Origin of the sequence: Streptomyces sp. NPDC048270 (assembly GCF_040652335.1) — a bacterium.
Classification (GTDB): domain Bacteria; phylum Actinomycetota; class Actinomycetes; order Streptomycetales; family Streptomycetaceae; genus Streptomyces.
The window spans coordinates 1-57,671 of record NZ_JBEZLV010000028.1; the positions used below are offsets into that span (position 1 = coordinate 1).

Sequence of the window (57,671 nt, forward strand, 5' to 3'; positions counted from 1 at the left end):
TTGGCGATCGCGTCCGCGAGGCCGGAGATGATCGTCGAACCGGTGGTGTTGACCGCGGCGACGGACAGGGCGTCGCCGTAGGGGGCGATGAATCCTTCCACCTCGGCCAGCGGGCGCTCGATCAGGGCCATACCGCCCTGACCCGCGCAGGCGAGCACGGCCTGGGAGCGCTGCGCCACGATCTGCGAGCCCTGCTCCAGAGTGAGAGCACCGCTCACCACGGCGGCGACGACCTCACCCTGCGAATGTCCGACGACCGCGGCAGGCTCCACGCCCAGCGAACGCCAGAGGGCGGAGAGGCCGACGCCCATGGCGAACAGGGCCGGCTGGACGACATCCACCCGGTCGAACGGCGGGTGGTCGCCCTCCTCCCCGGCGAGGACCTCGCGCACCGACCAGCCCGTGTGCGGCCGCAGCGCGGCATCACAGGCGTCGACGGCCTCGGCGAACACGCTGCTGGAGGCGAGGAGTTCGCGGCCCATGCCCACCCACTGCGAGCCCTGGCCCGGGTAGACGAAGACGACCTTGCCGCGCTCGCGCGCGGTTCCGGTCACCACCGCGTCGTGGGAGCCGCCCTCGGCCAGCGCGCGCAGCGCCTCCACCAGAGCGGCGGAGTCCGCGGCCACGACACTGGCCCGCGACTCGAAGTGCGCACGGTGCCGGGCGGCGGTGATCGCCACATCGGCCGGCGGGACCTCGGTGCGCGCGGACAGCCAGTCCGCCCAACGGCCCGCCTGCTCCCGCAGCGCGGCCTCGTCACGGCCGGAGACGACCACCGGAAGCGGTGCGTCAGCGGCGGCCGAAGCGCCCGGAGCGGGAGTCGCCGCGGGCGGCTCCTCCACGATCACGTGGGCGTTGGTACCGCTCAGGCCGAAGGAGGAGACGCCCGCGCGGCGGGTGCGCCGCGCGCCGCGCTCCCACGGACGCGCCTCGTTCAGCAGCTCGAGGCCGCTGCCGTCCCAGGCGATGTGCGGGCTGGGCTCGTCGACGTGGAGGGTCTTGGGCAGGGTCTCGTGCTGGAGGGCGAGGATCATCTTCATCACGCCGACCACGCCCGCGGCGGCCTGCGCGTGCCCGATGTTGGACTTGGAGGAGCCCAGGTAGACGGGCCGGTCCTCGTCCCGGTCGGGGCCGAAGACCTCGGCCAGCGCGCCCGCCTCGATCGGGTCGCCCAGCGAGGTGCCCGTGCCGTGCGCCTCGATGGCGTCGATGTCGGCGGGGGTCAGCCGGGCCGCGTCCAGGGCTTCCTGGACCACGCGCTGCTGCGAGGGGCCGTTGGGGGCGGTGAGGCCCTGGCTGCGGCCGTCCTGGTTGACGGCCGAGCCGCGGATCACGGCCAGGACCTCGTCCCCGTCGCGCTCGGCGGCGGACAGCCGCTTGAGGACCAGGATGCCGACGCCCTCGGCCCAGCCGGCGCCGTCGGCCTGCGCCGAGAAGGACTTGCAGCGGCCGTCGGGGGCCATGCCCTTGAGGCGGGAGAACTCCACGAAGAGAGCGGGACTGTTCATGACGGTGACGCCGCCGACGAGGGCGAGTTCGCACTCCCCCTGGCGCAGCGCGCCCGCCGCCAGGTGCAGGGCGACCAGCGAGGAGGAGCAGGCGGTGTCCACGGTGACGGCCGGGCCCTGGAGGCCCAGCGCGTACGAGACGCGGCCGGAGACGACACTGGAGGCGTAGCCCGTGCTGGTGTAGCCGTCGAGGGCGTCCAGGTCGTGGCCCATGTGCCCGTAGTCGGAGGTCATGGCGCCGAGGTAGACGCCGGTGCGGCTCTCGCTGAGCGAGTCGGGGCGGATGCCGGCCCGCTCCAGGGCCTCCCACGAGGTCTCCAGGACCAGGCGCTGCTGCGGGTCCATGGAGACGGCCTCGCGCCGCGAGATGCCGAAGAACGAGGCGTCGAAGCGCTCGATGTCCTGGATGAAGCCGCCTTCGCGCGAGTAGCTCTTGCCGACGGCCTCCGGGTCGGGGTCGTAGACGCCGAGGCTGTCCCAGCGCGAGGGCAGGCTGCCGACGGCGTCGCCGCCGGAGGCGAGCAGCTCCCAGAAGCCCTCGGGGGTGTCGATGCCGCCGGGGAGGCGGCAGGCCATGGACACGACCGCGATCGGGTCGTCGGCGGCCGGGGCGGTCGCGGTGTGGCGGAGCGCGTTGGCCTTCGCCTTGGCCTTGCCGCCGGTCAGGTCCAGCTTGTCGAGGAGCAGGCCGGCGATGGCGGTCGGGGTCGGGTAGTCGAAGGCGAGGGTGGAGGGCAGCGTGACCCCGGTCTCGGACGACAGGCGGCGGCGCAGCTCCACGGCCATCAGGGAGTCGATGCCGAGCTCCTTGAGGACCTGCTGCGCACCGATGCCCTCAGCGGTCGCGACACCGAGGACCACGGCGGCCTCGCGCTGCACCAGCCGGATCAGCGAGGTGAGCCGCTCGCCCTCGGGCTGTGCGGCCAGCTGGTCGCGCAGGCCGGTCGGCGTGCCGGCGGACTGCCCGGCCCGCTGGCGTCGGGCCCGCAGCAGGCCGCGGAAGAGGGCCGGGACCGCCCCGCCCCCGTCCAGCTCGCGCTGGAGCGAGGTGAGTTCGAGGCGTACGGGGACCAGGTGCGGCTGGGCCGAGGCCAGAGCCGCGTCCAGGGCCGCCAGGCCCTGCGCCTCGCTCAGAGCGGCGACGCCCTGGCGGCGGAGCCGGGCGAGTTCGGCCTGGCCGAGGGTGGCGGTCAGGCCCTGTCCGGCCTGCTGCCACAGCCCCCACGACAGGCTCGTCGCGGGGAGTCCGTTCGCCCGGCGGTGGGCGGCGAGGGCGTCCAGGAAGGTGTTCGCGGCGGCGTAGTTGCTCTGGCCCGCGCCGCCGAGGACACCGGCGGCGGAGGAGAACAGCACGAACGCCGCCAGGTCCAGACCCTGCGTCAGCTCGTGGAGGTGCAGCGCGGCTTCGGCCTTCGGCTGCCAGACCCGGGCCAGACGCTCCGCGTCCTGCGAGACCAGCAGACCGTCGTCGAGCACGGCAGCCAGGTGGAACACGGCCGTCCAAGGCCGGTCCGTATCCGCGAGCAAGCCGGTGACCTGCGCACGATCGGCAACGTCCGCCGCCACGATGCGCACGGTCTCGGCGCCGGCCGACTCCAGCTCGGCCACCAGCTCACCGGCCCCCGGAGCCTCCATGCCCCGCCGGGACGTCAGTACGAGATGACGTACGCCGTGCACCGACACCAGATGACGGGCAACCGCCCGGCCCAACTCACCGGTACCACCCGTCACCAGGACGGATCCGTCCGCCGCGAACTCCGGCAGCTCCCCGCCGGATTCCGCACGCACCAGACGCGCCACCCGGACCTCGCCGCCGCGCACCGCCAGCTCCGGCTCACCGGTGACGGACAGGGCGCGCGCCACGTCCGCCGCCACGGCGGACGGCTCGGCGTCGATGTCGACGAGGCGGATCACGCGGTCGGCGTGCTCGCTGCGGGCCGTGCGCAGCAGTCCCCACAGGCCCGCGCGGACGAGGTCGCGCACGGGGCCGTCGGCGTGCACCGCGCCCCGGGTCAGCCAGATCAGCTCGGTCTGTTCGAGGCGGGGCTCGGCGAGCAGGCGCTGCAGCAGCTCCAGCCCGGCGGTGGCCTCCGCGAGGGCCGTCGTGCCGATCAGGCTGGTGGCGTCGACGAGGAGGCGCTCCGGAGCGTCCTCGTCGGCGCCGAGGGCGGAGATGGCGGCGAGCAGCGCGCCCGCGTCCGGGTGGGCGGCGTCGAAGCCGAGCGCATCCTCGCCCAGGACCCAGGTCGGGCCGTCCTGCGGGGCCTCCTCCAGCACGGGCGGGGCCTGGAAGGCCACCTGGTAGAGGTGGTCGGCGGTCTCGGTGGCCTTGAGCTGATCGGCGCCCGCGGCGCGCAGCTGGAGCCCGTCGGCGTGGGCGACGGGCCGGCCGGACGGATCGGTGGCGGTGACGCGCACGCTGTTCTGCCGGGGGTCGAGTGCGACGCGTACGCGCAGCTCGGTGGCACCGGCGGCGAGGAGCTCGACGCCCGTCCACTCGAACGGGAGCAGCACCTGCGAGGTGTCGGTCCCGGTGCCCGTGTCCTGGACGCCGACCAGGGCGTGCAGGGCCGCGTCGAGGAGGGCGGGGTGAATGCCGAACTCGTCGGCCTTCAGCCCCTCCGGCAGCTGGACCCGGGCGTACGCGGTGTCGCCGGCGCGGTGGAGCTCGGTCAGGCCCTGGAAGGCGGGGCCGTAGTCGAGCCCGCGGGCGCGGAGGCGGTCGTAGAACCCTTCGAGGTCGACGGGCTGGGTGCCGGGGACGGGCCACTGGGCCAGCTCGGCGAACGTGTCGCTGTCGGCGGTCGGCGCGTGGGAGAGGGAGCCGGCCGCGTGCCGGCGCCACGGGGCGTCGTCGGCGGCGTTCTCCGGGAGGCTGTAGACCGCGACGGGCCGGCGGCCGGTGCCGTCGGGGGCGCCGACGGCGACCTGGAGGCGGATCGCGCCGTCCGTGCCGAGCAGCGGCTCGGTGAGGACCAGTTCGGAGACGCCGGGGGCGCCGACGTGGTGGGCGGCGGTGAGGACGAGTTCGAGCAGGCCGGTGCCGGGGACGAGCGGCGTACCGAAGGCCGCGTGCTCCCGGAGCCAGGGGTACTGCGCGGAGGAGAGCCGGCCGGTGAAGAGGTATCCCTCGCCGTCGGCCAGCGCGGTGACCGCGCCGAGCCAGGGGTGCGCCGAGGCGGTGAGGCCCAGCGAACGGACGTCGCCGGCCCGCTCGTCGGACTCGAGCCAGTAGCGCTCGCGCTGGAAGGCGTAGGTGGGGAGCGGTACGAGGGTTCCCGTGCCGGTTCCGAGGACGCGGTCCCAGTTCAGCTGGTGGCCCTGGACGTGGAGGAGGCCGAGGTTGCGGAGCAGTTGGGCCGGCTCGCCGTGCCGGCGGGCGAGGGAGCCGACGACGATGCCGCCGCGCTCCGCGCTGCCGTCGGTCAGCGGCATGGACAGGACCGGGTGCGCCGAGATCTCGACGAACACGCCGTGGCCGTCGTCCAGGAGCTGGTCGAGGGCGCGGTCGAAGCGGACCGGCTCGCGCAGGTTGCGGCACCAGTAGGTGCCGTCGAGCTCGGTGCCGTCGGCGACCTGGCCGGTCACGGTGGAGTAGAAGGCGATGTCCGTACCGGTCGGGGCGATCCCCTCGAACCCGGCGGCGAGACCGGGCAGCAGGGGGTCCATCTGGGCGTTGTGGGAGGCGTAGTCCACATTGATCTTGCGGGCGTAGACGTTCTGGTCGGAGAGCTCCGCGACGATCTTCACGATGGCGTCGGCCTGACCTGAGATCACCGTCGAGCCGGCCGTGTTCACCGCGGCGACGGACAGCGCGTCGCCGTACGGGGCGATGAGCTCCTCGACCTCGGCGACCGGGCGCTCGATCAAGGCCATACCGCCCTGACCCGCGCAGGCCAGGACCGCCTGAGAGCGCTGGGCCACGATCTGCGAGCCCTGCTCCAAAGTGAGAGCACCGCTCACCACGCCGGCGACGACCTCACCCTGCGAATGTCCGACGACCGCGGCAGGCTCCACGCCCAGCGAACGCCAGACGGCGGAGAGACCGACCCCCATGGCGAACAAGGCGGGCTGGACCACGTCCACCCGGTCGAACGGCGGGTGATCGCCCTCCTCCCCGGCGAGGACCTCGCGCACCGACCAACCCGTGTGCGGCCGCAGAGCGGCGTCGCAGGCGTCGATCGTCTTCGCGAAGGCCGCGTTGGAGGCGAGGAGTTCACGCCCCATACCGACCCACTGCGAGCCCTGCCCCGGGTAGACGAAGACGACCTTGCCGCGGCGCGCGGCCGAGCCCGTCACCACCGCGTCGTGCGCAGTCCCCTCGGCCAGCGACCGCAGCGCCTCCACCAGACCCTCGGTGTCGGCCGCGACCACGCTGGCCCGGGACTCGAAGTGCGAACGGTGCCGGGCGGCGGTGACCGCGATGTCGGCGAGCGGGACCTCGGTGCCGTGCGTCGACAGCCAGTCCGCCCAACGGCCCGCCTGCTCCCGCAGCGCGGCCTCGTCACGGCCGGAGACGGCCACCGGAAGCGGGCCGGCCGGCAGGCCGGCGGCGGCCGGTTCGGCGGTCTCCCGGGCCGGGGCCTCCTCCAGCACCACGTGGGCGTTCGTCCCGCTCAGGCCGAACGAGGAGACGCCGGCGCGGCGGGTGCGCTCGGCGCCCCGCTCCCACGCACGCGCCTCGTTCAGCAGCTCGAGGCCGCTGGTGTCCCACTCGATCAGCGGGGTCGGCTCCTCGGCGTGCAGGGTCTTCGGGAGCACGCCGTGCTCCAGCGCCAGCACCATCTTGATCACACCGATGACACCGGCGGCCGCCTGCGCGTGCCCGATGTTCGACTTCGACGAGCCCAGGTAGACCGGCCGGTCCGCCTCGCGCCCCGGTCCGAAGACCTCGGCGAGCGCGCCCGCCTCGATCGGGTCGCCGAGCGAGGTGCCGGTGCCGTGCGCCTCGACCGCGTCGATGTCCGCCGGGGTCAGCCGGGCCGCGGCCAGCGCGTCCTGGATCACCCGCTGCTGCGAGGGGCCGTTGGGGGCGGTGAGGCCCTGGCTGCGGCCGTCCTGGTTGACCGCCGAGCCGCGGATCACGGCCAGCACCCGGTCGCCGTCCCGCTGCGCGGCCGACAGGCGCTTGAGCGCGATCACGCCCACGCCCTCGGCCCAGCCGGCGCCGTCGGCGCCGGCCGAGAAGGACTTGCAGCGGCCGTCCGCCGCCATGCCCTTCAGGCGGGAGAACTCCACGAAGAGGGAGGGGGCGCTCATGATGGTGACGCCGCCCGCGAGGGCGAGTTCGCACTCGCCCTGGCGAAGGGCCTGCACCGCCAGGTGCAGGGCGACCAGCGAGGAGGAGCAGGCGGTGTCCACGGTGACGGCCGGGCCCTGGAGGCCCAGCGTGTAGGAGACGCGGCCGGAGACCACGCTGGAGGCCTTGCCCGTGCTCACGTATCCGTCGAGGGCGTCCAGATCGCGGCCCAGGTGGCCGTAGTCGGAGCTCATCGTGCCGAGGTAGACGCCGGTACGGCTCTCCATCAGCGCGTCGGGGCGGATGCCGGCCCGCTCCAGGGCCTCCCACGAGGCCTCCAGGACCAGGCGCTGCTGCGGGTCCATGGAGAGCGCCTCGCGCGGCGAGATGCCGAAGAAGGGGGCGTCGAAGTGCTCGGCTCCGTCGAGGAATCCGCCGTCCTGGGAGTACGTCTTGCCGACGGCCTCGGGATCCGGGTCGTACAGGTCCAGCCCGGTCCAGCGCGAGGGCAGGCCGCCGACGGCGTCACCGCCGGAGGCGAGCAACTGCCAGAAGCCCTCCGGGGTGTCGATCCCGCCAGGGAGGCGGCAGGCCATCGACACGACCGCGATCGGCTCGGACTGCTTCGCCTCGAGGTCCGCCGCGCGCTTCTGCAATGCGCGGATCGCGGGCAGTGCAGCCTGCATCCGGTCCTGGTTTGTATTCGACACCATCGAGCGCCTCTCTGCGCGGCCACCGCGAGCTTTCCGGTCCCCGCGGACACAACACGGGGACCGGATCAGCCAATCGGCAAACACTTGAGCCCGGGTCAACGAGGCCTGGTGTGCCCGGTGGCGCGGCCGTGGGGCCTTGGTGCGGGGGCCTAGTCGAGGCCGAATCCCTCGGCGGCGAACAGGGCGTCGAGCTCGGCGTTGAGGTCCTCGACGGACCGTTCGCCGTCGTCCGCCGCGTCGTCCGGGACCGCGTCCGCCCCGGGGCCGGTTCCGCCGTCCGGGACCGCCAGGTCCGCGATCGCCGCGATCGCCGCCGCAGCCCCTGTCGCCGCGGCCAGCACCGAGGCCGGGACCGCTGCCGGGGCCGGGGCCGAGGCAGGTGCCGGTGCCGGGAGGTCCAGGCGGCCGAGGATCAGCCGGCTGATGTGCTCGGGCGTCGGGTGGTCGAAGGCGAGGGTCGCGGGCAGCGGCACCCCGCTCTCGGTCGCCAGGCGCCGGCGCAGCTCGACCGCCATCAGAGAGTCGAGGCCGAGGCCCTTGAGCACTTCCTGCGGGGAGAGGGAGCCGGTCGAGTTCAGGCCCAGTACGGCGGCCACCTCGCGCAGCACCAGTTCCGTCACCAGGTCGGCCCGCTGGTCGTCGGGTACCGCCAGCAGGCGCTCCCGCAGACCAGCCGGACCACCGGAGGCGGCGGCGGGGGCTTCGGCCCGGCGCGGCCGGGTCCGTACGAGGGACCGGAACAGGGCGGGGGCCGGCCTGCCCTGGTCCACCTCGCCCTGGGCGGCCCGCAGATCGAGCTGCAGCGGGACGAAGTTGCCGGCCGGGCGGGCGAGCGCCGCGTCCAGCAGGTCCAGGCCGTGCGCGAAGCTGAGCGGGGCGATGCCCTGGCGGCGCATCCGGTCCAGTTCCGCCGTGCCCAGGTGCGAGGTCATGCCGACCCCGGCCTGGTGCCACAGGCCCCAGGCGAGGCTGGTGACCGGGCGCCCCTCGGACCGGCGGCGGGCCGCGTACGCGTCGAGGCAGGCGTTGGCCGCGCCGTAGATGCCCTGTCCCGCCGTGCCGACGGTGCCGGCGGCGGAGGAGAAGAACACGAACGCGGCCAGGTCCAGGCCCAGGCCGGCGGTCACCTCGTCGAGGTGGACGGCGCCGGTGATCTTGGGCTCCATCACATGAGCGAGCCGCTGTGCGTCCTGGCCGAGGAGTACACCGTCGTCCAGGACGCCCGCGAGGTGCAGGACGGCCGTCCAGGGCCGACCCTCCTCAGCAAGACCGAGCACCTTCTCCACGTCATCGCGACGACCGACATCACAGGCCTCTACCCGCACGCATTCCGCGCCTTCTTCCGTGAGTTGCTGTATGAGTTCCGCGGCTCCGGGCGCCTCGGCGCCGCGCCGTGAGGTGAGTACGAGGTGCCGGACGCCGTGCCGGCGGACCAGGTGGCGGGCGACCTCGCGGCCGAGCTCGCCGACGCCGCCCGTGATGAGGACGGTGCCCTGCGGATCGAGGGGGCGCACCCCGCCCGAGCCGGTGGCGGGGGCGGCGGCGGGGTCCGTGCCGGCTCCGGCGGGCCGGTCGGCCGTGACCAGGCGGGCGGCCAGCAGCCGGTCGCCACGCAGGGCCAGTTCCGGCTCGTCGGCGCAGGCCAGGGCGGTCTCGACGGCGTCCTTGGTGCTGTCCTGGCCGAGGTCCAGCAGGCGCAGGCTCTGGCCGGGGTGTTCGGCGCGGGCGGACCTGACCAGGCCCCACAGGGGTGCGTAGGCCAGGCCGTCGAGCAGGTCGCCCTCCACGGCGCCGATGCTGCCGCGGGTGGCGAAGACCAGCTCGGTGGCGGAGAGCCGCTCGTCGGCCAGCAGGGTCTGGAGCAGGGCGAGGGTGTACTCGCCGCCCCGGAACACGGCCTCGGACGGGCTCATGGCGGGCGCCCGGCCGGTCGTGTCCACGATGACGCGGGCGGGCGCCGGGCCGCCGGCGTCGAGCCGGGCGGCCAGGGCGTCGGTGCCGGGCAGCGCCTCGATGCCGAGCAGCGCGGCGAGTTCGCCGGTGCCGCCGACCACCAGGTCCGCGGTGCGGCGTCCCGAGGCCGCGGCGGCGGCCGGTACGGGCTGGAAGGCCAGCCGGTGCAGGTCCTGGGCGCCGGTGGAACGGGCGGCGCGCAGCTGGTCGGCGGTGGCCCGGCGCAGGTGGAGCGCGCCGACGCGGACGACGGGCGCGCCCGCCGCGTCGGCGGCCCAGACCTGGACGCTCTGGCCGGCGGCGGACTGCTCGACGTCGATGCGGACGCGGAGCTCGCCGCTGCCCGCCGCGAACAGTTCGACGTCCGTCCACTCGAACGGCAGCAGGGCGCCCTCGGGTTCGTCCTGTCCTGCCGTGGCGCCCTTCATGACGTGCAGGGCGGTGTCGAGCAGGGCGGGGTGGACGTTGTACTCGGTGCCGGCGGCGGGGTCGGGGAGGCGTACGAGCCCGTACGCCGTGCTGCCCTTGCGCCACAGTTCGCTCAGGCCGCGGAAGGACGGGCCGTAGTCGATGCCCTGGGCGCCGAAGCGGTCGTAGAAGCCGTCCAGTGCGACGCGTTCGGCGCCGGCCACCGGCCAGCTGCGCAGGTCGGCGAACCCGTCCGGGGTGCCTCGGGTGTCCGGCCCGGCGGGGTCGAGCAGCAGCTCGCCGCTCGCGTGGCGGGTCCAGGCGCGGCCGGGGCCGTCGGGGCGGCTGTGCAGGGTGAGGGGGCGGCGGCCGTTGTGCGGGGCGCCGACGGTGATCTGGAGGCGTACCGCGTCCTCGATCACCAGGGGCTCGGCGAGGGTCAGTTGGGCGACGGCGGCGGCTCCGGCCTCGTGGGCGGCGGCCGTGGCCAGTTCGAGCAGGCCGGTGCCGGGGACGATGACCGAGCCGAAGACGGTGTGGTCGCGCAGCCACGGCTGGTCGGTGAGCGAGAGGCGGCCGGTGAAGACGTGGCCGTCGGCGTCGGCGAGTTCGAGGGCCGCGCCGAGCCAGGGGTGCCGGGAGGCTTCCAGGCCCAGGGAGCCGGCGTCGCCGGAGGCCTGGGAGACGGGGAGCCAGAAGAGCTCGCGCTGGAAGGCGTAGGAGGGGAGCGGTACGAGGCTTCCGGCGCCCAGGACGCGGTCCCAGTCGAGGTCGTGGCCCTGGACGTGGAGGAGGCCCAGGTTGCGCAGCAGCTGGGCCGGGGTGCCGTCGCGGCGGCTGAGCGAGCCGACGACGATGCCGCCGCGCTCCGCGCTTCCGTCGGTCAGCGGCATGGACAGCACCGGGTGCGCCGAGATCTCGACGAACACGCCGTGGCCGTCGTCCAGGAGCTGGTTGAGGGCGCGGTCGAAGCGGACCGGCTCGCGCAGGTTGCGGCACCAGTAGGTGCCGTCGAGCTCGGCGCCGTCGGCGGTCCGGCCGGTGACGGTGGAGTAGAAGGCGATGTCCGCGGAGCGCGGGGCGATGCCGGTGAACCCGTCGGCCAGGGCCGGGAGGAGGGGGTCCATCTGGGCGTTGTGGGAGGCGTAGTCCACGTTGATCTTGCGGGCGTAGACGTTCTGGTCGGAGAGCTCCGCGACGATCTTCACGATGGCGTCGGCCTGGCCCGAGATGACTGTCGAGCCGGCGGTGTTGACCGCGGCGACGGACAGGGCGTCGCCGTAGGGGGCGATGAATCCTTCCACCTCGGCCAGCGGGCGCTCGATCAGGGCCATACCGCCCTGACCTGCGCAGGCGAGCACGGCCTGGGAGCGCTGGGCCACGATCTGCGAGCCCTGCTCCAGAGTGAGAGCACCGCTCACGACCGCGGCGACGACCTCGCCCTGCGAGTGACCCACCACCGCGGCAGGCTCCACGCCCAGCGAACGCCAGACGGCGGAGAGACCGACCCCCATGGCGAACAGGGCAGGCTGGACCACGTCCACCCGGTCGAACGGCGGGTGGTCACCCTCCTCACCGGCGAGGACCTCGCGCACCGACCAACCCGTGTGCGGCCGCAGCGCGGCATCACACGCGTCGATCGTCTGCCGGAAGGCCTCGTTCTCCGCGAGCAGCGCACGGCCCATGCCCACCCACTGCGAGCCCTGGCCCGGGTAGACGAAGACGACCTTCCCGCGACGCGCGGCCGAGCCCGTCACCACCGCGTCGTGCGAAGCGCCCTCGGCCAGCGACCGCAGCGCCTCCACCAGAGCGGCGGAGTCCGCGGCCACGACACTGGCCCGCGACTCGAAGTGCGAACGGTGCCGGGCGGCGGTGACCGCGATGTCGGCGAGCGGGACCTCGGGGCGTTCCCCGGCCCAGTCCGCCAGGCGGCCCGCCTGCTCGCGCAGCGCGGCCTCGTCGCGGCCCGACACGACCACCGGGTACGAGGAGGCGCTCGCGCCGGTGTCCGGGGCGGCGGCCGGCTGCGCGGCGGCCGGCGGCTCCTCCAGCACCACGTGGGCGTTCGTACCGCTGAGGCCGAAGGAGGAGACGCCCGCGCGGCGCGGACGCGTCAGGTCGCGCTCCCACGGCGTGAGCGAGTCCACGACCCGGACGGGGAGTTCGTCCCAGGCGATGTTCGGGTTGCGCGGGGAGCTGTTGAGGGTCGCCGGGAGGGCGTCCTGGCGGAAGGAGGCGAGCATCTTGCAGACGCCCGCGACACCGGCCGCCGACTCCAGGTGCCCGATGACGCTCTTGGCGGTGCCGAGCCCGAGCTCCCGCCCCGGGGTCCGCCCCTCGCCGTAGACCGCGGCCAGTGCCTGTACCTCGATGGGGTCGCCCAGCGAGGTGCCCGTGCCGTGGCATTCGACGTAGTCGACGTCGGCGGGCGCGAGGCCGGCCGAGGCGAGGGCGGCGCGGATGACCTTCTGCTGCGAGGTGCCGTTGGGGGCGGTGATGCCGCTGCTGGCGCCGTCGTGGTTGATGGCGGTCGCCCGGATGACGCCGAGGACGGGGCGGCCTTGGGCCTGCGCGTCCGAGAGCCGCATGAGGGCGAGTACGCCGACGCCCTCGCCGCGGCCGTAGCCGTCGGCCTCGGCGGAGAAGGTCTTGCTGCGGCCGTCCGGGGACAGCGCGTGCGAACGGCTGAGGGCGATGAACGCGCCCGGGTCGGCGAGCACCTGCACGCCGCCGGCCAGGGCGAGTTCGCACTCGTCGCTGCGCAGCGCCTCGCAGGCCAGGTGCAGGGCGACCAGGGAGGAGGAGCAGGCGGTGTCCACGGACAGCGCGGGGCCCTGGAGGCCGAGGTGGTAGGAGAGGCGGCCCGCGTTGAAGCTGGGCAGGGTGCCGGTCAGCGTGTAGGTGTCGGGGGCGCCGCCCTGCCGGTACTTGCCGTACTCGCCGACGCCCGCGCCGACGAACACGCCCGTACGGGAGTCCCGCAGCTCGCGGGGCCGGATGCCGGCGTCCTCGAGGGAGGTCCAGGCCGCTTCGAGGAGCAGGCGGTGCTGGGGGTCCATCGGCTCGGCCTCGCGCGGGCTGATGCCGAAGAAGGCGGCGTCGAAGTGGGCGACGTCGTCGAGGAAGGAGGCGTGGCGGGCGTACGTACGGCCCTCCGCGTCCGGGTCGGCGTCGTAGAAGGCGTCGATGTCGAAGCGGTCCGCGGGCACCGTGCCGACGGTGTCGCGGCCTTCGGCGAGGACGGTCCACAGGCTGTCGAGGTCGTGGGCGCCGCCGGGCATGCGCAGGCCGACGCCGACGATGGCGAGCGGCTCGTCGCCGCGGCCCGGGCGGGCGCCCGGCGGGGAGCCGGCCGGGGTGGCGGCGGGGGCCGCGGGGGCGATCTTGGCGAGCAGCCAGTCGGTGGCGGTGAGCAGGTTGGGGCAGTCGAAGGCGAGCGTCTTGGGGGTGGTGACGCCGGTGCGCTTCTGGACGCCGGCGGCGAAGTCGATGGACATCATCGAGCCGAAGCCGAGGTCCTTGAAGCCGCGTTCGGGGTCGAGGGCCTGCGGGTCCTTGATGCCGAGGACGGCGGCGGCCTCGGCGGCGAGCACGGCCGTGACGTGGGCCGCCCGGTCGGCCTCGGGCAGGGCCAGGACGCTGCTCAGGAACGGGTTCGTCTCGGCTTCGGCCGCGGCGGTGCCCGTGGCGGCGGTGTCCGGTGCGGTACGGGCCTGCGCGATCTCGTCGAGGAAACGGCGCGGGCGGGCTTCGCCGTAGCCGGCGGCGGCCTTCTGCCAGTCGATGTCTGCGACGACGAGGGAGCGGCCCGAGGCGAGGGCCGAGTCCAGGGCGGTCAGGGCGCGGGCCACGGCCATCGGGGCGAGCCCGGCGGCGCGCAGCTGGGCTTCGGCGGCGCCGTGCGTCATACCGCCGTCGGCCCAGGGGCCCCAGGCGAGGCTGAGGGCGGGGACGCCGTCGGCGCGCAGGGTGTCGGCGAAGGCGTCCAGGGCGGCGTTGGCCATGGCGTAGTTGGCCTGGCCGAGGTTGCCGAGGACTCCGACGACGGAGGAGTAGAGGACGAACGCGTCGAGGGCGTGGTCGCGGGTGAGCTCGGCCAGCAGGCGGGCCGCGCCGAGCTTGGGCGCGGCGGCGGCTGCCAGGGCCTCGGTGTCGAGGCGGTCCAGGAGCCGGTCGTCGAGGATGCCCGCGGTGTGGAACACGGCGCGCAGGGGCGGCTGTTCGGCGTCGAGGCCGTCCAGCAGGCGCTGGGTCTGGCCGCGGTCGGTGAGGTCGCAGGCGGCGAAGGTGACGCGGGCGCCGGCGGCTTCGAGGCGGGCGGTGAGCTCGGCGGCCCCTTCGGCGGCGGCGCCCCGGCGGGAGACGAGCACGAGGTGCTCGGCGCCGCGCTGGGCGAGGCGCTGCGCGAGGTGGCCGGCGAGGGCGCCGCTGCCGCCGGTGATGAGGACGGTGCCGCGGGGGGTCCAGGGGGTGGCGGCGGGCGGGGCGGCCCGGCGCAGCCTGCGGACGTACGCGCCGGTGGGCCGCAGGGCCAGGTGCTCCTCGCCTCCGGCGGCTCCGGGGCCGCCGGCGGAGTTAACGGCGTTGGCCCCGTTGACGGCTGCGGCGAGGCGCGGGGCCTCGGCGAGGGCCTGCGCCGGGTCGGCCGGGAGGTCGACGAGGCCGCCCCAGCGGGTGCCGTGCTCCAGGGCGACGACGTGGCCCAGGCCCCAGGCCAGGGCCTGGTCGGGCCGGGGGGCCGGGTCGGCGGGGGCGGCGTGCACCGCGCCCTGGGTGACGAGCCACAGCGGGGCGCGGACGGCGGCGTCGCCGAGCGCCTGGACGAGCGCCAGGGTCTGGGCGGCGCCCGTGGTGGTGGCCGGGTGGGAGGGGTGGGCGGTGGTGTCGGTGGGAGTGAGCGCGAGCACACCGGACAGCGGCAGGCCGTCGAGTTCGGCGGTGAGCGCGGCCAGCGCGGACCCGTACGCGGCGCGGTCCTCGTGGCCGGGCAGGAAGTGGACGGTCGCACCCGCGGCGGTGAGCGCCTCGGCGACGGCGGCGGCCAGCGCCTGGGGCTGGGGCTGGGGCTCGCCCGGGCCCGGAGCTCCGGCGGAGGCCGGCGCGTGGGCCGCGGCGGCGGCATCGGCCGGAGCCTGGGCCGTCCCGGCAGCCGGGCCCTCGGCAGCGGACGGAGACCGGGCCCCGCCGACAGCGGACGGCTGCGCCGCAGCGGCGGCCGGAGCCTGGGCCTCGGCGGCCGCCGGTGTCCGGGGGGCCTCGGCGGCGGACGCGGCCGTGGCCGGGGTTTCGGGCTCTGCCGGGGTGACCAGCAGCCAGTGGCCCGTCGCGGGGGCCGCGGGGAGGGGGCGGGTGGGCTCCCAGGTCTGTTCGTACAGCCAGTCCGCGACCGTGTCGGCGTCGTCCTGGCGTTCGCGCCAGGCGGCCAGGTGGGGCAGCAGGGCGGCGACGGCGGTGCTGTCGGTGACGCTGTCGCCGACGCCGAGGAGTTCGGCGACGCGCTCGGCCGCGCCGCTCCCGACGGCCTGCCACAGCGCGTCGTCGGCGGCGGGGCGGCCGCCGCGGGCCCGCTCGGGGGCGTCGATCCAGTGGCGTTCGCGCTGGAAGGCGTACGTGGGCAGGTCGGTGACGGTGGCGGCGGTGCCGGTGAACACCCTGCACCAGTCGACGTCCTGGCCGCTGACGTGGAGCGCACCGAGGGCCTGGACGAGGATGCGGGCCTCGTCGCTCTCGTCGGCGCGCTGCGAGGCGATGAAGGGGACCTCGCGCTCGACACAGCCGGCGCCCGTCGCGGACAGCACGGCGGCGGGGCCGCATTCGAGGTAGCGGGCGATGCCGGCCCGCTCCAGGGTGGCCATGGCGTCGAGGAAGCGGACGGGTTCGCGGACCTGGCGGACCCAGTACTCCGCGGAGCGCATGCCCTCGCCCGCGGCGAGGCCGCCGTCCGTCCACGCGCCGGTGACGGTGGAGACCAGCGGGATCCTCGGTGCGTCGAAGGCGCACTCCTGGGCCACGGCCCGGTAGGCGTCGAGCATGGCGTCCATGTGCGGGCTGTGGAAGGCGTGGGACACCTCCAGCCTGCGCGTGCGGCGGCCCTGGGCGGCGAACCGGCCGATGACGGCGGTGACGGCCGCGGCGTCGCCGCTGACGACGGTCTGCGCGGGCCCGTTGAGCCCGGCGACCGCGATGCGGCCGTCCACGTCCGCGAGGACGGCCAGCACCTCGGCTTCGGACGCCTCGACGGAGGCCATGGCCCCGCCCGGCTCGCAGGCCTGCATGAGGCGGCCGCGGGCGGCCACCAGGCGGGCCGCGTCGGTCAGGCCGAGCACGCCGGCCGCGTGGGCGGCCGCGAGCTCGCCGACCGAGTGCCCGGCCAGGACCCGCGGTTCCACGCCCCAGGCCTGCCACTGCCGGAACAGGGCGACCTCGACGGCGAACAGGGCGGGCTGGGTGAACTCGGTCTCGTGGACGAGCGCGCCGTCGGCGCCGTCGGGGTCGGCGAACAGGACGGCGACGAGCGGGATCCGCAGGTGGCGGTCGAGTTCCGCGCACACCTCGTCGAAGGCCTGCCGGAAGGCGGGGAAGGCCCCGTACAGGGCGCGCCCCATGGCGAGGCGCTGGCTGCCCTGCCCGGTGAACAGCACGGCCAGGTCGCCCTGGCGGGCGGTGCCCTCGGTCAGGGCCCGGTGCGGCGCTCCCTGGGCCAGGGCGCGCAGGGCGTCCGCGGCCTCGTCGGCGGTGGTGGCGACGGCCACGGCACGGTGTTCCAGGTGCGAGCGGCGGCCGGCGGCCGTGTACGCGGTGTCGAGCAGGGTGGCGGTGGAGGCGCCGGCCAGGTGGTCGGCGAGGGCGGCGGCGTTCGCGGCGAGGGCGGCGGCGCTCTTGCCGGAGACGGTCAGGGCGACGGGCGCGGTGGGGGCGGGGCGCTGGGGCCGGCCGGTGACGGCGCCCCAGTCGACGTCGTAGCCCTCGCACCACAGGCGGACGGCGATGTCCTCCAGGGAGCGGCGGGCGGGCCGGTCGCGGCGCCCGGTGACCAGCACCGAGGAGGGGCCGGGGGCGGGGGTCGTGCTCCCGGCGGCGTCCGCCTCGGCGAGGGCGGTCAGGGTGCGCTTGAGGGAGTGCCGGGCGACGGGGTGCGGGGCGATCTCGACGATCGCGAGGCCCCGTTCGTCGGCGAGGGCGGTGACGGCTTCGGCGATCAGCATGGGGGCGCACATGTTGCGGGCCCAGTACGCGGCGTCGAGGGCCGTGCCGTCGGTGAAGCCGTTGGTGACGGTCGACCAGAAGGGGATGGCGGCGGGGGCGGTGCGCAGGGCGCCCAGCCGGCGTTCGAGTTCGGGGGCGAGCGCGGTGAGCTGCTCGCTGTGGGAGGCGTAGTCGATGTGGACGCGCTGGCAGCGCACTCCGGCGTCGGCGAGCTCGCGTTCCACGGCGGCCACGGCGTCCAGCGGCCCGGACAGGGCGGTCTGGCCGGGGGCGAGGTGGCCGGCGAGGGAGATCCGGCCGGGGTGGCGGGCGGCGAGCTCGCGGGCGCCCTCCAGCGGGAGTTCGCACAGCAGCAGGGCGCCCTGGCCGGCGGCGCGCTCGGCGATGAGCTGCGACCAGGTGCCGATGAGGCGGGCGCCCTCGGTCAGCGGCAGGGCGCCGGCCACGACGGCGGCGGCGACCTCTCCGATGCTCTGGCCGAAGACGGTGCAGGGCTCCAGGCCCCAGGCTTCGAGGGTGCGGGCGAGGGAGACCTGGACGGCGAACAGGACGGGCTGGACGACCTCGGTGCGGTCCAGTCTGGAGGTGTCGGGTCCGGCGAGCAGTTCCTCGAGGACGGACCAGCCGGTGGCCTCGGAGATCGCGGTGTCGCAGGCGTCGAGCGCGGTCCGGAAGGCGGGTTCGGCGAGCAGGTCGCGGCCCATGCCGAGCCATTGGGAGCCGTGGCCGGAGAAGAAGAAGGCCAGGGAGGGGCGGGCGCCCGGGGTGCGCGGTGTGCGGGTGGCGAGCTGTTCGCGCAGGGTGTCGGCGAGCTCGTCGGGGTGGCCCACGGCGGCGACGATGCGCTGGGCGCCGGTGGCGCGGGCGAGGAGTTCGGGGGCGTACCAGCCCTGGCCGGCGCGGGCGCGGGCGGCCAGCGCTTCGGCGGCCCCGCGCAGTTCCTCGTCGGTGTCGGCGGCCAGCGGCACGAGGTGGCGGCGGCGGTAGGGGGCCTCTTCGAGGGCGATGTGGGCGTTGGTGCCGCCGAAGCCGAAGCTGCTGACGCCCGCGTACCGGCGGCCGCCCTGCGGCCAGGGGCGGCGCTCGGCGACGACTTCGAGGCGGGCGGCCTCGAAGTCGATGTGCGGGTTGGGGGTGTCGAAGTGGAGGCTGGCGGGGAGTTCGCCGTGGTGCAGGGCGAGGGCGGTCTTCATCAGGCCGACGACGCCCGCGGCGGGTTCCAGGTGGCCGAAGTTGGTCTTGGCGGAGCCGATGCGCAGGGGCTCCTCGCGGCCTTCGGCGAAGACGGTGCCCAGGGCCTCGGCCTCGATGGGGTCGCCGAGGAGGGTGCCGGTGCCGTGGGCTTCGACGTAGGAGACGTGCCGGGGGGCGACGGCGGCGTCCTGCCAGGCGGCGCGCAGCACCTCGGCCTGGGCGCGGGGGTTGGGCGCGGTGAGGCCGTTGGAGGCGCCGTCGTTGTTGACGGCGCTGCCGCGGATGACGGCGTAGATCCGGTCGCCTTCGGCGAGGGCGTCGGACAGGCGGCGCAGGACGACGACGCCGCAGCCCTCGCCGCGTACGTAGCCGCCCGCGCCGGCGTCGAAGGCGCGGCACTGGCCGTCGGGGTTCATGCCGCCGAACTTGGTCATGGCGACGGTGGTGTTCGGGCTGAGCATGACGTTGACGCCGCCCGCGAGGGCGAGGTCGGACTCGCCGGAGCGCAGGCTCTGGACGGCGAGGTGGGTGGCGGTCAGCGAGGAGCTGCAGGCGGTGGCGACGGCGAGGGCGGGGCCGTGCAGGCCGAGGGTGTAGGCGATGCGGGCGGGGATGATCGAGTTGTCCCAGCCGGTGGCGGAGTGGGTCTCGATGTTCTTCGGGTCGGCGCCGGTGGCCAGGTGGTACTCCTGCGCCATGGTGCCCATGAACACGCCGGTGCGGGTGCCTTCGAGGTCGCCGTGGACGATGCGGGCGTCCTCGATGGCGGCCCAGGCGCTTTCGAGGGCCATGCGCTGCTGGGGGTCCATCTGGCGGGCTTCGGCGGGCGAGATGCGGAACAGTTCGGCGTCGAAGCCGGCGACGTCGTCGAGGAAGCCGCCCCACCGGGTGGTCATCCGGCCGGGGGCGCGGGGGTCGGGGTCGAGCCACTCGTCGGCGTTCCAGCGGTCGCGGGGGACCTCGCGGACGGCGTCGACGCCGTCCAGGAGGCTCTGCCACAGCGCGTCGGGGGTCTCGATGCCGCCGGGCAGCCGGCAGCCGAGGCCGACGACGGCGATGGGTTCCTGCGCGTGCGCGCGGGCGCGGGTGCGTGCGGCCGCGGCGCCGGGCGCGGCGGGCCGTTCGTCGCCCGCGAGGTGGCCGGCGAGGGCGGCCACGGTGGGGTACTGCCAGGCGACCCAGGCGGGGACGGGGCGGCCCAGCCAGGCGGAGACGCTCTCCAGCATGGCCACGATCGAGACGGAGGTCATGCCCAGGTCCCGGAGGGAGCGGTTCTCGTCGACCGAGCCGGGGCCGATCTCCAGGAGTCCGGCGATCGTCTCCCGCAGCCGGGCGGCTATGTCCGCGGCGACGGGCACGGGTGCGGCAGCGGTGCCGCTGTTCACCTGGGCGTTGCTCATCTGGGCATCCTTGGAGATCGTTGAACCGAGGCCTCGGCAGAAGACGGGAGGGCCGGGCGCGGTGTGCGCCCGGCCGTGGGGGTCAGTCCCGGCGGCCGGTGACGGCCGGGCCGGCGGTGGTGGCCGGGGGTGAGGCGGGTGCTTGGCCCGGCTCCGGGGTGAGCGGGCCGCTGCCGCCGTACTGGGCGCGCAGGGCCGGGCTCAGGTTCCGGGACCCGGCGATCTGGGCGTAGACGCCCACCGCTTCGGTGGGGGTGCGCTTCATGGTGGTGCGGTCGACGGCGTAGAGGCCGAAGCGCGGCTTGTAGCCGCCGAGCCACTCGAAGTTGTCCATCAGGCTCCAGTGGTAGTAGCCGCGGACGTCGACGCCTTCGGCGCGGGCCCGCTGGATCTGCTCCAGGGCGCGGACGATGAACTCGGCGCGGCGCTTGCCCGAGGCGGTGGCCATGCCGGACTCGGAGACGAGCAGGGGCAGGCCCTTGTAGCGGCGGCTGAAGTCCTTGAGGACGGGGTAGAGGCCCTGCGGGTCCGACTCGTATCCCATGTCGGGGATGAAGTAGGTCGGGTCCTTGAGCGGGAAGCAGGGCGGCGCGCCGCACACGTCGACGTTGATGACGGGCAGGGTGGTCGGCCCGGGGGTGGTCGGGTCGGTGACGCCGGTGCGGTCGTAGAGCTGGATGCCGAGCCAGTCGAGGGTGTTCTTCCACTCGGGGTGCTGCTCGTCGGGGGTGCCGTCGTAGTTGGCGTCGAACGTGCCGTAGCGCAGCGAGTCGAGGAAGTTCAGCTCGAAGAAGCGGCGGAAGCGGTCGCGGGCGGCGATGTCGCGCGGCTCGGTGCTGATCTTGCCGTCGCGGACGGCCTCGTACTGCTTGACGCTGGCGGTCAGGCCGACGCTGGCGCCCGGGTCCACCTTCTTGATCGCCTTGTACATGGCGGCGTGCGCGTCGATGTACGTGCGCACGGCGGGCGCGAACTTCGTGTCGAAGTTGGTGGGCAGGTTGGCCTTGCCGGGCGGGCCCGCGCCGAAGGCGTGCGAGAACATCATGTAGACGCCGGGCTCGTTGAGGGTCACCCAGTCGCGGACCCGGTCGCCGAAGCGCTGGGCGAGCAGCTTGGAGTGGTCGGCCATGGCCTTGACCACGAGCGGTCCGCCCTGGGGGTGGTCGAGCCCGCAGAGGTTGGTGTCCGAGGGCCCGTTGGCGCAGGTGACGTCCTCGGGGTTGTCCACCCACACCGGGTTGGCGAAGTGGTGGATGGTGACGACCGGGCGGATGCCGCGGGCGACGAGGGCGTTGATCACCTTGTTGTAGTGGGCGATCGCCTGCTCGTCGATCTGGCCGCGGCGCGGCTCGATGCGCGCCCACTCGATGCCGAAGCGGTACGAGTCCACCTTCAGGGCGGCGATGAGGTCGATGTCCTCGATGGCCAGCGTGTAGCCGTCGACGCCCTCACCGACGGCGGGGCTCTTGCCCATGCCGCCTTCGGCGACGGGCTGGGTCCACTTGTACCAGTCGGTGTTGGTGTTCTGGTCCTCGATCTGGGTGGCGGAGCTCGAGACACCGAACCGGAAGCTGCCCTTGCCGAACGGCGAGGAGAGGGAGCCCGGCTGGGCGAACTTCGCCGTTCGCTGGGTCGAGGAGGAGGCTTCCTCGGCGGCCGCCGTGGGAGCCAGGAGTCCTGCGGCGAGGATCACCGCCGCCGCGGTCTGCAACAGTCTTTTCACGATGCCTTCCAGAGGGGGCCGAGGGCTGAGTCGTCCGCCCCCACCCTCGTGAGACCGTCTCGAAGGCCGCTGGAGGCTCCGTACAGCCCGGCCGCCCGCGGTCGCCGGCCGCGGTGGCGGCGGCGCGGGAAAGGCGTCGGGAAAGGCGTCGGGAAAGGCGTCCGGAAAGGCGTCGGCAACCGTGCCGGGAACCGTGCGGGAACGCGGAAGCCCCCGGCCGGATGGCCGGGGGCTGGTGGCGTGCCGGGGCTGTCGGTCAGCCGGCGTGCTGCGCGAGGAACTTCTCGATGGCGTCGGCGGCCACCGCGGGGCCGTCGACCTGGCGCATGGCCTCGCCCATGCGCTCCACGCGGTCGGTGGTGGCGCTGTCGCCGGCCACGGCGGCGACGGCCGCGCGCAGGCTCTCGACGGTGGTGTCGTCCTTGGCCAGGTGGCGGCCCAGGCCCAGCTCGTCGACGCGCAGGGCGTTGGCCTTCTGCTCGTTCATCTGGGGGACCACGACCATGGGCACGCCGTTGTACAGGGACTCCATGACGCTGTTCATGCCGCCGTGGGTGACGAACAGCTTGGCGTGGCGCAGGACTTCGAGCTGCGGCACGTGACGGCGCACGTCGAAGTTGGCGGGCAGCGGGCCGAGGTCGGCGGCGTCGAGGTGGTCGCCGACGGCCATGACGACGTCCCACTCGGTGTCTCCGAACGCGGTGACCGCGGTGCGGAAGAACTCGGCCCAGCCGGTGGCGGCGGTGCCCAGCGAGATCAGCAGGACCGGGCGGTCCGCGGAGGCGGGCTCCCACGAGCCCTGGAAGGAGCGGTCGCCCAGGCAGGGGCCGGCGAAGACGAAGCGGTCGTCGAAGGTGTCGCCGTCGTAGTGGAAGTCGCGCGGCAGGAAGATGACGCCGAGCTTCTCGATGTTCTGGAAGAAGGCCATCGGGTCGGCCGGCAGGTTGAATTCCGGAAGGAGACCGGCGAGCTTGCCGAACATTTCCATGACCTGCGGGTCGGCGTACGTGGCCAGCGGGAACTTCTCCTGGATGGAGAAGTGCTCATTGGCACCGTAGGTGGGGTAGAGCCGGACGAGCGGGATGTCGTGCTTGGCGCCGTAGAAGCGCGCGCCCCACGACATGAAGTCGTGCACGATGACGTCGGGACGGCTCTTCTCGTAGAAGGGGCCGACCTGCTCGACGAGGCCGGTCGCGTCATCGAGACAACGCATTCCCTCGCCCGCATTCGCCTCCTCCGTGTAAGGGGAGCGGTAGAACTCACCGAATACGGAGTCATAGCGGACGGCCTCGGCGCCGACGGCCTCTATTGCGGGCACGAAGTGGTCGGTCACGGTGCAGGTGACCCGATGCCCCCGCTTGACCAGTTCTTCGACGACGCCGAGCGTCGGATTCACGTGGCCGATGGCCGGAAAATTGAAGAACGCAATGTGCGAAGGCATGAAAACCCCTCTTCCTGGAACCGCGGTACGGGCGAACCGTGTGCCACGGTAGCAGTGGCTCCGGTATCCCGAATCCGCACGGATCCGGGATACCGGAGCTTTCCGGCCAGCCGGAGGAGATGTGGCTAGAACGGCACCGGCTTGCCGAGCGCGACGCGCAGGCAGCCGATCTGACCGCAGTGGTAGGCGTCGTGCATCTGGATGATGGACAGCGCCTTGCCGAGGTTCTTCAGCCGGTCGTCGCCGAACGGCTCGAGCGGGGACTCGCTGTCGAGGTCCTCGGGGCGCAGCCCGGCCACGAAGGCCCGCATCCGCGCGTGCACCTGCTGGTAGAGCTCGATCATCTCCGCCAGCGAAGGCCCCCAGGACCAGTCGTTGTTGTCGTTGCCCGCGTAGTGCCGGGAGAACTCCTCGGTGACGAGGGACTCAGTGCCCTGGTGCAGGGTGGAGAAGTAGTCCGTGGCACAGATGAGGTGCCCGAGGAACCAGACCAGCGGCTTGTGCGGGGCCGGCGCGAGGCGCGCGGTCTCGTTGTCGAAGTCCTCGGCGAGCTCCAGCACCATGCCGTAGGCGAGGTCGAAATGGTGCAGGAAATGGGTGGTCAGGGGCTGCGCCGGCGCCTCGGCGGTCACGGTCATGCGGTTGCTCCTTCTCTTGTCGTTCTCGAGCGGGGCTCGAGGGGTCCTCGAGCGGTTCTCGGTGATTTCAGGCGGAACGGTCCCCGTCGTACGACTCGAATGCGCTCGGGCCGGGCGCCCGGACCTCGTCGAGTTTTGCTTTCGCATCGTCGAAGGTCGGCAGTTCCAGGGTTTCCTCGGAAACCCAGTTCGCGCCTTCCCAGTCGTACATGAGCTCCCTCACCTGGCGCGCCGCCGCCATGTGCGGACCCGATTTCAGGAATCCCTTCAGGGCTTCTTCGTCTTCCCAGATGCTGAGGCTCCGGGTGCTGTTGAAGTTCTTCTCGGATATCGCGAGCGTCACGGCCAGCAGGCCGGAGCGGACGTACAGCTCGGCGAGAATGGCCTCGTTCAGGGCGATGGCGGCGGGCTCGTGTCCGGGCTTCGGCCAGCCGACGGACGTGGCGATCAGGTGCCGCTTGCGGAGCGGTTCCTTCAGACGGCCGGTCTCCTCGTCGACCGCGGGTCCCACCCACGGGGCGACCACGTTGAGGTCGGACTCGTCCCCGGCCGCGAATTCCCGGAGGGAAACCGGTACCGGCCGCGGCTGCGGTGCTGAATTCTCGGACATGGGGTGTTTCACCGTTCCTTGCGTCGTACGACAAGCCGCTTGATTTCCGCGGCCTGGAGGTGGAGCACACCGAACTCGGGCTTGCGCACGAGTTCCAGCTCCGGGAGCAGCGGCAGCACGGCGTGCAGCACGGCCCGCAGCTCCAGCCGGGCCAGGTGGTGGCCCAGGCAGACGTGCTCGCCGTGTCCGCCGAACGCGATCTGGTCGCTGGCGTCGCGGGTCACGTCGAAGCGGTACGGGTCCTCGAAGACCGCCTCGTCGCGGTTGGCCGCCGGGTACCACATGGCGACCGTCTCACCCTTGCGGATGAGCTTGCCGCCGATCTCGGTGTCCTGGGTGGCGGTGCGCACGAAGTTCACCGCGATCGACGTCCAGCGCAGGATCTCCTCGACGGCGCCGTCGATCAGCGACGGGTCCTCGATGAGCTTGTGTACCTGGTCCGGGTGCTCCAGCAGGGCCTGGATACCGCCGGTCGTCGCGTTGCGGGTGGTGCCGATGCCCGCGACCAGCAGGTTGAAGATGGTGTAGAGGATCTCGTGGAAGGACAGCGCCTCCCCCTCGATGCGCGCCCGGGCCAGCCGGCTGAGCACGTCCGTGCCGGTGCCGTCGATCTCGGCCATGCGCTGCTGGACCAGGCCGGCGACATAGCCGTTGAGGGCGCCCATGTTGCGGGCGAAGGCCGCCTCGGCGTCCTCGCCGTCGCGCTGGTTGTCGGGGTCGCCGGGGGCCGTGGTGCCCTCGGTCCACTCGAAGATGTCGTCCCAGTCCTTCAGGGGCGCCCCGACCAGTTCGCAGATCGCGGCGACGGGCAGCCGCGCGGACAGGCTCTTGGCCACGTCCGCGGTGCTGCCGTCCTCGTCGAGCAGGCGGGTGAAGGCCTGCGCGTACTCGGCGGCGAGCTCGTGGAACCGCTCCTCCAGCTCCTTGATCGCCTTGGGCGTGAAGCAGGGGGCCATGACCTGGCGCAGGTGGCGGTGGCGCGGCGCGTCCATGTACGACAGGGCCGGCGGCATGTCCGGGGCGTGCCCGAACATCTCGGCCCGCGCCTCCAGCTGGGCCTCGAACATCTCCACGGCTTCGGGGGTGTCCAGGGTGACGCGCTGGGCGCTGGAGAAGAGCTTCGGGTTGCGCGAGACGTAGGCGACGTCCTCGTGCCGGGTCAGCACCCAGAACGGCTCGAAGCCGGGGCGCCGGTACCAGAACACCGGCTCCTCGCGGCGCAGCAGGTCGAACTCCGCGTACGGGTAGCCGCCGTTCGCGGCGTACGCGGTCTCATCGGTGATGTCGAGGGTGTCGAGAGTCAGCATGACGGTACGTCTCCTTCAGCGTGCGGTGGTCTCGAGGAGGAAGGAGACGACCGCCGCGAGGGTCTCCGTCCGGCGGTCGGCGGTGTCGGCGGGGCCGTCGAGCAGGCGGGCGCCGGGCACGTCGGCGGCGAGCCGCTTGGCGAGCGCGGCGGGGGCCAGCGTGCTGTCGCCGGGCAGCACCAGCAACGGCGCGCCGAACGCCGCCATCGACTCCTCCGGTACGGAGAAGTAGGCGGAGCCCTGCGGCCAGACGCCGTCGCGGAACCGGACGACGCGCACGATGTAGCGCTCGCGGCGCAGGGTGCGGATCTCCTCGCGGAACTCGGGCGAGCCCTCGAGCTGGCGGGCGTACGGTCCGGCGCCGGGGCGGGCCGCGAAGCCGCCGCCGCGGCCGGCCTCCTCGATGACTCCGTCGACGCCCTCGGCGCGGGGCAGGCGCATCGGCTCGTCGAAGGTCGCCAGGAAGTCGCCGAAGCCGTTGCCCTCGGCGATTCCCACGGGTGCGTGGGCGACGACGGACGCGATCCGCTCGGGGGCGTCCTGGACCAGCCGCCAGGCCTGGGCGGTGCCCGCGCCGGAGGCGGCGATGTGGGCGCGCTCGACGCCGAGTTCGTCGAGGACGGCCAGCAGGTCGGCGGCGGTGCGTCCGTAGCAGAAGGGCTCGGCGGGGGCGGTGCTGGCTCCCTGGTGGCGCGCGTCGACCGTGATCACCTGGAACTGCCCGGCGAGGGCGTCGGCGGTCTCGGTGAAGGCGGCCCGCTCGGTGTCGCACTGGCCGGGGATCTCGCCGGGGCCGATGAGCAGGACGGGGAAGCCGGTGCCGCGCACCTCGTAGTGGATCCGCGCCCCGTCCGGGCGCACGGTCTCAGGCATGGTTCTCCTCCAGGCTGGTGGCGATCGTGGCGATCGCGTTCATGAGTTCGGCCGCCATGGCCTCGGGGTTGGTGATGGGCGCGGCGTGGGAGCCCTCGATGGCGCGGGGTACGTAGAGGGCGCCGGTCAGCTCGCGCCACACCTCCATGGACCCTGCGGGCAGCACCGGGTCGGCGGTGCCGGACACCGCGAACAGCGGTATGTCCAGGGCCGGGCGGTTGGCGCCGCGCAGCACCGCCCGGTGGTTCTCGGCCAGCACCGTGTCGGTGCGCAGCCGCTGGACGTACTCGGCGAGCAGCTCCTCGCTGGCGAGGACCTCGTCGGGCAGCAGCCCCTCCAGGAGGGCGGCCAGTTCGCGCGGGTCGGCGCCGTCCAGGTCGCCGGTGAGCTCGCCGAGCCGGTCGAGACCGGGGGTGAGCGGGGCCAGCGGCGGCAGCGCGCAGGCCGCGACGAGGGCGATCGGCGGTACGGCGGGCCGGTGGGCGAGCCGGTGCGCGACCTCCCAGGCCAGCCAGGAGCCCTGGCTGTGCCCGTACAGGACGACGGGCGCCGCGCCCGCGTCCGGGGCGAGCCGGCCGGCGAGGGCGGCGACGACCTGGTCGGCGAGGGCCATCATGTCGGTGACGGGTTCCTCGTCGGAGCGGCCCTCGCGGCCCGGCAGCTGTACGCCGAGGAGTTCGACGTCGTCGGGCAGGTGGCGCACCAGGGGCACGTGGCCGCCGGTGGTGCCGCCCATGCCGGCGACGCAGACGATCCGGGCCCGCGGGTTCTCGGCCGGCTTGAGGACGCGCAGCCAGGGGTTGTCCTGGCCGCGACCCGCCGCCGGGGCCTGGGGTGCGCTGCCCTCGGGGGCGAGCGTGGCGCCGAGGTGGGCGGCGATGCCCTCGCAGGTGGCGTGGCGCAGGATCGCCTCGGTGGTGACCGCGAGGCCGGTGCGCCGGGTCAGCTCGCCCCGTACCTTCACGGCCATCAGCGAGTCCAGGCCCAGCTGCTGGAGCGGCCGGTCCGCGTCCAGTTCCGCCTCGGCCAGGCCCAGGACGGGGGCGACCTCGCCCTTGACCAGGGCCGTCAGCGTGGCCTGGCGTTCCTCGGGGCGCTGTCCGGCCAGGGCCGTGCGCAGTTCCGCTCCGGCCGAGGCGTCCGGGGCCTGCTCGGCCTCCGGTTCGCGGGCCTCGGGCAGGGTGTCGAGCAGCGGGCGCGGGCGGGCCGCCCGGTAGGCGGGGGCGAACGCCGCCCAGTCGATGTCGGCGACGCCGAGCGCGGCGAGGCCCGCGCCGAGGGCGATGTCGAGGGCGTCCAGGGCGAGTTCGGGCGCCATGGTGCGCAGGCCGCGGGAGCGGGCGGCCCGCTCGGCCTCGGCGGTGACCATGCCGCCGCCGGCCCAGCCGCCCCAGTGCAGGACGGTGGCGGTGAGCCCCTGGGACCTGCGGTGGCGGGCGAGCGCGTCGAGCGCCGTGTTGGCGGCGCCGTACGCGGCCTGCCCGGCGCCGCCCCAGAGGCTGGCGCCGCTGCCGTAGAGGACGAACGCGTCGAGCTCGCGGCCCGCGAGGGCCTCGTGCAGGTGCCAGGCGCCGTGCACCTTGGCCGCGTTCTCCTCGGCGGCGGCCTCGGGGGTGAGGCCGGTGAGGGCGGCCGGGCGGGACAGGCCCGCCAGGTGGGCGACGGTCCGCAGCGGGCGCCGCGGGTCGCCGGTGCGGGCGAGCAGTGCGTCGACCTGCCCGCGGTCGCTGACGTCGGCCTGCTCCAGGGTGAGTTCGACGCCCAGGGCGGCGAGCTCGGTGCGCAGCAGCTCCGTCTCGGGGGCGGCCCCGGCGCGGCGGGAGGCGAGCACGATGTGCTCGGCTCCGCGTGCGGCGAGCCGCCGGGCGAGGTGCAGGCCGAGGGCTCCCTGGCCGCCGGTGATCAGCGCGGTGCCGTGGGTGGACCACGCCTTGGGGCCGGCCGGGCGCGGGGCGGTGCGCCGCAGGCGGCGTACGTGGCGGCCGTCGGCGCGCAGTGCCACCTGGTCCTCGTGGTCGCCCGCGGCGAGGCAGGCCACCAGGGCGCCGGCCCAGCCCGGGTGGGGCTGTGCGGGCAGGTCGACGGTGCCGCCCCAGCGCAGCGGGTCCTCCAGGGCGGCGACCCGGCCGAGGCCGGTGACCAGCGCCTGCAGGGGCGCGGGGGTGCCGGCGCCGTCGGTGTCGGCCGCGCCGCGGGTCAGCGCCCACAGCGGGGCGTCGAGCCCGAGGTCGCCGAGCGCCTGGAGCAGGGTGAGGGTGGTGGCGAAGCCCGCCGTGGAGCCGGAGCCGTCCGGGGTGCCGTCGAGGGAGCCCAGGGTGAGGACCGCGGCGGGCGGTTCGGGCAGGGCGGCCAGGGCGGCGCCGAGCGCGGCCCGGTCGGCGGTGGCGCCGACGCGGTAGGGGGTGGCCCCCGCGGCGCGCAGGGCGTCCTCGACGGCGTCGGCCGTCGCGGCTTCGGCGTCGGTGGTCACCAGCGCCCAGGGCCCGGCCAGGGAGGCGGCCCGGCCGGCGGGCACCGGGGACAGCTCCCAGGCGTCCTCGTAGAGCCAGCCCGCGACGGTCTCGCGCGACTCCTGGCCCTGCCACCAGGCGGACAGCAGCGGGAGCAGTTCCCCGATGCCCTCCCGGAGGCGTTCGGGCGCGTCGAGCAGCTCGGCCAGCCGGGCCGGGCCCTCCTCGCCGACGGCCTCCCAGAAGGCCTGGTCGGCGGCGGCGCGGGGGGCCGCTTCGGGCGTCGGCGGGTCGATCCAGTAGGAGCGGCGCTGGAAGGCGTACGAGGGCAGTTCGGCGACCCGGGCGGCGTCGGCGCCGGCCCAGATCCGCTCCCAGGGCACGCGGTGGCCGTGGGTGTGCAGTTCGCCGAGGGTGCGCAGGAGTTCGGAGCGGTCGCCGTGGCCGCGCCGCAGGGTGCCGGCCACCAGGGCGTCGGCGCTGCCCTCGGTGAGCGGCATGGCGAGCACGGGGTGCGGGCTGACCTCGATGAACACGTCGTGGCCGGTGTCGATCAGCTGCTGCTGGGCGAGGTCGAGGCGGACGGGTTCGCGCAGGTTGCGGCACCAGTAGGCGGCGCCGAGTTCGCGGCCGTCGAGGAGGGTGCCGGTGACGGTGGAGTAGAACGGCAGCAGGCCCGCGGCGGGTGCCAGGTCCGCGAGGTCGGCCTCGAGGCCGGGGAGCAGGGCGTCCATCCAGTGGCTGTGCGAGGCGACGGGCGCCTCCAGCTTGCCGCAGACGACGTCCTCGTCGTCGAGGGCGAAGAGCAGGTCCTCGATGGCGTCGGCGTCGCCGGACAGGGCGACGGAGGTGGGGGTGTTGACGGCGGCGACGGAGACGGCGTCCCCGTACGGCGCGATCCGCTCCTGCACCTGGGCCAGCGGGAGTTCGACGACGGCCATGGCGCCGACCCCGGCGACCGCCTGCAGGGCGCGGCTGCGGACGGCCATGATCCGGGCGCCCTCCTCCAGGGTGAGCGCGCCGGCCACGACGGCGGCGGCGACCTCGCCCTGGCTGTGCCCGGTCACCGCGTCGGGCTCGATGCCCAGTTCGCGCCAGGCGGCGGCCAGGGCGACGTACATGGTGAACATGACGGGCTGGACCACGTCCAGGCGGCGGGCGGAGAGCTCGGGTCCGCCGGTGGCGCGCAGCACGTCGGTGACCGACCAGCCGAGCTGGGGTGCCAGCAGGGCGTCGCAGTCGTGGACGGTCCGGGCGAAGGCGGGCGACTGTTCGAGCAGGGCGGCGCCCATGCCGTCCCACTGGCTGCCCTGGCCGGGGAAGACGAAGACGGTGCGGCCGCGGCCGCGGGCGGTGGCCCGGCCGACGCCGGCGTGCGAGCGGTCCTCGGCGAGGGCGCGCAGCGCGGCGGCGGCCTCGTCCGCGGTCGCGGCGCTGACCACGGCCCGGTGGGCGAAGTGGGTGCGGCGCAGGGCCGCGGTGTGGGCGACGTCGGCGAGCGGAACCTGCCGGTGCTCCTCCAGCCAGTCGGCCCAGCGGCCGGCCTGCTCCCGCAGGGCGGCGTCGGTGCGGGCGGACAGGACCACGGGGACCTCCCCGGCCGGGCGCTGCGGCGCGGCGGGGTCGGTGTCCGGTGCCTGTTCGAGGACGACGTGGGCGTTGGTGCCGCCGATCCCGAAGGAGGAGACGCCGGCGCGGCGCGGTCCGTCCTCCTGCCAGGGCTTGGTCTCGGTGTTGACGTAGAAGAGGTTCGGGTCGAGGCCCATCTCCGGGTTCGGGTGCTCGAAGTTGAGGCTGGGCACGAGCTCGCCGTGGTGCACGGCCAGGGCGGCCTTGATGAGCCCGGCGATGCCCGCGGTGGCGTCCGCGTGGCCGATGTTGGTCTTCACCGAGCCGATCGCGCAGGGCTCCGCGCGCTCGGCGGAGCCGAAGACCTGCTGGAGGGCCTGGACCTCGATGGGGTCGCCCAGCGAGGTGGCGGTGCCGTGCGCCTCGATGAAGCCGACGCTGTCCGGGGTGACCCCCGCCGACGCCTGGGCCTCGGCGATCACGTACGCCTGTCCCTGGACGCTCGGCGCGGTGAATCCGGCCTTGGCGGCGCCGTCGTTGTTGACGGCGCTGCCGCGCAGTACGGCGTACACGGTGTCCCCGGCCTCGACGGCGTCGGACAGCCGGCGCAGGACGAGCATGCCGACGCCGCTGCCGAAGACGGTGCCCGCGCCCTTCTCGTCGAAGGCGCGGCACTTGCCGTCCGGGGAGACGACCAGGCCGGGCTGGTGGACGAAGCCTCGCTTGAGCGGGATGGTCAGCGAGGAGGCGCCGACCAGGGCGACGTCGGACTCGCCGCGCAGCAGGCTCTCGCGGGCCAGGTGGGCGGCGACCAGGCCGGTGGAGCAGGCGGTCTGGACGGAGAGGGCGGGTCCGCGCAGGTCGAGCTTGTGGGCGACGCGGGTGGCCAGGTAGTCGTTCTTGTTGCCGATCATCGAGCGGTAGAAGGAGGACAGGTCGCCCGAGGCGTCCTGGTGGTAGCCGCCGAAGCCGGTGCCGCCGAAGACGGCCACGTTGCCGTCGAAGGCGGCCGGCACGATGCCGGCGTGCTCCAGGGCCTGCCAGGCGGCCTCCAGGAAGAGCCGGTGCTGCGGGTCCATGACCTCGGCCTCGGCCGGCGAGTAGTCGAAGAAGGCCGCGTCGAAGAGGTCGGCGCCGTCGATCAGGCCGCGCGAGCGGACGTAGGCCGGGTCGGCCAGCTCCTCCTCGGTGGCGCCGGCCGCGCGCAGTTCCTCATCGCTGAAGTGGGTGATCGACTCGACCCCGCCGCGCAGGTTGCGCCAGAAGGTGTCGACGTCGGGTGCGCCGGGCAGCTTGCAGGCCATGCCGACGATGGCGACGGCGTCCTCGCCGGAGCGTTCGCGGCGGGCCGCGGACTGCTGGCGGGCGAGGGTGGCGTGGGAGCCGTCGCGCAGGTAGGCGGTGAGCTGGCGGACGGTCGGGTAGCGGAAGAGGGTGGAGAGCGGGAACTCCCGGCCCAGGCCCGCGCAGATGATCTTGTGGGCTTCCAGGGCGCTCATGGAGTTGGCGCCGAGGTCGAAGATCCCCTTGTCGGGGTCGACGACGGGGATGCCGAGCACGTCGGCCCAGGCGCCGGACACCAGGGCCTCGAGGCCGCCCTCGCCCGCCGCCTCCCGGGCGTCGGCGGCGCGTGCGGCCGCGGCGGCCGGCGCCGGGGCGTCCAGGCGCAGCAGGGCGTTCCGGTCGACCTTCTTGTTGGGCGTGTGCGGCAGTTCGGCCAGGTGGACCAGCCGGGACGGGACCATGTAGGCGGGCAGCCGCCCGGCGAGCGCGGCGAGCAGCTCCTCGTCGGCGACGGTGCGGCCCGGGGCCGCGGTGAGGTACAGGCACAGCCGGGGGTCGCCCGGCACGTCCTCGCGGACCACGGCGGCGGCCTCGGCGACGCCGGCGTGCTCGGCGGCGACGGCCTCGATCTCGCCGAGTTCGATGCGGTGGCCGCGCAGCTTGACCTGCGCGTCGACGCGGCCGCAGAACTCCAGGGAGCCGTCGGCCCGGTAGCGCACGACGTCGCCGGTGCGGTACATGCGGGCGCCGTCCCCGGCGAACGGGTCGGCGAGGAAGCGCTCGGCGTCGAGCTCGGGCCGGTTCAGGTAGCCGCGGGCGACGGCGAGGCCGCCGATGAACAGCTCGCCGCGGGCGCCGCGCGGCGCCCGCTGTCCGGCCGCGTCCAGGACGTACAGCAGGTTGCCGTGCAGCGGCCGGCCGAGCGAGACCTCGCCCGGGACCGCGTCCCAGGCCGCCGACCACACGGTGGTCTCCGTCGGCCCGTACATGTTCATCAGGCCGCCGGGGCACAGCCGGTCCAGCTTGCGGGCCAGGCCCCGGTCCAGGGCCTCGCCGCCGACCAGCATCCGGTCCAGGCCCTGGACGAGGGAGCGGCCGTCGGCGTCGGCCAGCAGCATGCGCGCCAGGGAGGGCGTGCACTGCAGGTGGGTGGGGGCGTAGGGGAGGTAGTCGGCCCAGCCGGCCGGGCCGCCGCGGCCCACGACCACCCGGTAGCCCCGGGTCAGGGTCCACAGCAGTTCGAGCGTGGAGATGTCGAAGGACAGGCTGGTGACGGCGAGCCAGGTGTCGCCGGAGCCGCCGCCGACCCGCTCGTCCATCGCCGTGCAGAAGGTGGCGAACTGGGCGTGCTCCAGCTGGACGCCCTTGGGCAGGCCGGTGGAGCCCGAGGTGTAGATGACGTAGGCGAGGTCGGACAGTCCCGGGAGCGTGTCCGGGTCCTGCGGGAGGCCCTGCGGGCCGCCGTCCCGGTCCGCACCGTCGGCCAGCGCGTCGGCCAGCAGGACGGCCACGTCGTCGGCGGCGACCTCGGGCGAGCCGTCGCGGGTGGAGACCACCAGGGACAGGCCGCTGTCGCGGATCACGTGCTCCAGGCGGGCCTTGGGGTACTCCGGGTCCAGCGGGACGTACGCGCCGCCCGCGAGCCAGGTCGCGAGCACCGACACCACGAGGTCCGCCGAGCGCGGCAGGTGGATGCCGACCAGCGCGTCGGGGCCGGCTCCGGCGGAGCGCAGGTGCCCGGCCATCGCCGCGGCCCGGGCCACCACCTGTGCGTAGGTCCAGGTGCGGCCGCCGTCGACCAGCGCGGGCGCGTCGGGGGTGCGGCGGGCCTGGGCCAGGATCCGCTCCAGGGCGGTGGGGCCGGCGGCCTCGCCGGACACCCGGCCGCCGCGCTCCTCCAGCCAGGCCAGCTCCTCGCCCGAGATCAGCTCCAGGGCGCCGATGGGCCGGGCCGGATCGGCGACGGCGGACTCCAGCAGGGTCCGGAAGTTGTCCGCGAGGCGGGCGGCCGCGTCGGCGCCGAGGACGCCGGGCAGGAACTCCACCTCGCCCACCAGCCCCTCGCCGTCGGGGGCGAGGGTCAGTCCGACGGCCGACTTGGCCACCCCGCGCGGGCCGCCGCCCACGGCGGCGTCCGCGGACGGCACCCAGGCGCCGCGCCCCTCGCCGAGCGCGGGCAGGCTGCTCGCCCGGTAGTTGAAGACGGCGCTGAACAGCGGGTTGTCCTCGCCGGTGCGCTCGCCGCCGACGGCCTTGACGAGCTCGGTCAGCGGCAGGTCCTGGTGCTCCATCAGCTCCAGGACGCGCGGCGCGGCCTGCGCGAGGACCTCTTCGAAGCTGGGGTCGCCGGTCAGCTCGCAGCGCAGCGGCAGGGTGGTGACGAGGAAGCCGAGCAGGCCCTCGGTGCCGGCCAGCTGGCGGTTGGCCCAGACGGTGCCCAGGCCGAAGTCGTACGCCCCGGTGGTGCGGGCCAGCAGGACCGCGAAGGCGCTCGCGTACACGGTGTAGGGGGTGACCCCGGTGCGGGTGGCCAGTTCCTCCACCCGGGTGCGCAGTTCGGCGGGGAGCGTGAATCCGGTGGTGCCGCCCTCGCCGGCGCCGTCGGCGGCGGGCAGTTCGAGGCGGCCCATGCCGGTGAGCCGCTCGCCGATCACGCTCAGGCCCCGGGCGAAATGGCCCTCCTCCAGGGCGCGCTGCTCCCAGGCGGCGAAGTCGCCGAGCTGGAAGGCGGGTTCGGGCGCCTGGGGGGCGCCGCCGTCCGCGTAGGCGGTGTAGGCGGCGTGCAGCTCCTGCGTGAAGACGGACAGGGACCAGCCGTCGGTGACGGCGTGGTGCAGGAAGATGCCGATCAGCTGGCCGCCGTCATGGGTGTCGGCGAGCAGGCAGCGCAGCAGGGCGGGGCCGTCGAGCGGCATCGGCCGGCGCTCCTCCTCGCGCACCCGGGCGTCGAGCTCCCGCGGGTCGAGGTGGCTGAGGTCCTCGTGGGTGAACTGCGGTTCGGCTTCGGCCCGGACGATCTGGGCCAGGGCCCCGTCGCGGGTCGCCAGCGAGGTGCGCAGCGCCTCGTGGCGGGCCGTCACCCAGGTCAGGGCGGAGCGCAGCGCGGCGGGGTCGAGCCGCTCCTCGGTGCGCAGCACGAGGGGGGTGTGGTACTCGGCGCTGCCGGGGCGCAGCTGCTCCAGGAACCAGAGCCGGCGCTGGCCGTCGGTCGCCGGGTGCGCGCCGCGCGCCCCGGAGCGCTCCAGGGCCGTGGCGGGCGCGCTCTGCAGTGCGCCGAGGGCGTGCGCGAGCAGGGCGTGCTCGATCACATACGTGGCGATGTCCTGCGCGGTGGGGTGCTGGAAGGCGAGGTTCGCGGGGAGGGTGGCGGTGGTCAGCTCGGTCAGCCGGTTGCGCAGCTGGAGCGCCATGATCGAGTCGAGGCCGAGCTCCTGGAGCCGCTTCTCGGCGGGGACCGGCTCGGTGGCGCCGAGGACGGCGGCCGCCTCGCGCCGGACGAGGTCGGTGAGGACGTCGAGGCGTTCGCCCTCGCCGAGGGCGGCGAGGCGGGCGCGCAGGGCGGCCGGGCCGGTGGCGTCCTCGCCCGCGCCGTGTTGGGCGGCGCGGCCGAGCGCGGCGATCTCGGCCTCGTCGAGGCGGCGGTAGCCGGGGACGTCGGTCCAGTAGGGCTTGCGCTGGAAGGCGTACGTGGGCAGGTCCGCGAGCCGGGCCGCGGAGCCGTCGGCCGGGGCGAACACCCGGGTCCAGTCGGCCTCGTAGCCCTGGGTGTGCAGGGCGCCCAGCGAGCGCAGCAGCTGGTCGAGGCCGCCCTGGTCGCGGCGCAGGCTGCCGACGACGGCGCCGTCGCTGTCGGCGGTGGCGCTGGTCAGGGGCATCCCGAGGACGGGGTGCGGGGATATCTCGACGAAGACGCCGTGGCCGTCGGCGACGAGCTGCGCCAGGGCGAGGTCCATGCGGACGGTCTCGCGGACGTTGCGGCACCAGTAGGAGCCGTCGAGGCCGGTCCCCTCGACGACGGCGCCGGTGACCGTCGAGTAGAACGGCACGGTCGCCGCGCCGGGGCGCAGGTCGGCGAGCTGTTCGGCGAGCCAGGGCAGCATCGGGTCGATGTGCGCGCTGTGGCCGGCGGTGTCGGACTGGATGCGGCGGCAGAAGACGTCGCCGCCCTCGAGCTCGGCCAGCAGGCGTTCCACGGCGTCCACGTCGCCGGAGACCACGGTGGAGCCGGCGGTGTTGACCACGGCCACCGACAGGGCGGCCCCGTACGGCTCGATGAGCTCGCGGGTGCGCGCCACGGGCAGCTCGACCAGGGCCATCGCGCCGCGGCCGCTGCACTCGCGCAGCTGCCCCTGCGAGCGCAGCGCGGTCAGCCGGGCGCCGTCGGCGAGGGTGAGGGCGCCGCTGACGACGGCGGCGGGGACCTCGCCCTGGCTGGAGCCCACCACGGCGGCCGGCTCGACGCCGAGCGAGCGCCAGACGGCGACCAGGCCGATCATCACGGCGAACAGGGCGGGCTGGAGCACGTCGATGCGCTCCAGGGTGAGTTCGGGGTCGGCCTCGCCGCGCAGGAACGCCGCGACGGACCAGCCCGTCCACGGGGCGAGGGCCTCGTCGCACTCCTGGACCGCGTCCCGGAACACCGGGCTCTGCTCCATGAGTTCGCGGCCCATGCCGAGCCACTGCGAGCCCTGGCCGGGGAAGACGAAGACCGCCTTGCCGCGCTCGCGCGCGGTGGCGGAGGTGACGGCCGGGTGCGGCAGGCCCGCGGCGAGGGCGGTGAGCGCCTCGGCGGCCTCGGCGGGTCCGGCCGCGAGGACGCTGGCGCGGGCCTCCAGCGGGGTGCGGTGCAGGGCGGCGGTGCGCAGGACGTCCGGCCAGTGGGCGTCGGGGCGGGCGGTGAGCCAGTCGGCCCAGGCGGCGGCCTGCGCGCGCAGCGCCGCCGGGTCGAAGCCGGAGACGAGCAGCGGGCGGGGGCCGGCCTGGGCCCCGGCCGGGGCGGGCTCGGCAGCGGGCCCGGCGGACGCGGCTTCGGCCCCGGATTCGGCGGGGGCGGGGGCTTCCTCGACGATGACGTGGGCGTTGGTGCCGCTGATGCCGAAGGAGGAGACGCCGGCCCGGCGCACCCGCTCGCCGCGCTGCCACGGCCGCAGTTCCTGCACGAGCCGCAGGCCGCTGTCCTGCCAGGGGATCTGCGGGCTCGGCTCGGCGGCGTGCAGCGTGGGGGGCAGCGCCTCGTGGCGCAGCGCGAGGATCATCTTCATCACGCCGACGACACCGGCGGCGGCCTGGGTGTGGCCGAGGTTGGACTTGGCGGAGCCCAGCCACACCGGCCGGTCCCCGTCGCGTCCGGGGCCGAAGACCTCGGCCAGGGCGCCGGCCTCGATGGGGTCGCCCAGCGGGGTGCCGGTGCCGTGCGCGTCGATCGCGTCGATGTCGGCGGGGGTCAGGCGGCCGGAGTCGAGCGCGTCGCGGATCACCCGCTGCTGGGCGGGCCCGTTGGGGGCGGTCAGGCCCTGGCTGCGGCCGTCCTGGTTGACGGCCGAGCCGCGGATCACCGCGAGCACCGGGTCGCCGTCGCGCCGGGCCGCCGACAGCTTCTTCAGGACGAGGATGCCGACGCCCTCGGACCAGATGGCCCCGTCGGCCTGGGCGGAGAAGCTCTTGCAGCGCCCGTCGGGGGCCATCGCGCCGAGCCGGCTGGACTCCACGTACATGGCGGGCGAGCTCATCACGGTGACGCCGCCGGCCAGGGCCAGTTCGCAGTCGCCGCCGCGCAGCGCCGCGACCGCCGAGTGGATGGCGACCAGCGAGGAGGAGCAGGCGGTGTCGATGGTCAGGGCCGGGCCCTGCAGGCCGAGCGCGTAGCTGATCCGGCCGGAGACGACGCTGCCGGAGATGCCGGTGCCCTGGTATCCGTCGAGGACCTCCAGGGGGGCGTTGCCGGTGTCGTAGTCGGAGCGCATGGCGCCCAGGTAGACGCCGGTGCGGCTGCCGGCCATGGTGTCGGGGCGCAGCCCGGCCCGCTCCAGCGCCTCCCAGGAGGCCTCCAGGACGAGCCGCTGCTGCGGGTCCATGGAGACGGCCTCGCGCCGGGAGATGCCGAAGAAGTCGGCGTCGAACTCCTCGAGCCCGTCGAGGAATCCGCCCTCCTGCGCGTAGCTCTTGCCGGTCGCCGTGGGGTCCGGGTCGTACAGGTCCAGGCCGTCCCAGCGGGCGGGCAGCGGGCCGATGGCGTCACGGCCGGCGGCCAGCAGCTCCCAGAACTCCTCGGGCGTGGTGATGCCGCCCGGGAGCCGGCAGGCCATGGCGACGACCGCCACCGGCTCGTGCCGCTCGTTCTCCAGCTCGGCGTTGCGCTGCTGCAGCTGGATCACCGCAGCCATGGCCCGCCGGAGCCGGTCCTCGTTCGCCTGGGCGCTCATCTTGGCCATCCGTCTCGTTCTGTGGCACTGCCGTCTGGGGTCGGGGGAAGGGAGGGGAGGAGCCGGGTCAGTTCCCGAGCGTGACGTCCATGTACGGGGGGAACTCGGGGAGCCGGGAGAAGTCGTTCTCCAGCACCGAGATGTCGCCCTTCTTCGCGATCTCGCGGAAGCCGGCGAACTTGTAGGTGATGTACATGGTCCGGTTGCGGTCGGTGGGCACGAACTCGGCGCGCAGCTTCGCCCCGGCCCGGTGGGCCTCGCGGATCAGGTGGCCGAGCAGGACGGATCCGACGCCGCGGGACATGACGCGGCAGGACATCAGCAGCAGCTTGACGGTCCACACGTCCTCGCCGCGCTCCACGAGCGAGAGGCCGATCTTGCCGTAGGTGCCGTACCTGTCCTCCAGGCCGGCGACCAGCAGGTCGTGGTCCGGGGACCGGCGGAAGGCGTCCAGCTCCTCGTAGGAGTAGGTGTAGCCGGTGGCGTTGAGCTGGTTCGTACGGACCGTCAGCTCCTCGGCGCGCTGGAGGTCGCGCTCCTCGGCGGGGCTGATGGTGAAGCGCATGCCGAGCGAGGCGAGGAACTCCTCCGAGGTGCCCTCGTGGGACTCCTCGGCGGCGTTGCGCTGCGCGTCGGCCCGGTAGAGGTGGCGGCGCTCGCGGGAGTCGGCGGTGACGAACCGGGGGTGCATCTCGGGCAGGTCCGGGATGCCGGCGGCGTCGACGGCGTCGATGCAGCGCACCTGCGGGTGGGCGAAGGCGACCTCGTCGCGTTCGAAGGGCTGGTCGTCGACGAAGGCGAGCGTGTCGATGCCGATGTTGATCGCCTTGGCGACGGCCTGCACGGACTCGGACTTGTTGCCCCAGTTGATCTGCGGGTAGAGGAAGTACTCGGCGATGCCGAACTCCTCCAGCTTGGCCATGGCCGCGGCGTGGTCGTTGCGGCTGGCGACGGAGTGCAGGATGCCGCGCTCGTCCAGGATCCGCAGGGTCTCCACCACTTCGGGGCGCAGGGTGACCTGGGCGTCCTCCAGGAGGACGCCGTCCCAGACGGTGTTGTCGAGGTCCCACACCACGCACTTGACGGTGGCCGTCTTGAGGGCGGGGGCGGGGGCGGTCGTCGTCTCGGTGGTCGTCGTCATCGGTCACTCACTTCCACGGGCTGCGGCGGCGGGGGTGCGGCGGAACGGGGCCCGCTCCTGGAAGGCGTACTCGGCGAGGCCGACCTGGTGGAGCTGGGAGCTGCCCTCGATGACCTCCATGACCTTGGTGTCACCGAGCAGGCGCTGTACGGGGTAGTCGGGGCCGCAGCCGTTGGCGCCGTGGATCTGCACGGCGTCGGTGGCGGCGCGGGCGGCGGCGGTGGAGGCGAAGTACTTGGCCGTCGAGGTGGCGGCCAGGGCCCCCGGGTCGCGGGCGTCGCGCAGCCGGCCGGCCTCCAGGGCCAGCAGCCGGGCCGCCCGGGCGGAGGTGTACATCTCGCTGATCATGCGGCGGACCAGCTGGTGCTCCCGGATGGGTACGCCGAACTGGACCCGCTCGGCCGCGTAGTCGGTGCTGGCGTCCAGGCAGGCGTCGAGGATGCCGACGCAGCCCCAGCCGACCGTGTACCGGCCGAGGTCCAGGGCCGCGCCGGTCACGTGGGAGACGCCCAGGCCCGGCCGGGCCAGCAGGTTCTCGCCCGGGACACGGCAGTTGTCGAAGTACACGTGGGCGGTCATCGAGGCGCGGATGCCGATCATGTCCTCGATCAGCTCGGTGCGCAGGCCCGGGGTGCCGCGTTCGACCAGCAGGGCGGTGGGGCCCTGCTCGCCGCGCCCGACGACGAGGAACAGGTCGGCGGTCTCGCCGTAGGTGATCCACTTCTTGTGGCCGTCGAGGATCCAGTCCTCGCCGTCGCGGGTGACCCGCGTGGTGACGGCGGAGGCGTCGCTGCCGGTGCCCGGCTCGGACACGGCGAGCGCGGCGACGCGCTCGCCGCGGGCGAGCCGGGGCAGCCAGGTGTCCTTCTGGGCGCGGGTGCCCCAGCGGGCGACGGCGTGCGCCACCATCGTGTGCACGGTCAGCAGACTGCGCAGCGAGGAGCAGGCGCGGCCGAGCTCGGCCGCGAGCAGGCCGAGCGTCACCGCGTCGCTGCCGCCGCCGCCGTACTCGGCCGGGACCGGCAGCCCGAGCAGGCCCTCGTCGGCGAGCAGCCGGACGGCCTCCGGCGGGGTGCGCTGGGCCCGGTGCCAGGCGTCGGCGTACGGGGCGACACGGGTGTCGGCGAAGGCCCGGAACTCCTTCTGGGCCTGCGCCTGCTCCGCGGTGAGCATCGTCGTCATCTGGGGTCGGCTCCGCTCGGCCTACTGGGGGACCGACGCGGCCAGCTTGCGGCTGACGAACGCGTCGAGGGCGCTGATGGAGCGGAAGTACTCCAGCTCGAGGTCCTCGTTCTCGACGGTGATGCCGAACTCGTGCTCCACGAAGGAGACGAGCTGCATCGCGAACATCGAGCTGACGAAGCTGAGCTCGAAGATGTCCTGGTCGTCCTTGAGGTCCTGCACCGGGATGAAGCGGGAGAGGTACTCCGCGATCCTGGCCTTGTTGTCCGTGCTCATCTCTGTCCGTCCTGTCGTCTTCGGTACGGGGAAGGGGGCGGGGTCAGGGGGCGGGGGCGGTCGGTGCCCGCGCGGCGCCCGGTCAGCGGTAGGTGTGGAATCCCTGGCCGCTCTTCCGGCCCAGCAGGCCGGCGGCGACCATCTTCTTGAGCAGGGGCGCCGGCCGGTACTTGCTGTCGTTGAAGCTCTCGTAGAGCACCTCGACGGACTTCAGGATGGTGTCGAGACCGATGAGGTCGGCGGTCTCCAGCGGGCCCATCTTGTGGTCGAAGCAGGTCTTGAAGATGCGGTCCACGTCGGCCGGCGGCGCGACGCCGTCCTGCACGAGGAAGACCGCCTCGTTGATGGTGAGCATCAGGACGCGGTTGGAGACGAAGCCCGGGACGTCCTCGACGACGATGCACTCCTTGCCCAGCTCCGCGAGGAAGCGGCGGGCGGTGTCGATCGTCTCGGGGGTGGTGTGGTGGCCGCGGATGACCTCGACCATCGGCTTGAGCGGCACCGGGTTCATGAAGTGCATGCCCACGACGCGCTCGGGGCGGCTGGTGACCGAGCCGACGCGGGTGATGGAGATGGCCGAGGTGTTGACGGCGAAGACGACCTCGGGCCGGCAGATCCGGTCGAGCTCCTTGTAGACCTTCTCCTTGATCGCCCATTCCTCGGTCACGTTCTCGACGACGAAGTCCGCCTTGGCGAGCAGTTCGTAGTCGGTCGTGAACTCGATCTTCTCGAAGACCTCGGCGGGGTCCACCGCGGCCTTGCGGTTGAACATGGCGAAGGCCCGCAGGCTGCTGCGCAGCTCCTTGCGCGCGTTCTCCAGGATCTCCTCGGAGACGTCGACCAGGACGACGCGGTGGCCGGTCTGGGCGAGGTTCTGTGCGACGCCGACGCCCATGACGCCGGCTCCGACGACTCCTGCTGTCGTGAATTCCATTGGTGGTCGACTCCGTTAGCGTGCGCCGCGTACGGCGTAGATGTTGTGGATGTCCGTGCCGGCGTACAGCTCGTCCTGCTCGGCGTGCGCGGTGAAGCCGCGGCTCTCCAGGAGCGCCACGAGCCGGGCGACCTCGCCGTCGGCGTCGTGCGCCTCCAGCACCATCTGCTGGATCTTGGGCCAGTCCTCGTCGGCGATGCCGTCGATGACCTGGCGCTCGCTCTTCTGCACGTCGATCTTGATGAGGTCGATGCGCTCGATGTTCTGCTCGCGGATGACCGCGCTCAGCGGGCGCAGCTTCGCGGTGAACTCGATGGCCTCGAAGCGCACGTCCATCAGCTCTTCGGTGTACTCGGCGAGCTGGTCGGCCGCCTCGTCCCCGCCGGCCTCGCGCTGGTTGGCGATGATCGTGCGCAGGTTGTGCTTCTCCTCCGCCTCGTCCGGGTGGAAGGAGGACATGCCGGAGCTGCGCGGGTAGAAGGTGAACCGCGCCTCGGACTCGCTGTCGGAGATGCCGATGTTGAACAGCCGGGCGTCGACGCCGTGTTCGGCGACGTTGCGGCTGAGCAGCTCGAACAGCGGCGGGGCCGGCTCGAAGGTGTAGGCCGTCACGTCCTTGGCCTCGTAGTGCGCGAAGAGCGTGAAGAGGCCGATGTTGCCGCCGACGTCGACCACGGTGGCGCCGTCGGGAAGGGTGATCCCGTTCTTGGCGTAGACGCGGTGGTCGAAGATGTCCTCGTAGAAGTGGAGGGTCTCCGCCTCGTTCTGGTGGGAGACCATCAGGCCGTTGGGGAGCTTGAAGCGGGCGAGGGAGCTTCCGGTGTGCGAGGAGCCGGACCCCTCTCCGGCCAGCGCCTCCTGCGGGTCCCGGCCCTCGCGCAGCGCGTCGAGGGCGGTCGCGGTCCGCGCGAGCGTGGCCCACTCGTAGATCTGGCGCAGCGTCGGCTCGACGGAGAAGGAGCGGCTGATGCGCAGGATCAGGCGGGTGGCCAGCAGCGAGTTGCCGCCGAGCTCGAAGAAGGAGACGTCCCGCGGGAGCTGCTCCTCGGTCTTCAGCAGCCGGGCCCACAGGCCGTGCAGCTCCTGCTCGGTGGCGCCGGGCTCGCCCGCGGCGGCGGCCGGGGCCGGGGCCGGGGCGGCGGTGCCGTCGGTCGCGAGGTCCTGGGCGGGGTGGACCGTCCAGTCCACGGCGCCGCCGGCCAGCCACAGCCGGCCCAGCGCCTTGAGGGCGACGGCGGTGTCGGAGCGGCGCTCCAGCGGGTGGCGCATCGAGGCGATGACGGAGCCGTTGCCGACGCCGCGGACCTCGGTGGCGAGGCTGGCGAGGGTCTGGCCCGGGCCGGCCTCGAGCAGGACGTGCTCCTCGCCGATGGCGCGCAGGCCGTCGGCGAAGCGGACCGGGCTGACGAGGTGGCGGGCCCAGTAGCGCGGGTCGGTGGCCTGCTCGTCGGTGATGAGCTCGCCGGTGACGTTCGAGACGTACGGGATGCTCGGCGCGTTGAGCGTCAGGGTCCGCGCGAGCGCGGTCAGCTCCTCCGCGACCGGCTCCATCATCGTGGAGTGGAAGGCGTGCGTGGTGGCGACCCGGCGGTTGACGACCTCGCGCGTACGCAGGGAGGCCTCCAGCGCGGCGATGTCCTGCTCGGGGCCCGCGACCACGCAGAAGGCGTCGCCGTTGACGGCGGACAGCGAGAGGTTCGGTCCGAGCAGTGCCGCCACGTCCTGCTCCGGCAGCATGACCGCGAGCATGGCGCCCTGCGGCAGCGCGTCGATGAGGGCGGCGCGGCGGGCGACCAGGGTCAGCGCGTCCTTGAGGGAGAGCACCCCGGCCAACGTCGCGGCCACGTACTCGCCCAGGCTGTAGCCGGTCAGGACGGCGGGGCGGGCGCCCCAGCTGCGCCACAGTCCGGCGAGGGCGTACTCGATGACGAAGAGGGCGGGCTGGGCCAGCTTGGTGGCGTTCAGCCGGCGCTCCTCGGCGCTGACCGGGCCGCTGTCGCGGCCGAGCATGCGGCGCAGGTCCATCGCGGGCGCCTTCGCCCCGTCGCCGGCCTGCGGTGCGGCGGCCTGCTCGGCGCCGGCCGGGAAGATCACCTCGCGGATGTCCAGGCCGAGGTCGGGGGCGAGGAGTTCGGCGCAGCGGTCGACCTCGGCGCGGAAGACGGGGAAGTCCCGGTACAGGTCGCGGCCCATGCCCAGGTAGTGGTCGCCCAGACCCGGGAAGAGGAAGGCCAGCGGCGCGGCGGTGGCGCCGGTCTCCTTGGCACCCAGCTCGGCCGGGCCCTCGGGGCCCGTCAGGACGGCGCCGCGGTGCGCGCCGGAGCCGTCGCCGCCGCCCGCGGCGCGCCGGGTCACCGGGGCGGCGGCCGAAACGGCGCCCGCGGCCTTGAGTGCGGCGAGTCCGGCGTCGAGGGAGGCACCGTTGGTCCCGCTGACCAGGTCGAGGTGGAACGGGAGCGGACCGGTCGGCGGACCCGCCGCTTCGTGCCTCTCCTCGGCGGTGATCGTGTTGGGGGTCATACCTCTCCTTGGGTGTGTCGGAAAACCGGGCGAGCGGCCGGATCACGGCCGCTCAGGCCAAAACAGCGGGTGCCGCAGGTGCACGCAAAGCAACCCCGGCCTGGGTGACCGGGGCTGCACATGTGTGAGGAGCGCCCGCGTGCCGCCCTGGTGTCCGTCCGAGGATTCCGTCGTGACCAGCGTGGTCAGGACTCCTTGAGCAGAGCCGGAGCAGCAGTGGACGCGGCCACGGGGAGCTATGCGGCGCGGGTCGGGACCTGGGACTCGGCGTGGGCCTTGGCGAGGTTGAGGGTCGCCGTGCTGTTGCGGCCGAGCGCCTCGCGGACGTAGCGGCGGCATTCGGCGATGCCGGCCTCGGGGCCCAGGACGCGGGCGATGTTCTCCTCGCGCAGCACGACGCTGTGCTGCGAGGTGACGGTCACGCCGGCCGCGTCCTCGACGAGCGACCACTCGCCGGTGTGGGCCGACATCAGCAGGGGCGTCGCCGTCTGCTTGTAGACGATGCGCTGGGCGTGCGGGAAGCAGACGCGGACCGATTCGGTGGTGTGCGAGCTGCCGTCGGCGGTCAGCGTGTCCATGGACATGATCTGCACGCCCGGCTCGGGCTCGGCCAGGTCCAGGCGCGAGACGTGCGGGACCAGCGCGGGCCAGTCCTGGACGCGGTGCAGGAACGCGTAGACGCGCTCGGCCGGGCCGTCGACGCGTACCGAGTCCTCGAAGGACATCACCAGGTCGTCGAGGCGCTCCCAGCCCTCGGCGAGCTGCTTGATGTTGCCGAGCTCGGCAAGGCTGTTGGTGTCGGTGGCGCTCTTGACCCAGGCGACGGAGTCGGGGTCGTCGCCGGCGACCGTGAAGTCGTGGAGCAGGACCAGCCGGCAGGAGGACGCGCCGCGCGGTTCGGCGATCCAGGTGCCGCCCATCGACTCCAGCGGGGCGGCGGGCACCTCCTGGCGGAACTCGATGCGGCGCTGCGCCACGTCCAGGGTGCGCCGCGAGGTCCAGGACTTGATCTCGCCGTTGGCGGTGGCCCACATGCGCAGGTGCTCGCGGGTGCCGTCGGACTCCAGCCGCTCGACGTGGACGTTGGGCGGGAAGTACAGCGGCCACTTGGCCGCGTCGGCGATCAGGCCGTAGACCACCCCGGCGGGGGCGGCGATGGTCACCTCGTGCGTCGTGCGGTGCACACGCTCAGCGGGCATCGTGGAGTCCTGCTTTCCGGATCAGAAGTTGCCGAGGCCGCCGCAGACGTTGAGCGCCTGCGAGGTGATGGACGAGGCCACGTCGGTGGTCAGGTAGCCGACCAGGCCGGCCACCTCCTCGGGGGTGGAGTACCGGCCGAGCGGGATCTTCGCCGTGAACTTCTGCTTGATCTGGTCCTCGGAGGTGTCGTACGCGGTCGCGTAGCCGGTGCGCACGCGCTGGGCCATCGGCGTCTCGACGTATCCGGGGCAGACCGCGTTGACGGTGATTCCGGTGGGGGCGAGCTCGTTGCCGAGGGACTTGGTGAAGCCGACGACGCCGTGCTTGGACGCGGAGTAGGGGGCGCCGAGGACGACGCCCTGCTTGCCCGCGGTGGAGGCGATGTTGATGATGCGGCCGTACGGGGCGCCCTCGAGGCCGCCGTTCTTGAGGACCTCGCGCGTCAGCAGGAAGACGCTGTTGAGGTTGGTCTGGATGACGTCGTACCAGAGCTCGTCGGTGAGGTCGGCGGTCGGACCGCCGCCGCTGCGGCCGGCGTTGTTGACGAGGACGGAGATCGGGCCGAAGGCCGCGACGGCGGCGGCGACCAGGGCCTTGACGGAGGCGGGGTCGCGGACGTCGGCGGCGGCGCCCTCGACCTCCAGGCCCTCGGCCCGCAGGTCCTCGACGGTCTGCTTGACCTTCTGCTCGGTGCGGGCACAGAGGAAGACGCGGTGCCCGCGGCGGGCGAGATCGCGGACCACGGCCAGCCCGATCCCGCTCGTACCCCCGGTGACCAGGGCTACGCGCTTCGTCTCGGTCGTCATCGGTGAACCTCCAGAACGGCGTTGATGCTCCGACCGTGTCCTGAACCGCTTGACGCCCGCACGAACCGCGCTTGAGAACCGGTCGGGGAACGCGCCGCGGGCGGCCGGTTCGAGGTGTCTTCGTTCCCCGCTCGACCCGCGCCGCCGAGGGTGGGGACACTGACCAGATCGGAGTCCTCCATGACCATCCAGGCCGGCATCGGGCAGCAGGCCGCCGCGGCCTTCGGCGCCCTCTACGCCGAGGTCCAGCAGTTCTACGCCCACCAGATGCAGCTGCTGGACCTCGGTGAGGCGCAGCGCTGGGCCGAGACGTTCACCGAGGACGCCGTCTTCGACGTGCCGACGCTGCCGGAGCCGGTGCGCGGCCGGGCGGGCCTGGTCGCCGCCACCAGCCGCACCGCCGCCCAGCTCGCCGAGGCCGGCCAGCGCCACCGCCACTTCATGGGCATGTTCGACGTCTCCGAGCGCCCGGACGGCGCCGTGGACGTCCGCTCGTACGCGATCGTCTACGCCTCCGACATCGGCGGCGCCTCCCAGGTGCACCGGGTGTGCGTCTGCGAGGACGTGCTGGTGCGCGTCGAGGGCGCCCTGCGGGTCGCGACCCGCCTGGTGACCCGCGACGACCTCGCCTGAGGGACCGGCGGACGGATCGTGGACCGGCGGGGCCGGAGCCGTGTCGGCTCCGGCCCCGCCGGCCGTTTCCCGTGGCGCGGGAGGACCGGGCCGGGGAGGGTCAGGCGCGGCAGGCGGGCAGCCCGCCGTGGAACTCGGCCATCTCCCGGAAGAGGGCGCCCACGTCGAGGGGGGCTCCGGGGGCCGCCCCGGCCAGCTCGGCGTACGCCCGGTGCAGGTTCGGTACGAGGCGCTCCGCGTCGAGCAGGTCCGCGAAGGGGCCCGGCTGCGCTTCGGCGGCCAGTTCGAGCGGGCTCAGGCCGGCCGCCGCCCCGCTCTCGGCGAGCTCGGCGATCCAGCGGAAGTAGGCCTCGTTGGCGTCGATCAGCTCGGGTCCGCCGACCGGGCCGTGGCCGGGGACGACGGTCTCGGCTCCCAGGGCGCGCAGCCGCTCCATCGCGGCGAGGGATCCCGAGACGGACCCCATCAGGCAGAAGGGGGCGGCGTTCGACATCACCAGGTCGCCGGCGAACAGCACCCGCTGCTCCGGGAGCCACACGGCGGTGTCGTTGGTGGTGTGCGCGGCCGGTCCCAGGTGCAGCAGTTCGGCCCGTACGCCGCCGATGTGCAGGGTCAGCGCGTCGCGGTAGGTGACGTCCGGGAGCGCGAGCTCCAGGTCGCCCCAGCAGACGTCCGGCCACAGGCCGGTCAGGTGCAGTCCCGCCAGGTCCATCATGGTGCGGGTCTGCTCGTGGGCGATCACCACGGCCTCGGGGAAGAGGTAGTTCCCGAAGGTGTGGTCGCCGTGGAAGTGCGTGTTGACCAGGGTCCGCGGGGGCTCGGGGGCGAGCCGCAGCACCTGGTCGCGCAGGTGGCGGGCGCGCCGCTCGGTGGCCGCGGTGTCGACGAGCAGGCTGTGCCCGTTCCCGCCGGTGACCAGGCCCGCGTTGTTCAGGCACCAGCCGCCGTCGCCCTGGACGTAGGCGAACACGCCGTCGGCGATCTCGGTGGCGGCGGCGTCCGCCTCGGCGGCCGGCGTGCGGCGCGGGTCCGGAACGCGGGGCCGGGCGGGCAGGGTCTGGGGCTCAGGCATGGACGGCCGCCCGGCTGCGCAGGCGTTCCAGCAGGGCGAGCGCTCCTCCGTCGTGGATCACGGCCCGCGCGGCGGCCAGTGCCTCGTGCCAGTCGCCGGTGGTGTGTCCGGCGACGGCGAGGGCGGCGGCGCTGAGGCAGACGGCGTCCTCGGCCTCGCGGGGCCCCTCGCCGCCGAGCACGGCGCGGAAGTGGGCCACCGGGTCGGCGCCGCGCGGGCGCAGGCCCTCCAGGGTGCCGGGGGCCAGCCCGAGCAGGGCCGGGTCGAGGGTGAACTCGTCCTCGCCGACGGCCTCGTAGACGTGCACCCGGTTCGGGGAGCAGCCCAGGAGCCCGTCGGCGCCCAGGTCGTTGCCGGCCAGCCACACCCGGCGGCCGTCGGCGCGGGCGGTGTGCGCGGCGGCGGTGCGCAGGGCGGGGGCCAGGCGGGCGTCGCAGACGGCGGTGACCTGCGCGGAGACGGGCATGTCGGCGAGGAAGGGGCCGAGCGCCTCGATGCAGCGGCCGAGCCCGCTGACGTCCAGCGGCAGCGCGGCGCGGGCCAGCAGGGTCAGTTCCACCGGGTAGACGAAGGACCCGGCGAAGGCGATGCCGCAGTCCTCCAGCGTCTCGTGGGTCTCCTCGTACGACCGGGTCAGCGGGATGCCGAGGCGCTCCAGCAGGCCGGCCGGGCCCGCCGGGGAGAGGTGCGCGTGGAATCCGGTCTTGACGACCGGGGTGCCCACCGCGGCGGCGGTCACGGCGGCCGCGGTGGAGAGGTCGAAGGTGCGCGGTCCGCCGCCGGTGCCGGTGATGTCGACCGCGCCGTCGAAGGCCCCGGGGCCGCCTCCCCTGCGGCCCGCCTGGCCGGGGCGGCGCTCGGCGAGCGAGTCGAGCAGGGCGGTCAGCGTGGTGCGGGCGGGCAGCGCGGTGGACAGCGAGGCGAGCAGGGCGACGGCCTCGCCCCGGCGCAGCTCGCGGTCGTGCCGCGGTCCGTGCCCGTGCAGCCCGTCCCAGAACGAGCGCCACACGGGCAGGTCCACCGGCCGGTCCTGCCCGGTGAGGGCGGCGACGGCGTCGTGCATGGCTACGCGGCCTCCGCCTGCAGCCGGGAGGCGTCCGCGATGAACTCCTCGATGGCCGCGGCCGACCGGAAGAACTCCGGGTCCAGGACGAACTCGTCGGTGTTGATGTGGTGGACGTCCTCCAGCCACGTGATCACCTTGAGCAGGCCCAGGCTGTCGACGACGCCCGCCGCCAGGAAGTCGAAGTCCGCGTCCAGCTCACCGGCGGGGACGTCCGGCAGGAACTCGCGGACCATGAACTCCTTGATGGCCTGGATGCGTGGCATGTCAGCTCTCCTTGGTGAGGGGGTACGGGCGGCCCGGTCGCGGCCGGGCGGCTCAGGCGGTGACGCGGACGGAGAGGGCCCGGTTGACGAGCTCCAGGTACTTGCGGGGGGTCTCGGCCTCGTCCATGGCCTCCTCGTCGAGCGTGATGTCGTACTGGCGCTCGATGAGCCCGGTGGTCTGCAGGAGCGCCAGCGAGTCGTAGCCGAGGTCGTAGAAGAGGGTGTCGAGGACGTGGGCGCCGTCCAGGTCGACGCCCTCGTCCTCGCCGGCGCAGTCGCGCAGCAGGCGGGTCAGGTCGGTCAGCTCCAGGTGCCGCATGGGGTCTCCTCTTGGCGGTTCGGGGTTCGGGACGGGTGGGCGGGGCGCACCGGGCGGTCAGGCGGCGCGGACCACGGCGGCGGCGTTGAAGCCGCCCCGGCCGCGGGCCAGCACCAGGGCGGTGCGCAGGGCGGTACCGGTCCGCGGGGCGCCGGTGACCAGGTCGAGCGGGCAGTCGTCGGCGGGGCGTGCGGTGCCGGTGGTCGGCGGGATCACCTGGTCGCGCAGGGTGAACAGGGCGGCGGCGAGGTCGAGGGAGGCCCCGCCGGACAGGAGCCGTCCGGTCATCGACTTGGGGGCGGTGACCGGGACCCCGCGGGGGCCGAACAGGGCGGTGATCGCCTCGGCCTCGGCGCGGTCCGCGGCGCGTTCGCCCGCGGCGTCGGCGAAGACCACGTCGACGTCGGTGGCGGCCAGGCCCGCGTCGGCGAGCGCCAGGCGGGCCGCGTCGGCGAGCCGGGGCGTGTCCGGGCCGTCGAAGGTGGCCGCGTATCCGGCGAAGGAGCCGTAGCTGCGGGCGCCGCGGGCGCGGGCGCTGTCGGCGTCCTCCAGGACGAGCAGGGCGCCGCCCTCGCCGACGACGTGGCCGGTGGCCTCGGCGTCGAAGGGCAGGTAGGCGCGGGCCGGGTCCGGGACGTGGCTCATGCGGCCCCCGGCCAGGTGGGCGGCCCAGCCCCACGGGCAGAGCGAGGCGTCGACGGCGCCGGTCACCATCAGGGTGGCGCCCTTGCGGAGCTGGCGCCGGGCCTGGGCGACGGCGTCGAGCCCGCCGGCCCCCTCGGTGACGATGACGCCGCTGGGGCCGCGCAGCCCGTGGCGGATGGAGATCTGGCCGGAGTTGACGGCGTAGAACCAGGCGAAGGACTGGTATGCGCTGACGTACTGGCCGCCCTTGCTCCACAGGGCCTCCAGCTCGCGCTGGCCGAACTCGTAGCCGCCGGCGGAGGAGGCGGTGACCACGCCCGCGGCGTACTCGGGCAGCTGCGCGGGGTCGGCGCCCGCGTCGTCGAGGGCCTCCTTGGCGGCGGCCAGCGAGAGCCGGGTGACGCGGTCGGTCTGCGGGAGCAGCCGGCTGGGGACGTGGTCGGCGTCGACGAAGCCGGGGATCTCGCCGGCGAGGCGTACGGGGTAGCGGCTCGCGTCGAACCGGGTCAGCGGCCGGATGCCGCTCTCGCCCCGCAGGACCGCGTCCCACCAGGCCTCCGCGCCCAGCCCGTTGGGCGCGGTGACGCCGACGCCGGTGAACACGGCGGTGGCGGCCCGCGCCGGGGGGCCGGACGGGTCGGGCGTGGGCGCGGTCATGCGGCTTCCTTCAGGCTCGGGCGGTTGAGGACCATGGCGCTCTGGAAGCCGCCGAAGCCGCTGCCGACGCTGACGACGGCGTCGGTGCGCCGCTCGCGGGCGGTGAGCGGGGTGTAGTCCAGGTCGCAGTCCGGGTCCGCCTCGTGCAGGTTGGCGGTGGGCGGCACCGTGTTGTGGGTGATGGCCAGGGCGCTGGCGGCCACCTCCAGGGCGCCGATGGCGCCGAGCGAGTGCCCGATCATCGACTTGATGGAGCTGACGGGGACCTCGTAGGCGCGCTGGCCCAGGCTCCGCTTGAAGGCCGCGGTCTCGTGCTTGTCGTTCTGCTTGGTGCCCGAGCCGTGGGCGCTGACGTAGTCGACGGCGGAGGCGTCCAGCCGGGCCTCGGCGAGCGCCGCGGTGATGGCCTCGGCCATCTCCGCGCCGTCGGAGCGCAGCCCCGTCATGTGGTAGGCGTTGCTGCGGCTGGCGAATCCGGAGATCTCGGCGTAGATCTTGGCGCCGCGGCGGCGGGCCCGTTCCAGCTCCTCGATCACGAGTACGGCGGAGCCCTCGCCGAGGACGAACCCGTTGCGGGTGCGGTCGAAGGGGCGCGAGGCGGTCGCCGGGTCGTCGTTGCGGGTCGAGGTGGCGCGGATCGCGTCGAAGCAGGCCACGCTGATCGGCGAGATGGGGGCCTCGGTGGCGCCGGTGAACATCACGTCGGCGGAGCCCTCGCGGATCAGCTCGACGGCGTGGCCGATGGAGTCCAGCCCGGAGGTGCAGCCGGTGGAGACGAGGGAGACCGGTCCCTGCGCGCCGCTGTCGCGGGCCACTTCGGCGGCCAGCGAGCTGGGGGCGAAGTAGTCGTAGAGGTGCGAGACGGCCCGGGAGTGGTCCACCTGCCAGAGCCGGCCGAGCTCGCTGACGGCCGCGTACTCGTTGTCGAGGCCGGTGGTGCAGCCGACGGCGCTGCCGAGGCTGACACCGGTGCGCAGCGGGTCCAGCCCGTCGCCGACACCGCTGTCGGCGATCGCCTCGCGGGCGCTGGTCAGCGCGAACAGGGCGGCGCGGTCCAGGCGGGCCGCCTCCCGCGCGTCGAACCCGTGGGCGGCCGGGTCGAAGTCGGCCTCGGCCGCGATCCGCGACCGGAAGGAGGAGGCGTCGAACAGGGAGATGGCGCGGGTCGCGGTCCGGCCGGCCGTGAGCAGCTCCCAGAACTCCTTGGTGCCCACGCCTCCCGGGGAGACGACCCCGATTCCGGTGATGACTACCCGTCTCATCGACTGTCCTTCACTGTGTTTCCTCCACGCCTGGCGCCGGGCGGGCTCGCACCGCGGTACGGGTCCAGTAGTGCGAGCCTCGCGCCTCGGGCTGGAGCACGGCTAGAAGATCCGTCCACGCCGCGGGCACGGCCGCCGGGCACGGCCGCCGGGATCGGGCGCCGGGATCAGCCGCCGGGATCAGCCGCCGGGGTCGGGCGCCGGGATCAGCCGCCCCAGCGCACCAGGGCCGTCCCCATGCTCATGCCGCCGCCGAATCCGGCGAGGAGCACCAGGTCCCCCTCGGCCGGTCCGCCCCCGCCGCGCACGGCGTGGTCCAGCGCCAGCGGGATGGAGGCGGCGCCGGTGTTGCCGTGGAACTCCACCGGAAGGTGCACGGTGGCCCGGGTCAGCCCGAGCGGCTCCAGCAGCGAGCGCAGCATCTCGCCGTTGGCCTGGTGCGGGACGAAGTGGTCCACGTCCCCGGGACCGAACCCGAAGGTGCGCAGGATCTCCTCGACCGCGCCGGGCAGTTCCCGTACGACGAAGTCGCGTACGTCGCGCCCCCGCATCGCGAAGTAGTGCTCGCCGCGGGCCACCGTCTTCAGGGCGGCCGGCGTGCGGCTGCCGCCGGCGCCGACGCCGATCAGCCCGTGCAGGCTGCCGTCGGTGCGCAGGCCGGTGCCGAGCAGGCCGTGGCCCTCGCGGACCGGCCCGAGGACGACGGCGCCGGCGCCGTCGCCGAACAGGGGGGCGGTCCTGCGGTCGGCGGGGTCGACGATCCGCGAGTAGACGTCGGTTCCGACGACCAGGACGGGGCGGCGCCGGCCGTCCGCCTCGGGGGCGGCCAGGAGCCGGGCGCCGGTGTGCAGGGCCGCGGCGAAGCCGCTGCACACGGCGTTGACGTCGAACGCGGCCGCGTGGCGGGCGCCGAGCCGGTGCTGCACGAGGGCGGCGGTGGCCGGCTGGGTGTGGTCGGGGGTGGAGGTGGCGACCACGATCCAGGCGAGGTCCTCGGGGTCGGTGCCGGAGGCCTCCAGGGCCCGCACGGCCGCCTCGGCGGCCAGGTCGGAGGCGGCCTCGTGCGGGGCCGCGTACCGCCGCTGCCTGACGCCCGTCTTGCGCTCGATCCACGCGGGGGTCACCCCGACGCGGGCGGCGATCGTCTCGTTGGGCACGATCCGCTCGGGCAGGTAGGAGCCGGTGCCGAGGATGCCGACGGACCCCAGTCCGGGCGAGTGGACGCTCACGCGGCCACCGCCACGGGCCGCGCCAGCGCGTCGGTGACCGCGGCCGCGACCTCCTCGAGGCGGTCGCTGAGGAAGAAGTGCCCGCCCGGCAGCACCCACAGCTCGAAGCCGGCCCGGGTGTGGTCGCGCCACCTGTCCACCTTGCCGACCTCGGCCATGTGGTCGGCGTCGCCGGTGAGGGCGGTGATCGCGGTGCGCAGCGGCGGGGCGGTCCGGAAGCGGTACTCGCGCACCGCCCGGTAGTCGGTGCGCAGCGGGGGCAGCAGCATGCCGCGCACCTCGGGGTCGTCGAGCAGCCCGTCGTCGGTCGCGTTCAAGGCGCGCAGTTCCGCGACGACTTCCTCGTCGGTGCGCGGGAACCAGGCCTCGTACTCGTCCTGGCAGGGGGCGGGCCGGCCGGAGACGAACAGGTGGGCCGGGCCCCGCCCGGCCGCCTCCGTCCTGCGGGCCACCTCGAAGGACAGCATCGCCCCCATGCTGTGCCCGAACAGCGCGTAGGGACGCCCGTCGTCGAGCCGCAGCAGCTCGGCGGTGATCCGGTCGGCGAGCCGCTCCAGGGAGGTCTCGCCCGGTTCGGAGCGGCGGTCCTGGCGGCCCGGGTACTGGACCCCGAACACGTCCACGGCGGGCGAGAGCATCGCGGCCAGGGGGTGGAAGTAGCTCGCGGACCCGCCGGCGTGCGGCAGCGCGAACAGCCGGACGGGCGCCAGCGGGGCGGGCCGGTAGTTCCTGAACCAGGGACTTCCGTCGGTCGTTCGCGTCATCGGATCTCCTCATTCCCGGACAGAGCTCGAAACCCAGCGTGCGGGTGGGGCCGCCGGATCCGGATCCCCTGGGACCCCCCTAGGCCCGGCCGCCGTCCGGGATTAGGGGCACGTCTGGGGTGCCGGAAAGCGGGCGGCCGTTCCTACGTTTGGCTGAGGCGCTCCTCGACTTCAAGGGACATCACGTGGACGAGATCATCAGTGCTCTGCTCTCCGAGGACGCGGGCCCGGGTGACTTCCAGCACCTCCGGCTGCCGGAGACCTACCGGGGCAACGTGGTCCGCAAGGAAGACATCGGCATGTTCGAAGGCATGGCGACGGCGGACAAGGACCCCCGCAAGTCCCTGCACCTGCAGGACGTGCCGACGCCCGAACCGGGCCCCGGCGAGGCGCTGATCGCCGTCATGGCGAGCGCCGTGAACTACAACACCGTCTGGTCCTCGATCTTCGAGCCGCTGGCGACCTTCGGGTTCCTGGAGCGCTACGGCCGGCTCAGCGAACTGACCAGGCGCCATGACCTGCCGTACCACGTGCTGGGCTCCGACCTGTGCGGCGTGGTGCTGCGCACCGGCCCCGGCGTGAACCGCTGGCAGCCCGGCGACCGGGTGGTCGCCCACTGCCTGTCCGTGGAGCTGGAGTCCGCCGAGGGCCACAACGACACGATGCTCGACCCGGAACAGCGGATCTGGGGCTTCGAGACCAACTTCGGCGGCCTGGCGGAGCTCGCGCTCGTCAAGTCCAACCAGCTGATGCCCAAGCCCGAGCACCTGACGTGGGAGGAGGCCGCCTCCCCGGGCCTGGTCAACTCCACCGCCTACCGCCAGCTGGTCTCCCGCAACGGCGCCGGCATGAAGCAGGGCGACAACGTCCTGATCTGGGGCGCCAGCGGCGGACTCGGCTCCTACGCCACCCAGCTGGCCCTGGCCGGCGGCGCCAACCCCGTGTGCGTGGTGTCCAGTCCGCAGAAGGCCGAGATCTGCCGGCGGATGGGCGCGACCGCGATCATCGACCGCAATGCCGAGGGCTACAGGTTCTGGAAGGACGAGGACACCCAGGACCCGCGGGAGTGGAAGCGCTTCGGCAAGCGCATCCGCGAGCTGACCGGCGGCGAGGACGTGGACATCGTCTTCGAGCACCCGGGCCGCGAGACCTTCGGCGCCTCCGTCTACGTCACCCGCAAGGGCGGCACCATCGTCACCTGCGCCTCGACCTCCGGCTACCGGCACGAATACGACAACCGCTACCTGTGGATGTCGCTCAAGCGGATCGTCGGCTCGCACTTCGCGAACTACCGCGAAGCCTGGGAGGCCAACCGCCTCATCGCCAAGGGCAAGATCCACCCCACGCTGTCGAAGGTCCACCGCCTGGAGGACACCGGCCAGGCCGCGTACGAGGTCCACCAGAACCTGCACCACGGCAAGGTGGGCGTCCTGGCGCTGGCCCCCGACGAGGGACTGGGCGTCCGCGACCACGAGCTGCGCGCCCGGCACCTCGATGCCATCAACCGGTTCCGCGGCGACAACGACACCGAGGAGGCCGGCCAGTGACCGCGCAGCGCACCCCGATCACCGGGATCGTCGGACTGGGCACGCTCGGCGAGGCGCTGCTGCGCCTGGCCCACGAGGCCGGGCACGAGGTCATCGCGGTCGACTCCGCCCTGGACGCGGTGGACCGCACCGCCCGGCGGCTCAAGGCCGCCGACGCCGCCCGCACGGGCGGGGGCGCCGAGGCCGCCCGGCCCGCCGTCACCCTGACCACGGACCCGGCGGCCCTCTCCCGGGCCGAGCTGGTGATCGAGGCCGTTCCCGAGGACGAGGCCGCCAAGAAGGCCGTGCTGCGCGACATCCTCGCCCGGTGCGCGCCCGGCGTGCCCGTCCTGACCACCGCCACGACGCTGTCGGTGCCCCGGCTGGCCATCGCCGCGGGCAGTCCCGGATCGGTCGCGGGCCTGCGGTTCTTCACGCCGCCCGCCGCCGGCGGGCCCGTCCTGCCCGTCCACTCCCCGCTGGCCTCCCCCGCCACCGCGGCGGCCCTCGACGCGCTGGTGGCGGAGCTCGGCCTGCGGCCCGCCGCCGTCACCGCCCCGGCGGCCGCGGACGCCGACGACCTGGTGCTGGCCTACCTCAACCGCGCGGCGATCCTGTGCGACGAGGGCTACGCGAGCGCCCGGGACATCGACACCGCGATGCGGCTGGGCTGCGGTCTTCCGCTGGGCCCGCTGGAGACGCTCGACCTCATGGGCATCGACTCGGTCCACGCGGCGCTGCTCGCCCGGTGGCGGCGCACCGGGGACTGCGCCTTCGAACCGTCTCCGCTGCTCAGCCGGATGGTCACGGCCGGCCGCCTGGGCCGCAAGAGCGGCGAGGGCTTCGCCGCGTACGACGAACTGGGCGCGGTGGTGACCCCGCCGGCCGGCGGCCCGGGCGCGGGCACGGCCCGGCCGGTCACCCGCGTCGGCGTGGTCGGCTCGGGCGCCATGGCCCGCGGCATCGCCGAGGTGATGGCGGCCGGCGGCCGGCACACGCTGCTGGTGGCGCGCGGCGCGGAGCAGGCCGAGCGGGCCCTGGCTGCCATCGGCGACTCGCTGACCCGCCGGGTGCGCAGGGGCCGGATCACTCCCGCGGAGCGGGAGGCGGCGCTGGCCCGGCTGGAGACGGCGCACGACCTGGCGGCGCTCGGCGACCGCGAGCTGGTCGTGGAGGCCATCGTCGAGGAACTCGACGCGAAGCGGGTGCTGTTCGCCCGCCTCGGGGAGGTCTGCGCGCCGGGCACGGTCCTGGCCACCACCACGTCGAGCCTGTCGGTCGCCGCCTGCGCCGAGGCGTCGGGCCGCCCGGCGGACGTGATCGGCCTGCACTTCTTCAACCCGGCCCCGGTGATGCGGCTGGTGGAGCTGGCGTTCACCGACCAGGCGCACGCGGACGCGCTCGCGACCGGCCGGGCGCTCTGCCGGGAGCTGGGCAAGACGACCGTGGACTGCCCGGACCGGACCGGATTCATCGTCAACCGGCTGCTGTTCCCCTACCTCGGCGACGCGCTGGAGCTGCTGGAGCGGGCCGGGACGGACATCGCGGCGACGGACGCGGCCGTCGAGCAGGGCTACGGCTACCCGATGGGGCCGTTCGCGCTGCTGGACACGATCGGGCTGGACGTCTCGCTCGCCATCCAGGAACGGCTCTTCGAGAGCTTCGCGCTGCCGGAGCTGGTGCCCTCGCGGGCCCTGTCCGAGCTGGTCGCCGCGGGCGCGCTGGGCCGCAAGAACCAGCGCGGCTTCCGCACCGGGGAACGCCGCGGCTGACCGGCGGTCAGCGCAGGTACGTCTGCTGCCACTCCAGTGAGGTCATGGAGAGCGCCGCGTCCGCCAGGACCTTCGCCGAGTCCGTCTTCAGGCTCGCGAGGCTGGTGTCGATCCAGTTCTGGGTGAGGGCGTAGCCCTGTTCCCGGTACTCCACGGCCTGGATCAGGCACTCCAGCTTGTCCGCGTCGCGGGCGGCAATCGCCTCGGGGGTGGCCCCGTCCTCGTACTCGTCGACCGCGGACTGCACGCCCGCCCGTACGGCCGGGTGCGCCGCCGACACCTGGTCCGCGGTGACCTCCTGGTTGGACGCGGCGCGCAGATAACGCCGGCCGATGTGCGCGATGTCGCCGACCTGGTCCGCGCCCACTACCCGGGCACGCCCATGTTGGAGACACCGCTGCCGGCCGGGGACCCGCTCGGCGGCTACGCCTCGATCCGCCGCATGGAGAACATCCTGGGCTGGAAG

Annotated in this window: 28 protein-coding genes and 1 pseudogene (1 of these 29 running past the window's edge); 4 read left to right on the forward strand and 25 right to left on the reverse strand. The window is 74.3% G+C overall.

Annotation, left to right across the window (positions count from 1 at the left end):
- The 16 genes from AB0D66_RS23720 to fabG form a co-directional block, all read right to left on the reverse strand.
- The coding region (locus AB0D66_RS23720) for a type I polyketide synthase (protein ID WP_362306888.1) at positions 1 to 7,460 on the reverse strand (7,460 nt) is incomplete at its 3' end.
- Positions 7,461 to 7,609: 149 nt separating this feature from the next.
- Complete coding sequence (locus AB0D66_RS23725; protein ID WP_362306891.1) at positions 7,610 to 19,621, reverse strand: SDR family NAD(P)-dependent oxidoreductase; 12,012 nt, start codon at positions 19,619 to 19,621, stop codon at positions 7,610 to 7,612.
- Between the two features lie 82 nt (positions 19,622 to 19,703).
- The gene (locus AB0D66_RS23730) at positions 19,704 to 21,344 is read right to left on the reverse strand and encodes a family 1 glycosylhydrolase (RefSeq protein WP_362306894.1); all 1,641 of its coding nucleotides are present in this window, start codon (positions 21,342 to 21,344) and stop codon (positions 19,704 to 19,706) included.
- A gap of 256 nt (positions 21,345 to 21,600) precedes the next feature.
- On the reverse strand, positions 21,601 to 22,785 hold the full coding sequence (locus tag AB0D66_RS23735) for a macrolide family glycosyltransferase (protein WP_362306897.1): 1,185 nt from the start codon (positions 22,783 to 22,785) through the stop codon (positions 21,601 to 21,603).
- A 125-nt stretch (positions 22,786 to 22,910) separates the two neighbouring features.
- Positions 22,911 to 23,423, reverse strand: a complete 513-nt coding sequence (locus tag AB0D66_RS23740) for a DinB family protein (protein WP_069924395.1) — start codon at positions 23,421 to 23,423, stop codon at positions 22,911 to 22,913.
- Positions 23,424 to 23,490: 67 nt separating this feature from the next.
- Positions 23,491 to 24,033, reverse strand: a complete 543-nt coding sequence (locus AB0D66_RS23745) for a DUF3291 domain-containing protein (protein WP_362306901.1) — start codon at positions 24,031 to 24,033, stop codon at positions 23,491 to 23,493.
- A gap of 8 nt (positions 24,034 to 24,041) precedes the next feature.
- Positions 24,042 to 25,340 carry a cytochrome P450 gene (locus AB0D66_RS23750; protein ID WP_362306904.1) on the reverse strand — a complete coding sequence of 433 codons (1,299 nt, stop codon included), beginning with the start codon at positions 25,338 to 25,340 and terminating at the stop codon, positions 24,042 to 24,044.
- Between the two features lie 15 nt (positions 25,341 to 25,355).
- On the reverse strand, positions 25,356 to 26,213 hold the full coding sequence (locus tag AB0D66_RS23755; protein ID WP_362306907.1) for an alpha/beta hydrolase: 858 nt from the start codon (positions 26,211 to 26,213) through the stop codon (positions 25,356 to 25,358).
- Positions 26,206 to 37,947, reverse strand: coding sequence for an amino acid adenylation domain-containing protein (locus AB0D66_RS23760; RefSeq protein WP_362306910.1), 11,742 nt, complete (start codon positions 37,945 to 37,947; stop codon positions 26,206 to 26,208). Before AB0D66_RS23760 ends, AB0D66_RS23755 begins: the two co-directional genes overlap by 8 nt.
- Before the next feature lie 58 nt (positions 37,948 to 38,005).
- Positions 38,006 to 39,079: an HAD-IIIC family phosphatase gene (locus AB0D66_RS23765; protein WP_362306913.1), complete on the reverse strand. Its 1,074-nt coding sequence runs from the start codon at positions 39,077 to 39,079 to the stop codon at positions 38,006 to 38,008.
- Positions 39,080 to 39,082: 3 nt separating this feature from the next.
- On the reverse strand, positions 39,083 to 40,261 hold the full coding sequence (locus AB0D66_RS23770) for an acyl-CoA dehydrogenase family protein (protein ID WP_362306916.1): 1,179 nt from the start codon (positions 40,259 to 40,261) through the stop codon (positions 39,083 to 39,085).
- Between the two features lie 21 nt (positions 40,262 to 40,282).
- Positions 40,283 to 40,537 (reverse strand): acyl carrier protein, encoded by a 255-nt coding sequence (locus AB0D66_RS23775; RefSeq protein WP_069924400.1) that lies wholly within the window; start codon positions 40,535 to 40,537, stop codon positions 40,283 to 40,285.
- 82 nt (positions 40,538 to 40,619) lie between these two features.
- Entirely contained in the window at positions 40,620 to 41,471 is an 852-nt protein-coding gene (locus tag AB0D66_RS23780; RefSeq protein ID WP_215143814.1) for a 3-hydroxyacyl-CoA dehydrogenase NAD-binding domain-containing protein, read from the reverse strand.
- Between the two features lie 15 nt (positions 41,472 to 41,486).
- Entirely contained in the window at positions 41,487 to 43,991 is a 2,505-nt protein-coding gene (locus tag AB0D66_RS23785; RefSeq protein WP_362306921.1) for an FkbM family methyltransferase, read from the reverse strand.
- Positions 43,992 to 44,227: 236 nt separating this feature from the next.
- Positions 44,228 to 45,190 (reverse strand): aromatase/cyclase, encoded by a 963-nt coding sequence (locus AB0D66_RS23790; protein WP_362306924.1) that lies wholly within the window; start codon positions 45,188 to 45,190, stop codon positions 44,228 to 44,230.
- Positions 45,191 to 45,211: 21 nt separating this feature from the next.
- The gene (fabG, locus tag AB0D66_RS23795; RefSeq protein ID WP_362306927.1) at positions 45,212 to 45,997 is read right to left on the reverse strand and encodes a 3-oxoacyl-ACP reductase FabG; all 786 of its coding nucleotides are present in this window, start codon (positions 45,995 to 45,997) and stop codon (positions 45,212 to 45,214) included.
- A gap of 180 nt (positions 45,998 to 46,177) precedes the next feature.
- Here fabG and AB0D66_RS23800 point away from each other — a divergent pair, with 180 nt between their 5' ends.
- Entirely contained in the window at positions 46,178 to 46,630 is a 453-nt protein-coding gene (locus tag AB0D66_RS23800; protein WP_362306930.1) for a nuclear transport factor 2 family protein, read from the forward strand.
- A 100-nt stretch (positions 46,631 to 46,730) separates the two neighbouring features.
- On the opposite strand, the gene AB0D66_RS23805 is transcribed toward AB0D66_RS23800, so the two are convergent.
- From AB0D66_RS23805 to AB0D66_RS23840, 8 genes are all read right to left on the reverse strand, one after another.
- Positions 46,731 to 47,702 carry an MBL fold metallo-hydrolase gene (locus AB0D66_RS23805; protein WP_362306933.1) on the reverse strand — a complete coding sequence of 324 codons (972 nt, stop codon included), beginning with the start codon at positions 47,700 to 47,702 and terminating at the stop codon, positions 46,731 to 46,733.
- The gene (locus AB0D66_RS23810; protein ID WP_362306936.1) at positions 47,695 to 48,765 is read right to left on the reverse strand and encodes a hypothetical protein; all 1,071 of its coding nucleotides are present in this window, start codon (positions 48,763 to 48,765) and stop codon (positions 47,695 to 47,697) included. The genes AB0D66_RS23805 and AB0D66_RS23810 overlap by 8 nt, the downstream gene beginning before the upstream one ends.
- Before the next feature lie 2 nt (positions 48,766 to 48,767).
- On the reverse strand, positions 48,768 to 49,031 hold the full coding sequence (locus AB0D66_RS23815; RefSeq protein WP_362306939.1) for an acyl carrier protein: 264 nt from the start codon (positions 49,029 to 49,031) through the stop codon (positions 48,768 to 48,770).
- Positions 49,032 to 49,083: 52 nt separating this feature from the next.
- Positions 49,084 to 49,350: an acyl carrier protein gene (locus AB0D66_RS23820; protein ID WP_362306942.1), complete on the reverse strand. Its 267-nt coding sequence runs from the start codon at positions 49,348 to 49,350 to the stop codon at positions 49,084 to 49,086.
- Positions 49,351 to 49,407: 57 nt separating this feature from the next.
- Positions 49,408 to 50,652: a ketosynthase chain-length factor gene (locus AB0D66_RS23825; protein ID WP_362306944.1), complete on the reverse strand. Its 1,245-nt coding sequence runs from the start codon at positions 50,650 to 50,652 to the stop codon at positions 49,408 to 49,410.
- Positions 50,649 to 51,914 carry a beta-ketoacyl-[acyl-carrier-protein] synthase family protein gene (locus tag AB0D66_RS23830; RefSeq protein WP_362306947.1) on the reverse strand — a complete coding sequence of 422 codons (1,266 nt, stop codon included), beginning with the start codon at positions 51,912 to 51,914 and terminating at the stop codon, positions 50,649 to 50,651. The genes AB0D66_RS23825 and AB0D66_RS23830 overlap by 4 nt, the downstream gene beginning before the upstream one ends.
- Positions 51,915 to 52,120: 206 nt before the next feature.
- The gene (locus AB0D66_RS23835; RefSeq protein WP_362306950.1) at positions 52,121 to 53,143 is read right to left on the reverse strand and encodes a ketoacyl-ACP synthase III; all 1,023 of its coding nucleotides are present in this window, start codon (positions 53,141 to 53,143) and stop codon (positions 52,121 to 52,123) included.
- Positions 53,140 to 53,907, reverse strand: a complete 768-nt coding sequence (locus tag AB0D66_RS23840; protein ID WP_362306953.1) for an alpha/beta fold hydrolase — start codon at positions 53,905 to 53,907, stop codon at positions 53,140 to 53,142. The genes AB0D66_RS23835 and AB0D66_RS23840 overlap by 4 nt, the downstream gene beginning before the upstream one ends.
- Before the next feature lie 185 nt (positions 53,908 to 54,092).
- Between AB0D66_RS23840 and ccrA the strand changes: the two genes are divergently transcribed.
- Both ccrA and AB0D66_RS23850 read left to right on the forward strand, forming a co-directional pair.
- A complete protein-coding gene (gene ccrA, locus AB0D66_RS23845) occupies positions 54,093 to 55,454 on the forward strand; it encodes a crotonyl-CoA carboxylase/reductase (protein ID WP_362306956.1) in 1,362 nt (453 codons plus the stop codon).
- Positions 55,451 to 57,205, forward strand: coding sequence for a 3-hydroxyacyl-CoA dehydrogenase family protein (locus AB0D66_RS23850; RefSeq protein ID WP_362306959.1), 1,755 nt, complete (start codon positions 55,451 to 55,453; stop codon positions 57,203 to 57,205). The genes ccrA and AB0D66_RS23850 overlap by 4 nt, the downstream gene beginning before the upstream one ends.
- A gap of 7 nt (positions 57,206 to 57,212) precedes the next feature.
- Here the strand turns inward: AB0D66_RS23850 and AB0D66_RS23855 are convergent.
- Positions 57,213 to 57,560, reverse strand: a pseudogene (locus tag AB0D66_RS23855) (HD domain-containing protein); the annotation flags it as partial.
- 27 nt (positions 57,561 to 57,587) lie between these two features.
- Here AB0D66_RS23855 and AB0D66_RS23860 point away from each other — a divergent pair.
- Positions 57,588 to 57,671: the 5' end (the start) of a hypothetical protein gene (locus AB0D66_RS23860; protein ID WP_362306962.1), read on the forward strand. The gene runs 105 nt beyond the window's last position; 84 of the gene's 189 nt are visible here — the first part of the coding sequence; it begins with the start codon at positions 57,588 to 57,590; its stop codon lies off the right edge, out of view.

Excerpts from the sequence above, each read along its gene's own strand:
- AB0D66_RS23725 (WP_362306891.1), bottom strand. The coding sequence starts at position 19,621 with ATGAGCAACGCCCAGGTGAACAGCGGCACCGCTGCCGCACCCGTGCCC.
- AB0D66_RS23735 (WP_362306897.1), bottom strand. The coding sequence starts at position 22,785 with ATGCCTTCGCACATTGCGTTCTTCAATTTTCCGGCCATCGGCCACGTG.
- AB0D66_RS23740 (WP_069924395.1), bottom strand. The coding sequence starts at position 23,423 with ATGACCGTGACCGCCGAGGCGCCGGCGCAGCCCCTGACCACCCATTTC.
- AB0D66_RS23745 (WP_362306901.1), bottom strand. The coding sequence starts at position 24,033 with ATGTCCGAGAATTCAGCACCGCAGCCGCGGCCGGTACCGGTTTCCCTC.
- AB0D66_RS23750 (WP_362306904.1), bottom strand. The coding sequence starts at position 25,340 with ATGCTGACTCTCGACACCCTCGACATCACCGATGAGACCGCGTACGCC.
- AB0D66_RS23755 (WP_362306907.1), bottom strand. The coding sequence starts at position 26,213 with ATGCCTGAGACCGTGCGCCCGGACGGGGCGCGGATCCACTACGAGGTG.
- AB0D66_RS23760 (WP_362306910.1), bottom strand. The coding sequence starts at position 37,947 with ATGGCCAAGATGAGCGCCCAGGCGAACGAGGACCGGCTCCGGCGGGCC.
- AB0D66_RS23765 (WP_362306913.1), bottom strand. The coding sequence starts at position 39,079 with ATGACGACGACCACCGAGACGACGACCGCCCCCGCCCCCGCCCTCAAG.
- AB0D66_RS23770 (WP_362306916.1), bottom strand. The coding sequence starts at position 40,261 with ATGACGACGATGCTCACCGCGGAGCAGGCGCAGGCCCAGAAGGAGTTC.
- AB0D66_RS23775 (WP_069924400.1), bottom strand. The coding sequence starts at position 40,537 with ATGAGCACGGACAACAAGGCCAGGATCGCGGAGTACCTCTCCCGCTTC.
- AB0D66_RS23780 (WP_215143814.1), bottom strand. The coding sequence starts at position 41,471 with ATGGAATTCACGACAGCAGGAGTCGTCGGAGCCGGCGTCATGGGCGTC.
- AB0D66_RS23785 (WP_362306921.1), bottom strand. The coding sequence starts at position 43,991 with ATGACCCCCAACACGATCACCGCCGAGGAGAGGCACGAAGCGGCGGGT.
- AB0D66_RS23790 (WP_362306924.1), bottom strand. The coding sequence starts at position 45,190 with ATGCCCGCTGAGCGTGTGCACCGCACGACGCACGAGGTGACCATCGCC.
- fabG (WP_362306927.1), bottom strand. The coding sequence starts at position 45,997 with ATGACGACCGAGACGAAGCGCGTAGCCCTGGTCACCGGGGGTACGAGC.
- AB0D66_RS23800 (WP_362306930.1), top strand. The coding sequence starts at position 46,178 with ATGACCATCCAGGCCGGCATCGGGCAGCAGGCCGCCGCGGCCTTCGGC.
- AB0D66_RS23805 (WP_362306933.1), bottom strand. The coding sequence starts at position 47,702 with ATGCCTGAGCCCCAGACCCTGCCCGCCCGGCCCCGCGTTCCGGACCCG.
- AB0D66_RS23810 (WP_362306936.1), bottom strand. The coding sequence starts at position 48,765 with ATGCACGACGCCGTCGCCGCCCTCACCGGGCAGGACCGGCCGGTGGAC.
- AB0D66_RS23815 (WP_362306939.1), bottom strand. The coding sequence starts at position 49,031 with ATGCCACGCATCCAGGCCATCAAGGAGTTCATGGTCCGCGAGTTCCTG.
- AB0D66_RS23820 (WP_362306942.1), bottom strand. The coding sequence starts at position 49,350 with ATGCGGCACCTGGAGCTGACCGACCTGACCCGCCTGCTGCGCGACTGC.
- AB0D66_RS23825 (WP_362306944.1), bottom strand. The coding sequence starts at position 50,652 with ATGACCGCGCCCACGCCCGACCCGTCCGGCCCCCCGGCGCGGGCCGCC.
- AB0D66_RS23830 (WP_362306947.1), bottom strand. The coding sequence starts at position 51,914 with ATGAGACGGGTAGTCATCACCGGAATCGGGGTCGTCTCCCCGGGAGGC.
- AB0D66_RS23840 (WP_362306953.1), bottom strand. The coding sequence starts at position 53,907 with ATGACGCGAACGACCGACGGAAGTCCCTGGTTCAGGAACTACCGGCCC.